The following is a 57,671-nucleotide window of genomic DNA, read 5'->3' as shown; positions in this document are numbered from 1 at the left end:
TTGAGGGGGATATAGAATGAGTGTTATGACTTTATCTAGACCAAAATCTTATATTAAAGAAAGTGAGATTGTATCAAATAAAATAAATGTTGTATTTATTTCGCCTCACTTTCCTTTATATTTTCATAATTTTTGTAGTAGATTAAAGGAAAAGGGGGTTAATGTTCTAGGAGTCGGGGATTCCGACTACAACTCAATTCCAGCAGATACTAAAAGTTCGCTAACAGAATACTACAAGGTAGGAAATTTAGAAAATTTTGAGGAAGTACATAAGGCTTGCAAATTTTTTGAATCAAAATATGGTGATATAAATTGGATTGAATCACAAAATGAGTATTGGCTTGAAACAGAAGCAACACTTAGAAGTAAGTTTGATGTAAATACAGGGACGAAGATTGAAAATATGGGACCTATGAAATATAAATCTAAGATGAAGGCAATATATGAAAGTGCTAAAATACCTGTTGCAAGATATGATTTTATAACAAATTATGAAAAGGCATTAGATTTTACAAAAACTACGGGATATCCAGTAGTAGTTAAGCCAGATAATGGTGTAGGGGCAACATCCACATATAAATTAAAGAGTGATGATGAATTAGCCTACTTCTTTGCAACAAAAAATCCTAATATAAAATACATAATAGAAGAATATGTTTGTGGTCATGTAGAGACATTTGACGGGATTACAGACTCTAATAAAAATATACTAATATCATCAAGCCATGTTATGATGAACTCTATTATGGATTGTGTAAATGAATGTGAAGACACAGCTTTTTATTCACAGCCGGTAAAGGGAAGAGACATAGAAGAGATTGGAACTAAAGTAGTAAAAAGCTTTGATACAAGAAGCCGCTTCTTTCACTTTGAATTCTTCAGATTAGATGAAGATAAAGAGGGGCTTGGAAAAAAAGGTGATATAGTAGGATTAGAAGTGAATATGAGAGCTCCTGGTGCTTACATACCTGATATGATAAATTATACTTATGATGTAGATGTATATTCTATCTGGGCAGATATGCTAATCCACGATGAAATTTTTGTGGAAATAGATAGAAAGTATTATGTTGGATACGCAAGTAGAAGAAATCATAACAAATATAAACACTCTATTAACGATATAAAGAATAGATACAATAAGAAATTGCTAATTGATGTAGAAGTACCAGAAGTGTTATCAGGAGCTATGGGTAACCATGTGTTTATTTTTAGAACTAAATCTTATGAAGATCTAATAGATATGATAAATACTATATCAAAGAAAGTAAACTAATAAATAATTAAACTTTATAATATTTAAACTATATAAATTAATTTTGGTGATAGGGATTATAATTTATCTACAAAGAAGATAATTATAATCCCTATATTTTATAAATCTAATGGCTTCGAAGCCTTGGATTCATTGATTATTATTAGATAGTCAAAGTAATCGGTAGTGACTTTATCCTTATTATCTGGAGATGAAGAGTTATACCAAATTAGTTTGTCGTTGAATGGTGAGCCTACACTATTTAGCTTAAAGATAATAGCATTATTTTTACCTTTAGTAATATAGTTAGTAAATAGTTTACTGTCCACATTTGATACAGTGGATTCCCTGTAGTTTGGATTGCTGTTACTTGGCTTATCCATATATTTTGAATCATTATATGCGTACATAATAGATAATATCTTATCTTCAAACTCACTATCTTGATTAAGTAAATATGCAAAGCACTCTATATTTCCATCTTGTGTAGAGGTTTCTTGATTTATATGGAAACCACCCCATTGACCATAGTACTTACCTTTAGGTAAATAGTTGTAAAGTACTTTGAAATTATCGTATATTTTAGGTTCTCTTATCAAGGTGAAATTATCATCGTTTTCATAGGCATTTATTCTAGCAATTATATTTTCTATTACTAATTTAAATCCAACATAATCTTCTTTAAGGTAATCTTTGTACTTATCTTCACTTCTAATTATATCATTGAGAAGATTGTTACAAATTTCTTTTACTTTAGTTGAGTCTTGAGTTTTACTTGGATTGATTTGTTCTAAAAATCTGTATAGATCCTGAGGAACTTGATCTTTATTTTTGTTAATTACTTCTGATAGATATTTTATAGTTGTTGCAGGAGCATGCTCTATATCTATACCTATTATTTTAATACGATCCTTACTAGATAAAGTTTTATTAAACTCATAAAGATCTTTTATAAAATTATATGCATCTTCATTATAAGTAAAAGTTCCCTTTGTAGCTTTGAAACATTCATCTAAAATACTTTCATCACCGGATTCTAGATATTTATTAAAAAAATAAGACTCAGAGTATTGTGTTTCCATTAGATAGTACTTTATATCTATTTCTTTTTTTAGATATTTTACCAATTTTATATTAAGCGGTCTATTTGATGCTATTGCATGATTTTCTCCAGTTAATATTAATTCTTTATTACCAATATCATCCTGTAGAAGATTAAGGTCTGACAAATTGTCTACATCTTGTAAGTTTATCTCTGAATAGTTTTTTTCAAGATAAGATGATTCTACATCTACGGTATTTGAACTAGTGCAACCTGAGGTTATAAGACAGGTAGTTGTAATTAGAGCAAAAATACTTTTAAATATCAATTTCAAAAATCCCCCTATGTAAATGTCATAATAGTATTCTATTTGATTTAAAAACAAATAGCTTTATATAAGTTAAATTGTATATAATATTATGAAATATATCAATATTACAATGATAGAATTCACAATATTTATTATATTTAATTATATATTTAAAATTTATAGTAATATTAAATGAAATTAATTTAGATATTATGAGCATATTAAAATATAAAGTAATAAATAATTATTTTATAAATATCAATAACAATATTAAGTTCATATTATTATAAGTAAGATAGTTATTTATAAATCTGCTAAATAAGGATGAGGGCATAATGGTAAATATTTTACTTAGTTTGTATAATTTTGATAGTGACTGGTGCTATGATACTTTAAAGGATATTATTAAGTCTAACTATAAGGTATTGATAGCTCCGTTATCCTACCATGAAGAATGGTTAAAAGACAATTATGATTGGTACAATACCTTTAACCCAAATAATGGAAGTCATTATAAAGATATTGTATCTCCATTCTTATCTTATGGGATAACAGAAGATAATATATATTGGATAAATCAGTTTGAGGATAGTAGAGAAATTATTTTAGATAAGATTGAAAGTAGCGATATAATATTTTTTACTGGTGGATACCCAGATAAGATGATGGATAGGTTTATTAACTACGGTTTAGTAAAAGCACTTGAAAATTACAAAGGAATTATGATTGGTAGTAGTGCTGGTGCAATGGTTCAAATAGCGGATTATCACATAAGTCAAGACCATGACTATGATGAGTTTTCTTATAACAAGGGGTTAAATATTATCAAAGACTTTGATATTGAGGTACACTATGAAGATTCTATAATTCAAAATGAAAGTATACGTAGATGTATTAAAGAAAGAGGAAAGCCTATATACTCTATTGAAAATGAAGGGGCAGTATTAGTAATAGATGGTAAGGCGACTATGCTAGGAAAAGTAAAGAAATGGTTATATTGATAAAGATAAAGATAACTTTATTTAAGGAGTCGGAAAACTCGACCTGTAGATTTAAGAAATAACTAAAGCTAATACAAAGGTAAATTAAGTGTAGATATAGAATATACAGGTTTATAGAATACGAGTAATTAAAAGGGGGAGTAATATTGAGGTATAAAGAGCAAGTAAATAGTTACTATAAAGATTACGATGAAGAGAATAGATTAATAAAGGATAATTCACACAGTATTGAGTTTATTACAACTACACACTATTTAAATAAATATATAGACAAAGAAAGTAAAATATTAGAATTAGGGGCAGCTACAGGAAGATATTCATTTTATTATAGTAAAAATGGATGTAGTGTTACAGCAGTAGAATTGTGTGACAAACACATTGAAATCATGAGAGAAAAAACAACGAATAATGAAATAGAGATAATTCACGGAGATGCTTTAGATTTAAGTGAGTTTAGTGATGACTCATTTGATGTAGTCTTGTGCCTAGGTCCAATATACCATCTTACGAAACCTGAAGATAGGGATAGATGCATTAAAGAGTCATTAAGAGTTTTAAAACCAGGTGGATTGTTTGCAATTGCATATATTAGTAGATTTGCTACTTTTGCTAATATGATTAATAGAAATAAAGAAAATATTAATGATATAGGACTTAGAAATATTGCTAAAACTGGGATAGAGTTTGGAGATGATAGAGATTGTTTCTATCATTCAACATATGATGAAATAGAATATTTAATGAATATTAATGGCATAGAAAGAGTTAAACACATAGGAAGTGATGGTATATCAGACATTCTTAGATTAAGAGTAAATGAATTTACAAAGGAAGAGTTTGATCTATGGATGAAGTATCACCTAGATACTTGTGAAAATAAAAGCTTAATTGGATATAGTCAACACGGTCTATTTATTGGTAAAAAGTAAGTTTATTTAATTTCTTTCTAAAATCGTAAATTCACCAAAAGATAAGAATGCTATTTTATGAACTGATTACTGCGATATAATCTATTATCGCAGTATTGTACATAACTTATAAATAAAAATTGTAGATACTTTTAACAAAATCGCATATAATATAAGCATATTGAAGAAAGGGTATGGTAATTAAGAACATGAAGAGATAATTTACTTTTTAATAATTTAACGTATTATAAATTTAAAAAATCCTATTTTGATGGATTTATTTGTGATACTTAAATTAAGGAGAGTAGATTATAGTGCGTGTTTTTAATTATCGTACCCTTTTTGTGTACAAAATTATTGAGCAAATGAATGCTCTCCTTATATTTAAGTAAGTATAGGGAGGAATATATATGGCAATAGCGAGTATAGATAGATTTAAAAAATACTATGGAGATAGATTGATATTAAATATAGAAAAATTTGAAATAGGAGAAAATGAAAAAATTGGGCTTGTTGGAGCAAATGGAACTGGTAAGACAACATTGATAAAGTCACTTATTAAAGAAATTGAACCTGATGAAGGAAGTATTTATTTAACAGATAGTTATTCTTATATAAGTCAAGGTGAAAATAATGAAAAATTATGTGTAAATAGCAAGGTTAAGAGCCTACTAAGTGTACCTGATGAATATAGGGAACATCTATCTGGTGGAGAAAAAGTAAAGATAAGAATAGCTAATGCTCTGAAAGAAAAGAAGAAGCTTATTATTGCAGATGAGCCCACATCAAATTTAGATATAGGAAGTATAAAAACTTTAGAAGAGATGCTTGAAAGTCATGAAGGTGCATTATTACTAGTATCTCACGATAGAGAATTTTTAGATAAGCTTTGCAGTACTATTGTTGAGATAGAAGATAGCAGACTCAAAGTGTACAAAGGAAACTATACAAATTATATTAATCTAAAAAGAGAAAATATAAAAAGGGAAGAGTTTGAGTATACACAATATGTAAATGAAAAGAAGAGGTTAGAAAAAGCTGTAGCACAAAAAGCTCAAAAAAGAGATAGCATAAAAAGACCACCTAAAAGAATGGGTAATTCTGAAGCTAGATTACACAAGATGGGTGGGCAAAAAGCTAAGAAAAACCTAGATGAAAATATAAAGGCTATGAAGACAAGAATTGAAAAATTAGAAGTTAAAGAAAAGCCAAAGAATATAGCTCAAATTAAGATAAAAATTAAAGATGGAATGGAAATTGTGAGTAAAAATTTAGTAGAGGTAAAAGATCTCACTCTAAAAATACAAGATAGAATACTTCTTGATAATATCTCTTTTAAAATAAAAAGAGATAAAAAGATAGCTCTTATAGGAACAAATGGCTGTGGAAAGACTATGTTACTTAAAGATATAATTAAAAATAATAATGAAAGTATTAAGATAAATAATAAAGTTAAGATAGGATACTTTGATCAAAATCAAAATATATTAGATTCAGATAAAAGCATATTGCAAAATATTAAAGAGGATTCGTCTTTTGATGAAACTTTTATAAGAATAAATTTAAATTTATTTGGATTTAAGGGAGACAGTGTATATAAGAAGGTAGATAATCTAAGTGGTGGTGAAAAAGTAAAGGTTGCACTATGTAAGATTATTTTAGAAGATAATAATTTATTAATTTTAGATGAACCTACAAATTACTTAGATATTGTTGCTATAGAAGCATTAGAAGAAGCTTTGAAAAATGTTGATAAGACAATCCTTATGGTTTCTCATGATATAGCATTTGTTTCGAATATCTGTGATTATATTATTGACTTAAAGGATAAAAAGCTATTTGAATTTAACGGATCTTATGAAAAGTATGTAGATAGCAAAAAAGAAGTTAAGCTAACTAGTAAAGAGAGAATTGATAAAGAAAATATTATGATTCTAGAAAATAAGTTAAGTTATACTATTTCTTTACTGTCTATAGAAAATGATGAGAAGAAAAAAGAGCAATATGAAAAAGAGTATAATAACATCTTAAAAGAAATTAAAGAAGCTAAGCAATAGATATAGTATTATATATTTGTAAACTTGATACAAAACAATTAAAAAAACTGGTAGAAGAAAATATCTCCTGCCAGTTTATAATATCTATTTTATTTTAATATGTAGACAAGTAGATTCTGGGAAAATCTACTTGTCAGTTCTACATCAAATAGACTAATGGATAATGGTATTAGTTTTTTTCTTGTAGATATTTATATTATAACATAGAAAAAAGAAGATGTCATGATTTATAGAATATTTATGAAACTTATTCGAACGAATGATCTATATTGAATACTCTGGTAAGTCTGACATACTATTTATTGTCTTAGTGTAGCTTAGCATTAAAGGTACAGCAGCTGCTATCCATGCTGCAGGACCAGCTAAACATATTCCAGTAAATCCAATTAATACAGGTAGAGTAAATGCAACTAAAGTTCTAGCTACAAGTTCTGCAAATCCAGCCATCATAGGCATAAATGTATATCCCATACCTTGAAGGGCATTTCTGTATATAAATATTAAACTAAGTGGTATAAAGAAGTATGCAATAACATCTAAATATTTTTTAGCATAATCTATAACTACTGAATCAGTATTAGAGACAAACATATAGATAAATGATTTGCCAAATATTATTATTATGAAAGCTGCTACTATTCCTATAACTATATTTATCATAGTGCATTTCTTAACACCTTCTCTTATTCTGTTTATATTACCAGCTCCAAGATTTTGACCACAGTAAGTTGCCATAGTGACACCAAATGTTACACTAGGTTGCATAACAAGTTGTTCAACCTTAGATGCAGCTGTAAATGCAGCAACAGCAGTTGATCCAAATGCATTGACGGCACCTTGTAAAATCACGGCACCTATTGCAGTAATAGAAAACTGAAGTGCCATTGGGATACCTATTCTTAGATGTTGCTTAAAGTATGAAGTATCAAATTTAAAATGTTTTTTTTCAAGTTTTAATATTGGGAACTTTTTAGCAGTATACATTAAACATAAAAGTCCAGAAACCCCTTGAGAGATAACCGTTGCATAGGCAGCTCCTGCTACACCCATCTTAAAATTAATTATAAATACTAAATCTAAGATAACATTTAAAATAGATGAAACGATTAAAAAGTATAGTGGAGTCTTGCTATCACCAAGTGCACGTAAGATACCTGACATCATATTATAGAAAAATGTTGCAGAAGTACCTGCAAATATTACTGTAGTATATGCTATTGCATCATTTATAATATCATCTGGAGTATCTATAAGATGTAATATTGGTTTAGCTAAAGATACACTTACTATTGTAACTATAATTGCCATAATAATTGATAGTATTGCTGCACTACCAACAGCTTTTTTTATGCCTTCCTCATCGTTAGCACCAAATTTCTGAGATACCAATACGGAAAAGCCCGAAGTTAAACCTAATACAAATCCTATAATCAAAAATGTCATTGAACCCGTTGACCCAACAGCCGCTAGTGATTTTACCCCCAAAAATCTTCCAACTATTATAGTGTCGACCATGCTGTAAAACTGTTGAAAGATATTTCCGATTAATAATGGAATAGAAAAAAATAGAATTAATTTTACTGGATTTCCAGTAGTCATGTCCTTAGTCATAAATTCCCCCCTTATTTATAAAAAATTATTTATTACATTAGAGTAACACCGTTTATTTGGCTACACAATAATTTATGTAAAAAAAATTATAATGTACACAAAAATATTCCTTAGATAAAACATTAGTGTTTTTTCTAAGGAATATAACTACTAGAAAAATTTTAGCCTATGCCACCGTAAACTGTACCAAGTATAGTTACAGCAATAGTTACTAATACAAATACATACTTACCAAATACTATAAATCCATTATTTATTCTTTTCTTACATCCTTTATTAATCTCATTTAAAATAGTATCTTTATCTATCATGTAGAAGAATACTACAGCAACTATTAAAGCTCCAATAGGAGATACAATTATAGTAATAAGGTTAGTAAAGTTATCAAAGGCAATCATATTTGTTGCAAGAGGTATTGCTAATACAAAGCAAATAAGACCTATAAATAAAGAAGCTTTTTTTCTACTAATATTAATTGAAGAAATAACTGCTTCAACAATACCTTCAAGCATGTTAACAGATGAAGAAATAGCAGCAAATATTATGCTTAAGAAGAATAATATGCTTAGAATATCTCCGTAAGGCATTGATTTAAATATAGTAGGTACAGTTATAAATAAAAGTGATGGACCTGCAGTTACATCAAGATTAAAAGCAAATACTGCAGGTATTATCATAAATGATGCAACTAAGGCAGCTATTGTATCAAATAAAGCAGTACTAAATGCAGATGAAGGTATATCAAATTTCTCATTTATGTAACTTCCGTAAACAACCATACCACATCCATTAAGTGATACAGTAAAGAATGCTTGACCTAAAGCCATTATCCAAGTTTCACCATTTAGTAGATGTTCCCATCTAGGCTTTAATAGGTACTCAACACCAGCCATAGAACCTTCTAAGCTTAATGATTTAATAGTTAATACTATAAATAATACTAATAATAAGGGCATTATAACTTTATTTAAATTTTCAATTCCTTTACTAACACCAAGACCAACAACACTTAAAGTAATAAGTACAGATAATAAAAACCACGGTATAGTAGAGCTAGTTCCAGCAAAAGCATCAAAGTAAGTAGTAGTATTAATTGCACCTAACTCTCCAGTAACGCTTAAGAAGAAGTACTTTAAAATCCAACCTATAACTATAGAGTAGAACATAAATACACCAGCTAATCCTAGTGTAGGGATAATACCAACTACAGATCCACCTTTTATATTTCTACCTTTAAAAACTTGTTTTATAGCACTAAATGAACCCGATTTAAACATTCTACCAAAAGTAAATTCAGTAATTAGTCCAGTACTACCAAGTACAAATACAAATAAGAAGTATGGTATTAAAAATGCTGCACCACCGTATTTACCAAGCTTGTAAGAAAACATCCATATGTTTCCTAAACCCAAAGCAGCACCTACACAAGATACTATAAATCCAAATTTATTTGAAAAAACATCTCTCTTATTTAATTTTTGCGAATTTGACGCAAGACTTTCATTGTTCATAATTGTTCCTCCTAAGATTAAAATATATAAAAAAGCCACATAGGTATACACTATGTGGCTTACAATTTGCCTAGGATTATAAAAAGCCACATAGTATTATCTACATGGCTAAATTTATTCATTATAAATATAACCACCATAGATACAAATTTTTTACGATTTGCATCTATGATAGTATTGTTATCTCATAAATACAAACCTTTATCTATAATAGCTATAATAATAGTTATTTAATTTTACTAAGTTAAAGGCTGCACACATTATCATTTTATTATCTCCCTAATTTCTAAATTTTGTAAAAATTATTAATATAGAAATTATTATATATACAAAACAAATAAAAAGCAAGTAAAAAATAAAATAATTTCTGTAAATAAAAAAAGTCGATCATCAGCCGACTTTTTTTATTACTAAATACTTTGACTTGAAAAGTAAAAAACATAAGAGTTCGAAAATGAAAATCATTTTCTATAAAAATAGTATATATTATAATTTATTATTTATCAAGTAAAAATAACAACCATAGATATTTACATTATTTAGGAAATAGAATATAGATATTGTCTATTAAAGTAAGGTTAATGATAGAGTAATCATAGTATGAATAATTTAAATACATATATACAACTAGTATAGTAAAAGTAATAGTATATTTTGATGTAAAATAAAATTATATTTGAATAAAAATTATAAATAGATATTGACCAAATTTTGTATTTGTTATACTCTAAGGTGATAAAAGTATATAAAATTAAAAAAAATACAAAAAATAATAGCTTTTTTAATTTATTGTGTTACACTATATATTGTAAACAACACACTAATTAATATATGGGGGTCTTTATGTACACTATAAATAATATAAATGATGAACTATTCAAAGGAGTAATAGTAAATCCAACTAAGGAAGAATTAAAAAGTTTGGCGAGTAATGTGGAGATAACAACTGAGTTTAAAAGTCCAAGCTATAAAAGTGAAGTTAAAAATAGGAGTGCTAAAAACACTTATATTGTTGATGAAATAGAAGTAGGGGTAGATCAAAGTGAGATAAGTAAAACTAAAGCTGATGAAATTGCAGAGAAAGTTTTTAAATATTTAAAAGAAAAAGAAATGATAAGAGTAGATAGAAAAATGGGTATGAACGAAAAGTTTTCATACAATTGCAGACTATACATATCAAAAGATTATGCAAGAATAGCATACATGTGGAACAATACATTATTTGATCCAATAGATACAGAAAATCCTGATCTTATAAGCATATATGTGCCAGAATGGCCAGAGAGAATAATGTTTGCTTATCCAGAAAGTGGAGTAACATTTATCTTAGGTAGTGATTATTTCGGTGAATCTAAAAAATCTTTCTTAAGAATGGCAATGTATAAAGTAAAGCAAGAAGGTGGATTAGGCTTCCACGCAGGGAGTAAGGTTCTTAGAGTATATGATAAAGATAGAAACTTAAAAGATGTAGGGTTTATAATGTTTGGATTAAGTGGAACAGGGAAGACTACTTTAACAATACATGATCATGAGTTAATAGGGGAAGAAAAATCTATAGTAAGACAAGATGATGTTATATTTATGGATGAGAATGGATATTGCGCAGGTAGTGAAAATGGATTTTATATAAAGACAGAAGGTCTAAATAAAGAGCAACAAGGTGTATTATATCAAGCAGCTACTGCTGAAAATGCTATACTTGAAAATATTATGGTAAAAGAAGATTCTACAGTAGATTTTTATGATACTACTATTACTTCAAATGCAAGAGGAATTGTATTAAGAGAAGAAATAGAAAATACTGATGATACAGTAGATTTAGAAAAAGCTAATAAGATAATATTTATAACTAGAAGAAAAGATATAGTTCCACCAGTTGTAAAGTTAAGTCCACATCAAGCACTTGATGCTTTTATGCTAGGTGAATCTATAGAGACTTCAGCAGGAGATCCTACTAAAGCAGGTCAATCTAAAAGATGTGTTGGAACTAATCCATTTATAATGGGTTCAGAGATTGAAGAAGGATTAAAACTTAGAGAAATATTAAAGAATAACCCAGATATGGAATGTTTTATATTAAATACAGGAAGTGTTGGAGCTAAAACAGGATTTGATGGGGAGAAATTAACTATAAATGTTTCTACCACTATAATGAAAGAGATAGCTAGAGATAATATTGAGTGGACTAAAGATCAAGAGTGGGGATATTTAGTTCCAAAATCAGTATGTGGTATAGATATAGAAAAGTACAATCCAAGAAGTTTCTACACTTCTGATGAGTATGCGGCTATTGCTAGCAAATTAAGATTAGAAAGAGAAGAATGGCTAAATAAATACGAAGATGAAGTTGAAAAAGAAATAGCTGTTAGTTTATAAGATATAAACTATAGTGAAAGTTATGAAATTTAATAATTAGAAAAAGAAAGGTTAGATTCTTTATGAGTTTAACCTTTCTTTTTTTATATAATTAACGAGTTTTATGCGAATTTGCTATTTAATAGTTAAATTTACTTAACCAAAAAACAAATATTTAACTAATTCTAAATCTAATCTTAACTTTTCCATAATATGGATTTAATAAAAGATGGATAAAATTTAATTAAAGAATGAGAAAATGAATACTAAAAATTGTTTTAATCATTCAAAATTTAATAATCTATGGGGGAGCATATGGCAAAAATTGAAATTAAACATTTATTCAAGGACTATGTACCAGGGATTCACTCAGTATCGGATGTTAATATGGTAATTGAGGATGAAGAGTTCATAGTTTTGGTTGGACCATCAGGGTGCGGAAAATCTACAACTTTGAGAATGATTGCAGGTCTAGAGGATATTACTTCAGGGGAGATTTTAATAGATAAAAAGGTGATTAATAATCTACATCCTAAAGATAGAGATATAGCAATGGTGTTTCAAAACTATGCTCTTTATCCTCATATGTCAGTGTATGAGAATATGGCATTTGGACTTAAAATGAAAAAAATCACTAAAGAAGAAATGGATAAGAGGGTAAAAGAAGCTGCTGATATACTTGGACTTACAGAACTGCTACAAAGAAAACCAAAGGAACTATCAGGTGGTCAAAGGCAAAGAGTAGCACTTGGACGTGCTATAGTACGTGATGCAAAAGTATTTCTAATGGATGAACCATTATCTAATCTAGATGCTAGGTTAAGATTTCAAACAAGAGCAGAAATTACAAAGTTACATAAGAAGTTAAAAACAACAATGATCTATGTAACTCATGATCAAACAGAAGCAATGACTATGGCAAGTAGAATAGTAGTTATGAAAGATGGATTTGTACAGCAAATAGGAACACCAAAAGAAATTTATCTTAAACCATATAATTATTTTGTAGGTAAATTTATGGGGTCTCCATCTATGAATTTTATAAAGATGGACTTAAGAAAATATGGTGTTGCTCTTGGAAATAGAGTATTTGATATACCTTGTGAAATAGTAAGATATTTAGAGGAAAAAGGATACATGGGTAGAGAGATAATGGTTGGGATAAGACCGGAGCATATTTATTTGGCAGAGGAAAATAACATTAAAAATGAGGAATATAAATTTGATACATATGTTGATATAGCAGAACTTACAGGCTCAGAGACGTTAGTACACTTTACACTAGGCAATGAATCATTAATAGCAAAACTTAATACTATGGAAGACTTTACACCGGGTCAAGATATAAGTTTAGTATTTGATTTTGATAAAATTCATTTCTTTGATATAGACTCACAGCTAAGAATAGAGCTAGACACAGAGGTGAAAAGTAAAAAACAAAATACTAAGAAGCTAGCAAAAAAGGGGGCATAAAATGCAGCAATCCATTGTGGCTTATGATATAGAGAAATACTTTAATCCTACAAAGCCAAAAATTATCCAACAAATAAAACAGCATAAAGTTTTTTACTTTATGTTAATGCCATGCATTTTATTCTTTTTTATATTTTCGTATATACCAATGTCAGGTATGGTACTAGCTTTTAAGGAGTACGGATTTAATACAGGTTTATTTGGAGGAGAGTTTGTAGGACTAAAATATTTTAAACAGTTCTTTGAAGACCCAAGAAGTATGCTATATATAAAAAACACTTTAATTATTAGTTCTCTTAAGTTATTTGTTTATTTACCATTTCCTATAATGCTAGCGCTTATGTTTAATGAGATAAAAAGTCCAAAGTTAAGAAGCACCTTTCAAAGTATTTCATATTTACCATACTTTTTATCATGGGTAGTAGTAGTAGGGTTAGCAGAAAGAGTGCTTGCACCGAATACTGGACTTTTGAATCAAGCTATAACATCTATGGGGGGAGATGGAAGTACATTTTTCTTAATGGAGGAAGATACTTTTTTCCCAATAGTATTTTTAAGCTATCTATGGAAAAACATTGGTTGGGATTCGATAATATATTTCTCCGCAATCGTTGCAATATCACCATCACTATATGAAGCAGCATCAATTGATGGTGCAAATAGGTTAAGACAAATTGCTAATATTACGATACCTGGTATTAGTTCAACTATTATTATTTTATTTATATTATCAATAGGAAGTATATTATCGGCTGGATTTGATCAAATATATTTATTACAAACACCAGGAAATGCCAACTTAGCTGAAACAATAGACACATACATAGTTAGAACAGGTCTTTTAGGAGGACAATTTGGATACGCGACAGCTATTGGACTTATGCAAGGGGCTATAGGCTTAGTATTAACTGTTATAGTTAATAAGATTTCAAGTAAAAAATTCGGAACATCTTTATGGTAAAACAAGTCTAAGGGGGACAATATGAAATTTAAAAAGATAGCAAAATTAGTAACAGTATTTATGCTTTGTACATCTATAGTTACAGGATGCTCAAGTAACAAAAGTAGCGAAAAGCCAGCAGATGCACCGGATACTTGGATAGCAGATAGAACTATTAAAGGATTAATTTTTCAATCAGCAAATGATGCATCAGTTGATATGAATCCTGAGATACAAAAATATATAAAAGAAAGAACAGGTATAACATTAGAGCTAGAGGGAATAACAGCTGAAGATTCTCAAGGAGCATTATCTTCTGGTCTTGCAGCAGGTAATTTACCTGATTTTATAGCATTTTATTTAAATAATAGTGGTAGAGAAGAAATGCAGATGTTATTAAAGGCAGCTAATGAAGGACAGTTTACAGACTTAAAACCATTTATGGAGAACTCAAAGACTTACTCAAAATACCTAGATAAGGATTACCTTCCTGCAGATACTAGAGATAATATAATGTTTAGAGATGACTGGGATGGTTCATCGTATCTTATGCATATGTCAATAAATAGAACTCCTGCACAAGTTAATAGAGCGTATATAGGAGGAACTTATATAAAAAAATCTATAACTGATGATTTAGGTATAGATCCTGCTTCAATTACAACAACAGACCAATTATATGATTTGGCTAAGAAGATAAAAGAAAAAGGATATAAGGATGACAATGGAGCACCAATAACTGCAATAGGTCCAACCGCTTGGGGAGGATCAGATAGGGATTTTTTATACAATGATTTAGTATGGTCAGGAGATAGTTCAGAGAAATTTTTTAAAGATAAGGATGGTAATATAAAACACGAAGCTCAAACTGAGTACGGAATGAAAAGAGTAGAATACGTTCAAAAACTTATAAAAGAAGGTATAATGCATCCGGAATTTTACACTATGAATGAAACAAGAGCTAAAGAAGGAGTAGTCAATGGTTCATTTGGAATAGTTGCAGATATGCATAACTTCTTACCTGAAAATAATGATATGGAATATATACCTTTAGGACCAATAAGTAGGGTAGATGGAAGCAATAATATGGTACTGTCATATAAATCTGGTTATGCTGGATGGGCAATACCATCTACAACTAAGGATGCTGAAGAAGTATTTAAGTTTGCTGATTGGTTAGCATCTGAAGAAGGAAAGCGACTATACTTCTATGGACTAGAAGGAAGAGACTATGATCTTGATGAAAACGGAAATCCAGTAGTAAAAAAAGAAGTGATTGAGTTAAAAGAGAAGAAACCTGAAGAAGCGAAAAAGCTTGGTTTTAGAGGGGTAGGTTCTTATTGGGGAGAGCATCTAGGATATACAGATCTTGATAATCAAGAAGACTTTGGTGAAGCAGAATGGGGACAATCAGTTAAAGAGGAAGATACATCGGCAGCAACTAAAATAATAGAAATGTATGATTATGACAAGAAAGTGAAGGAAGCTTCAGTTATAGATGGTATGACTCCTAAATCATTTTTGTATGAATTTGATGGAGGCAAGGGTGATCTTGAAGCAGCTTTAACTAGATATAATGAGGATTTAGAACGTGCATATTATGCAAAATCATCATCAGAAGCAAAAAAGATACTAGATGATTCTCTTAAAAACTTAGAGAAAAATGGACTATCTAAGTTCTGTGAATTCTTAAAAGAAAAAGAAGCAAGCGGGGTAACTATAAAGTACTAATAAAACAACCTAACTATTATAATTTACTATAGTAGTTAGGTTTATCTTAACAAAGGAGAGTTAAAATGACTAAAAGTATGGAAAGCTCTAAAGCATCAAAAGTAATAAATACTACACTAATTGTTATTTTATGTTTATCTATAATACTACCATTCATGCATATATTGGCACTATCTCTTAATTCAGGGGTAGATGCACAAAGGGGGGGAATCACACTACTTCCAAGAGCATTGACAATAGATAACTATATTGAGGTATTTAAACAAGACAATTTATTAAATGGTTTATTTATTTCAGTATTTAGAACAGTACTTGGAACTACATTTGGTGTAGGGCTTATGTCAATGGCAGCTTATGCCCTTACAATAAAAACACTTCCTGGAAGAAAGTATATTTCATTTTTCATTTTCTTTACTATGTTATTTAGTGGAGGGACAATACCATATTATCTTGTTCTTAACAAGTTAGGATTGACAGAAAGTATATGGGTATACATAATTCCAACATTATACAGTGTAACTAATATACTTTTACTAAGAACTTCTTTTAATCAGTTACCAAGTAGTGTAATTGAAGCTGCAAGAATAGATGGGTATGGTGAATTTAATATATTCACAAAAATAGTATTACCAATGAGTAAACCAGTACTCGCTACAATAACACTATTTACTGCTGTTGGTCATTGGAATGATTGGTATGCAGGTACATTTTTTGTAAGAAGTGCAAAGTTAAAACCTTTAGCTACCATACTTCAAGAAATGCTTACTAGACAAAATGCACTAGCAGATATATTGCTAAAATCATCAGGAGAACAGGCATATACCATGTTAGAAAAAATAAGTATTACAGGAGAAAGTTTGCAAATGGCTACCATTATTATAGTAATACTTCCTATAGTAATAATGTATCCATTTATACAAAAGTACTTTGTGCAAGGTATAACAGTGGGTTCAATAAAAGAATAAATTTTGATTAAACTGGGGGATATAATGAAATTAAAATACAATGAAAATAATACTTTTAGAATTATACAAATGACAGATTTACATATAGGTTCATTACCTCATCATGAAGATGATTATAAAACCTTCGATTTGATAGACAAAGCTATTTCTAAATTAAATCCAGATTTGGTTGTTATTACAGGTGACTTAATTTGGACAGATGGAGTACCTGCACCAGCAAAAATATTTATTGAACTTATGGAAAGGATAAATAAACATGCTGTTCCCGTTGCCATTGCTTATGGTAATCATGATTCTGAGATGAGTGTAAGTAGATGTGATTTGAGGGTAATGGAGAGATTACTTGATAATCTAGTAGAGAAAAAACATACATTTATATTTGAAGAAAAGGAAAGTTATTGTGTTGAGATATTTAATAAATCTGGAGAAAACCTAGAAAATGTATTATATTTATTTGATTCAGGATGGTACCCAAAACTTGATATCGGAACTTATGATTGGATACAGCCACAACAAATAAACTGGTTTAGGAGTACATCAGAGACATATATGAGAGATTGTGGGAAAAGAGATTTAGTATTTATGCACATACCTATACCTGAATATTGGGAAGCTGCAAAAAATATAATATCGGGAGAATGTAATGAAACAAATGATATGATATCTGCACCTTATATAAATACAGGATTATTCTCAGCTCTGTATATAAATAAACAAATTGATGCAATGTTTTGTGGGCATGATCATGACAATAACTTTTTGGGAATGCATCATGGTATTAAACTCGGTTATGGAAATGTTACAGGATATCAATGTTATGGAGATTTACCAAGAGGTGTACGTGTTATAGATTTAGACATAAACGATGATTATAAAATGGAGACAATGAATGTTGAAGACAATAACTTATAACAAACTAGAAAAAGAAAATGAGTTAAGATTTATACATATATTCATACCCATATTAGTAGAGCAAGTATTTCAAACTTTAATAGGAAATGTTGATATCCTACTACTTAGCCAGTACTCAGATGATGCAGTTGCAGCTGTAGGTCTTTCTAATCAAATTATAGTAATAGGAACTATGATACTTGGGGTTGTTGCAATAGGAGCTGTAATTTTATTAACTCAACTATTGGGTAGTAATAAAAATGAAAAAATAAAACTTGTGATAGGAAGTTCAATATACTTGAATCTGGTTATTTCTTTTATAATATTTATGGTATTACTTTTATTTGGGAAACACTTTCTAAGTTTTATTAAAACGCCAGAAATATTATTAGAAAAAGGATATAGCTATTTAAAAATAGTTGGATTTAGTTTGATATTTCAAGGTATAATGACTAGCTTTGCTTCAATATTTAGAAGCTTTGCCATTGTAGGACCTATAATGAAAATATCAATAATAATAAATATTATAAATCTTATAGGAAGCTCAATAGTTATATTAACTCCTGTTACATTACTTGGAAAAGGTATAGAGGGTGTAGCAAATGCTACTTTACTTTCCAGAATTATAGGAGCAATCATATATATTTATTTATTCTTAAAGTTATTTAAAGAATATAAGTCAAGTATTATAAATCCAAAGATAGATTTAGACTGCTTAAAATCAATCTTTAAGCTAGGATTGCCTTCAGGTATGGAGAGTATATCTTATAATATATCACAAGTTATGCTAACTGCTATAATAGCTGGATTTGGAACGGCTGTAGTTACTTCAAAAATATATGCGCAAACTACTACATCATTTATATTTACAGTATCATCTGCTATATCATTAGCAGTACCAGTTATCGTAGGAAGGCTAATTGGTAGAGGATTAAAAGAAGAGGCATCAGAATATGGAATAAATGTCTTATACAAAGGGGTTATTGCAATATTTATAATTAGTATAAGTATTGTGCCATTTTATAGACCTATAATTTCCTTATTTACAAATGATAAAAGTATAATAGGAATAGCAATAAGTTTGATAATATTAAGTATACTTTTAGAACCTGCAAGGGCAGCAAATTCTATATTAATAGCACAATTAAATTCAGCTGGAGATGTTAGATTCCCAGTGATTACGGGTATGGTTGTTACATATTTTTTAACTATTCCAATGAGTTTTATCGTAGGTGTAGTGCTTGGATATGGAATTTGTGGTGTATGGGTAGTTTCAATTATAGATGAATGGATACGAGCAACGCTATTTTATATTAGATGGAAAAAAGGTAATTGGAAAAAAATAGACATTACTTAATTAAAAAGAGGAGATAAAATGGAAAGTATATATGGTGGTTTAAATAAAGTTTATATTTGGATATATAGATTAATGATAGCAAATATATTGTGGATATATTTTAGCTTCTACGGACTTTTAGTTGCGGGTATTTTCCCATCTACATGTGCAATGTTTGCAATATGTCGTAAGTGGATAAGAAAAGAAGATTTTAATATATATGATACTTATAAATACTATTTTAAAAAGGATTTTATAAATGCGAATATATTAGGATGGATAATGTTAGCTATAGTAGTAGTTCTTACTTTAGACTATATTTACTTTTCGTCAATTAGTACAAGTTATTCATTGTACATATCTTATTTATTTATATTATTAATGATATTTAGTATAATAGCCTCTCTAGTTATGTATTCAATTTATAACCACTATGAGATGAGCATAAAAGACAATGTAAAATATACAATATTATATCCATTCTCAAACTTATTAATATCATTATTGCTCCTGATAGGATTATGCTTGATAGTGTATGTTTTATATATAGTAATGCCAGTATTAAGTTTATTTCTTGGAACAAGCCTTCCAATATTATATATTGTACTAATAACAAATATTAGTTTGAATGTAATAACAAATATTAGTTTGAATGTAATAACAAAAAAGCAAATACAACTTCAATATCAATATTAATACCTAAAACAAGGTTTACTTTACATATATAAATAGGGGGAATTAAGAAATTGGAAGATATTTATAGAGTAGAAGGTATGTTAAATAGAAGCTTCGTAGGACATATTTCATACACTGTATGCTTAGAGAAAGTATATGAAAATATTAAAATAGATTTCTCTTTTGATAAGCAAATTGTAAATGAGATTACAGATGAAATAAAAAAAGCTATGATAATAGATTATACTAATGACCATAAAGATGAATTAGTTGATGAGCCAAGTGAGGAAAAATTTAAAGAGGGTGCTAAGCACATGAAAACAGAGATTCATATATCAGCATTTTTAAATGATAGATTTATAGGGGGGATACATCGCCAATTGACAGATAGGAGTATATATATAAGTAGTAAAGAATCTACCAATGGAGCTATTTGCCAAGATAATATACAAGGAGTTTTAAAAGTTAATATTATGGTATTTAACGTAATATATGACAATACACAATATAAACTTAATGTAAGTGGAGATGTATTAAAAGGAGCAGATTATGTTTAAAAGATATGAACTTCACAATCATACAAGTGAATCTGACGGAAATATATCTGTAAGTGAGCTTATTAACTATATGGTAGAGGAGAATGTTGATGGCGTAGCAATTACAGATCATAATACAATTTCAGGTCATGATAAAGCATTTAAAGTAATTAGAGAAAATAATATTAATATAGATTTAATATATGGAGTTGAACTTACAACCTACTACGGACATATACTATGCCTAAACCTACAAGAATATATAAACTGGGAGAATATAAATAAAAATAAACCAGAAATAATTTTTAAACAAATTAGAGATAAGGGAGGATTAGTAGGTATAGCACATCCATTTTCCAAGGGGTATCCATACGCAAAAGGATGCAGATGGGAAATGAAAATTAATGATTACTCAATGATAGATTTTATAGAGATTTTTAATAATCCAGAGCCTATAGAAGTTAATGAAAAAGCATTAGAGCTATGGGAAGAATTAGTACTAGATGGATATAAGATATCTATGACAACAGGTATGGATTTACATGGAAGGGCGAGTATGGAAAACTGCTTTCGTACTTATATAAAAGTTAATGAAAAAGAATTTAGTAAAGATGAACTTTATATGGCTATTAAAAATGGACAAACTTTTATAACAAAGGAAAATATATTGGAAGCATATATCAATCAAAAAGCTAATAGTTATTATATTAGTTTTAATTTTCATGAAAACAATAAAAAACTAATAAGTACTGAATATATATTAGAAATAAAAAGAAAAGGTCAAAAGATTATTACGAAATATACAAAAGGACTGATTATAGAGTTAAAACATGGAATAAACAAGGGTGATAGTATTATTGTGAAGTTATATGAAAAAGAAGTAAATATCAATAACTTATTAGCAATTGCACCTGTAATATATGTAAACTAAAAATTAAAAATATTAATAAGGCTATACTTATAAGTATAGCCTTATTAATAAAGATTATATTAATAAGTATATCTTCTATAAAACAGAAGATATACTTATTTTACTATTAAGCACATATGAATTAGTATCTATATCTTGGGTCTCTGTTACATTGATCATCGTAGTTAGGTCTGTACCCATTTCCACAATGCTTGCATCCATTTCCATAAGGTCTATAATCTTCTTCGCAATTACACTTATCTTCATGATCACATTTGTTTTCATGGCAATTACACTTGCAGTTACATCCATTATTATTGTTTTCTTTTGAGAAATTACATTTAGCAAATTTTATGAATTTTATTGCTAAATCGCTTAGATCGTCTATTAATTTTTCAGCTTGATCTAATTCTTTTTTAAGTTCGCAAAGTAGACAATCACAGAAAGCAGTATTTACTTTGTCATTAGATCCACAGTTGTTATCTGAACAAACTAATAATAGTATTATTATTTTTACTATGATAGCAGCTATTAAAAGTATAAGTTGTACTAGTAAGCAGAATAGTAATCCTACTAATGATTTAGCACGGTCTATACAATTTATTGATCTTAATGTTTCTGCTAAGCAATTACATAATTTTAATGCTCTTATTAATTGTCTTCTAAGTTCGCAGTTTCCTATAGAGTAATTATCTAATATATATTCTAATGCATCACATATATCATCTAATATCCCTTGATTTCTTTGAGGAGCTAAAGCTTCTTCTTGCTCTTCTACATCATAAACTGGAGTTGTTACCATAGGACAGTTAGAACCTACTAATGCAGCTTTTATATATTCCCAAATTGTACAAGGAGTTAAATAGAAATCTGCTGCTTCGTCTCCAATTGATTGACCATCAAATTTTGTTGCAAGAATTACTAATTCATTAGCACAAGATTGTAATTTGTTTGTGTAGATATTCATATCATTATTGTTCAAAACTGATCACTCCATATTAATTTTTGTAAGATTTATTATCTCATTTTTGTGAGATTTTCTATCTCAATACTAATATATGTTTGGGTTATAATAATGCTACAAAAAAAAGCAAATTATTACAAGAATATTTTTAGATTACTTTATTATGATATATTACAATTTATTACTAAGGAAATAATATTTTTCTATGATTTATATACTAAACTTATAATAAAAATCAAATAAAAGTATACACCACTAAATAGGCACACTCTTTAATCATTATAGTAATATAAATTATGGAGTGTTTTTTAATATGGGTAACAATCAGAAAAGAGGGGTGATTAGATGTTTAGAAAGGATGTACTAAGCGTTGCCATCCCAATAATCGGTGAGCAAACATTTGTAATGCTTTTAGGTGTAGTAAACACTATGATGGCCGGGCATATAGGTGCAGAGGCTGTGTCTGCAATAGGGATGGTAGATTCTATTAACAACATGTTTATAGCATTTTTTGCTGCATTATCAGTTGGGGCTACTGTTGTAGTTTCTCAATATATAGGGAAATGTGATAATAACAAGGCAAATGAGACTATAAAACAAGGGTTAGTATCAGGGATTTTAATATCATTAATAATTACAATTTTAATGTGGTTTTTTAGAGAAGTATTGATTAACTCATTTTATGGATCAGCTACAGAGTTAGTGAAAACAAATGCAAAGATTTATATTGAAGTAACACTTTTAACGTATCCATTTGTTGCAATTCAACAAATAGCTAGTGGAGTGTTAAGAGGGTGTGGGGATACGAAAAAACCAATGCTTATATCTATGATTATGAACGTGGTAAACATCGTATTTGGATATTTACTTATTTATTCAGCTTCATTAGGTATTATAGGTGCAGCAGTTTCTATTGCTATAGCAAGAGTTACAGGAAGTATTGTCATCTTATTAATTTTATTTAAGGGTAGTGATATTATAAAAATAAGAAAAGTATTTCCCTTTATGATTAATGTAGAGATACAAAAGAATATTTTTAGTATAGGAATTCCTGCAGGAATAGAGCAAGTACTTTTTAATGCAGGTAAATTAATTGTGCAGATATTTATTGTAACAATGGGAACTGCTTCAATTGCATCTAATACAATTGGAATGTCAGTATCATCAATAATAAATGTAATTGGTAATGCTCTTATGCTTGCAGCTACGGCACTTGTAGGTCAATATATAGGAAGAGGAGATGTTGATGGAGCTAAGAGTACTTTAATTTATTTAACAAAGTTTGCAACAGGTTGCCTTGTGCTGCTAGGTTTTATATTTATTCCACTGGCACCTTGGATATCTAGTCTATACACGGATAGTTCAGAAGTAATAAATATTTCATCTCAATTGATTAGAAGTAATAGTATTGCTATGATTATATGGCCTATGTCATTTGTGTTATCTTCAGGTTTAAAAGGTGCAGGAGATACTAAATATACTATGGTTACTGCTATTATTGGCATGTGGATATTTAGAATATGTACTGGATATCTATTAGGTGTTGTGCTAGGAATTGGAGTACTTGGAATATGGATTGGTATGTATACGGATTGGTTGATAAGAGGAATCTTATATACATCAAGGCTAAGGGGAGACAAATGGGTAGAGCATAGTATTGTTTAGAAAATTATTTAATAAAAATAGCTATATATGTAGTATATATGGCTATTTTTGCTACACAAAAGAATTAAATGTTTTATAATTATATTGAAGGTAAATTAAGTGATGGTGAGCATAGGAGGAAAATATGAAAAAGGTACTAGTATTAGGTGGAACTAGGTATTTTGGGAGAGAATTAGTGAAAAACCTTATAGAAAGAGGTAATGACGTTACAGTTGGAACAAGGGGAGTTACAGAAGATGGATTTGGTGATAAAGTTAATAGAATAAAAATAGATAGAAATAGCAAAAAATCTTTAGAAGATAAGCTAAAAGATATGAGATTTGATGTGATTTATGACAATATTGCATATTCACCAAACAATATAGATGACTTATGCGACATCATCAAAGGTAAGTGTAATAAATATATAGTAACATCAACTGGTTCAGTATATGATAACAAGTATTACTCTAAAGAAGATGATTATAATCCTTATGAATATACTGTTAGCTATGGAACAACAGATGATTATAACTATGGAGAGGGTAAAAAACTAGTTGAGGCAGTAGCGTTTCAAAAATATGATATCCCGACTATTGCTGTAAGATTTCCAATAGTATTAGGGGAGAATGATTACACTAAAAGATTGTACTCTTATGTTGAAAATATAATGAATGAAGAAACTATTGATATTGACAATATGGAAAGTATATTCTGCTTTATACACTCTGAAAGTGCAGGCGACTTTTTAGGTTGGCTTAGTGAAAGTGACTATACAGGTCCTATTAATGCCTGCGATGAAGGTACTATTATGATAAGTGAAATTATCGATTATATAGAAAAGACTACTGGAAAGAAGGCAAGGATAAGTAAAGATGGTGTAACTGCTCCATATAATGGTGGTGGATTTACTATGGATTATACGAAAGTTAATGATATTGGTTATAAGTTTAGAAATGTTAGACATTACATATTTGACTTGATAGATTTTTATGTAAGTACTTTGGGCTAATATTATTGAAATAAAATATGGAGGAAAATAAAATATGCAAATAAGAAATCAGCTTATGGAATTGTCAGAAGAAAAATATAGAAACTTTTCAATGAAGCTCTTACCAGGAGTAAATAATATACTAGGGATAAGACTTCCTAACCTAAGAAAGATAGCCCAAAAAATTGCAAAGGATGATTGGCGTAGCTTCTTAAAAAATAATGAAGCTGTTTATTTTGAAGAGATAATGCTAGAAGGTATGGTACTTGGTTATGTTAAAGATGCAGAAATAGATGAAATGTTAAAATACATAGCTTATTTCATACCGAAAATAGATAACTGGTCATTGTGTGATAGTTTTTGTGTTGGGCTTAAGTTAACTAAAAATCATAAAGAAGAGATATGGAAGTTTTTACAACCATACCTTTCATCAGATAAAGAGTTTGAAGTAAGGTTTGCTGTAGTAATGATGCTTAATTTTTATGTTGATAATGATTATATTGATGATGTATTAAAGCATTTAGATAATATTAAACATGAGGGATATTATGTAAAGATGGCAGTAGCGTGGGCAGTGTCTATATGCTATAAGAAATTTAAAGAGATAACTATAGAATACTTAAATAACAATACATTAGATGATTTTACATTTAATAAATCACTACAAAAAATTGGTGAGTCTCTAAAGTGTGACAATGATACAAAACTAATGATTAAAAAGATGAGAAGATAAATTGAAAAATATATCAAGGAAATAAGATTAAGATGGAGTCGGAAAACTCGACTGGTAGATTAAACTTGAGGATTTGAGGGGGACAACATGAGAAAAAAACTAATAATAATAAATGGTGTAATGGGAGTAGGTAAAACTACTATTAGTAAGGTGCTTTATAAGGAGCTTGAAAACTCTTTTTGGTTAGATGGGGATAATTGCTGGATGATGAATCCTTTTATAGTTGATGAAGAGAATAAAGATATGGTTCTTGATAATATCTCTTATATTTTAAATAATTTTATTAAAAACTCAAATAGTAAATATATTCTGTTTAACTGGGTAATTCATACTGATGAAATAATGAGTGATATTTTAAGTAAGTTAAATATTAATGATGTTGATGTACATAAAATTACATTAATGTGTTCAAAAGAAGTATTAATCTCAAGAATTGAGGAAGATATTAAAAAAGGACTTAGAAATGATGAGAATATATCTAGAAGTTTAGAGAGATTAGAATTGTATGAAAAAATGGACACAGTAAAGGTGGATACAACAAATAAAGAATTAATTGATATTGTTTGTGAAATTAAAGATATTATCTTATAAAATTTATATAAGGCTATAGTATAGAATTCTATACTATAGCCTTTGTTGTGTAAAACATTAAATTAAAAATACTTCCAATAAGCAATTACACTTAACACAATAGAGATTACTGTATAACATATAGCCACTTTAAGAGGAATATTCATATGAAATTTTGTAAAATATGAATTTTTTCTAGTTTCACTCTCAAGAAAATGTTTTACTTTCATATCTACTGCATTGGAAATTAATCCACCTTCGCTTGAAAAAAATGCAATGACAACAGAGGATATTAACCCTGTGGCAAATGACATTTCTAAGAACTCAACATTTATAAGCTTAGCTGAGATAATATTTATTATGATTAGAATAATAAGAGACAAAACTGAGTAAATAATTTTTTTCATTAATTCCTCCTAAATTATAATCTTTACTTAGATAGTAACTATTAATAGATATAAAAGTCAACAAACTAGGTAGCCACAACTAACAGATTACAATAACTATCAATATATTAACTCTAGATCTAGTATTAGAAAGAAGTTTATATAAGAGTAAACATATATGGCTAATTTTAATTTATTATTAAAAGTTACTTAGTAGAATTTGTATAAGATTGTCTAAAATTTGTCATTTACAGTTTTTGCCAAAGAATATATATTATATATAAAGCTTTATTAAAAACTAAGGGGGAATAGACATGAAAATATTAGTTACAGGATTTGATCCATTTGGAGGAGAAAGTATAAACCCAGCAGAAGAAGCTGTAAAAATGTTAAAAGATGAAATAAACGGAGCTAAAATAATCAAACTAACTATACCAACAGTTAGAGAAAAGTCACTTCAAGCAATAGAAAAAGCTATAAATGAGCACAACCCAGATATAGTACTATCAATTGGTCAAGCTGGGGGAAGGTTTGATATAACTCCAGAGAGAGTAGCAGTAAATATAGATGATTTTAGAATAGCTGATAATGAAGGTAATCAACCAACTGACGAATTAGTTCGTAAGGATGGAGAAATAGCATATATTACAAGCCTACCTGTAAAAGCAATGGTTGAGCATATGAAGTCTAATGGTATACCGGCAACTTTATCATACTCAGCAGGAACATTCGTATGTAACCATGTAATGTATGGAGTATTATACATGATTGATAAAAAATACCCAAATATCAAGGGTGGATTTATACACATACCATTTACAACAAGCCAAGTTTTAGATAAGAGAAATATGCCATATATGTCATTAGAAGAAATAACTAGAGGTTTAGAATTAGCTATAGAAGCTTGTACCCTATACAAAGAAGATATTAGTGTAGTTGGTGGAGAAATATGCTAATAGATAATATTAGGAAAATATTTGATGATAAAAATTTATTTAATAGAGATAAAAACACTAATGAAGTAGATGGCTTAAATGGACAGATAGTGATAAGAAAAAATGCTAGTATAGAAGAAAAATTAAAAGCTATTAATTTATGTGCAGTGGTTGGATTTGAGAGTACAGCCCTTGATTTACCTATTATTAAGGTAATTGATGAAGGAGAGGATTTAGGAAAATATGATGTTTTAGTAGATAATTTTGACTTTTTAAATTCATTAATTAACGTAGGTAAAGAATCAAGCAATTATAAGGAAAAAAGTAATAACGAAGATATAAACTATGAAGGAAAAGATTTACCAGAAATAAGTTTTAAAGTAAAAGACTTATCAGAAGTAACTAATAAAGAGTATGGACTAATTATAGATACAGATAATGATTTCTTAGGAGATAAAATCAATTCATCAATTATTATTGATGAAAACTGTAGTGAAAATGAATTTATAGCAGCCTGTAATATTGCTACTACATTAGGATTAAATACACTAGGATGTAATCTTCCTATAGCATTTACAAGTAATCATATCAATGATTCTAACAAGATTAGTATCTGTATAGGAGATAGCTTTGCAGACTCTGATAAAGTACATGGAAATATAAGATTTGTACCTAAAAGTAACAGATTACTTATATGTGGTAAAGACGAAGAGCTTATAGAAACATCAAATTACTTCTGCAAAAACTATGAAAATATAATAAGAGCCAATGAAGTTAATTTAAAGGACTTTAAAGAAGATATTAATGAGATTCTTAAGCCACAAGTAAATAAAAATAAAGTTACTATATTTGAAAAAGAATATAACTTTGATTGGGAAGTCGATGATGTTAAAAGTATTCTAAATGATAAGTTGCTAGATGCTATAAATGAAGATGATGACGTGGAAATAAAGATTTTAGTAAGTGAAGAAAAAGAAATAAGAGACGGGTTAAAAACATATATTGAATCTTTATTTGAGAATAAGAAAATTAATTTATCCAAGTGTAGTGTATTTTGTTCTTATAAGCAAGCACTAAGTTGGATAATGGAAGAGCTTGTCCCTTGTGTAAAAGAGACCATAAGCTTAGAGGATATAGGAAGTATAGACATTAAGTTTAAGCCGTTTTTACCAGAGGGAAAAACAAAATGGGATGATGAAGATGGATCTATTCCTAATATCGATGCATCACGAAATGATAACCCAGATAAGTACTTTGATTTACCTATAAGATTAGTCCAAGAGTTATTTCCTGTAGACGACTTGATTCAAGATGAAATTGGATTGAGTAGAGATAATATTGAGTTTAAAATATTAGAAGATGGAAATTCTGATTATGAATTTATAGTTTATAACAAAAGTAATGAACAGATTTTATATGATAATTTTGATATTAAGTACTCAGAAAGACCATACCTTGATGAGTTTGAAGGTATAGGAAAGGTTCATCCAAGTACTGGATTAGTTGAAGTTAAAGTTAACAATAAAGTAGTACTAAGTGAGACTGTAAAAACAGATGTTGAAAGAATATGGGATGTATATCAAAGTGAGGTATTAGAAAAATGTAAGAACTACATATTAGAAGAGACTAATAATAACCCAAGTAAAGATAAACAACCATTCTTTGATGTACTAAAACTAGATATATTAACTAGTGAGCCAGATTATAAGTTAAATGTAAGGCAAGATATTATATCAGTATTAAGTTCACTTCATGAGGATATATATTTTGCAGGATTAGATTTCTTCAAAACCCTAGGGCTAAAAATGGTAAATGAAGCTCTTGATGAACCAGGATTAATACTTCCTATCATTAATAAGAGAAATGGACAAGGCACATATATGAAAGCTACATTAGAGAAATCTGAGGATAGTAGTGTAGAAGAGTTTAATCTTGATTTATGCATAAATGAGCTTAGCATAAGCAGTGCAGGATTAGAGAATGTATACATAGATATTGATGGAGAGGAAAGCTGTTTAGAAACTATTAAAAGTAAAATTAACTATATTGAAGAAAAATTAAATCTTGGAAATTATAGTTTTAATAATTTAATTTTAAGATTTAATAATCAGGAGATATGTATTAAAAATAATAATAAGTTTGTAAAAGAAGACAAGCTTATTGATATAAGAGATATCAATATCCCGCAAGATAGGGTTATAGGATATGAGGAATATATACAAATAATAGATAAATTAAGATATGTAAAAGGTATTAATGTTTGGAGGGTTTCTAAATCTTATCAAGGTAGAGATATATATGCTATTGAGATACTTAAAGAATATAAATCAAGCCTAGTATCTAGAACAAAGCTTATTAACAATAAGCCAGTATTCCAAATAAACAATAGACACCACGCTAATGAGGTATCTAGTACCAACTCTGCATTCTTACTTGTAGAGCAATTACTTCTTAATAAAGATTACAGAAAATATCTGGATAAAGTAAATATAGTTATGATTCCATTTGAAAATGTAGATGGAGGATACATTCACTATGAACTTCAAAAGGATAATCCAGAGTGGCAATTCCATATTGCTAGATTCAATAGTGTAGGTAAAGAATTTGCTAGAGACTATTTCAATGAAGATAGTAAATACACAGAAAGTAGAGCGTTGACTAAACTATGGCATAAGTGGTTACCAGATATATTAGTCGATAATCATGGAGTGCCAAAGCATGAGTGGGATCAGCAGTTTTCTGGATATACTTCACCTTGGTTTAAAGGGTTTTGGTTACCAAGAGCATTATTTTATGGATACTTCTGGTATTTAGATGATGAAAAATATCCGCAAAATAAGATATTAAGTGAAGCATTACAAGATGTTGTAAGTGATTATATTAATAATGACGAGGAAGTAACTAAGTGGAATGTTGATTGGCAAAACAGATTTGAAAAATATGCTCATAAGTGGATGCCTAAGTTGTTCCCAGCTAATTATTATAAAGATTTAATATACTACTGGTTACCATATAAGCCAAGTAATGATGCTTGGCATGTATCTCATAGATATCCATGGATAACTGCACTTGATTGGACTACTGAGGTTTCTGATGAAACTGCTCAAGGGGACTATTTAGACCTTTGTAGTAGAACACACAATATATCTGATATTGCTACAATAGACATGATGTATAAAGCTAAGTTTGAGAAGCATGAAGAGTGTTTAGAAAAAGATAATGAATTAGTGCTAAAAAGTGTGAGAGTAAGACCTATTCAAGTTTAAATAAAATACAAGACGGGGGAGATTTAACATGATTAAATTAATTGGTATTTTAATTATAGTTATAGGATTTGCACTTAAGCTAAATGCTATATCTATAGTAATGGCAGCAGGAGTTGTAACTGGTTTAGTTGGGGGGATGACAATACCGGAAATATTAACAACACTAGGAGATACATTTGTTTCTAATAGATATATGGCAATGTTTATAATTACACTGCCTGTTGTTGGAGTATTAGAAAAAAACGGATTAAAACAAGTAGCTGGAGATTTAATTGGGAAGCTTAAAAAAGCAACTCCTGGTCTAATAGCTATAGGATATACTGCGATAAGAGGAGCATTAGCTGCATTCAATGTAAGTTTTGGTGGAGTTGCAGGTTTTATAAGACCAGTAATATGTCCAATGGCTGAGGCATCTGTTGAAAAAGACGGAGTGAAATTAGAAGAAGAAGATAGAGATACTATAAAGGCAATGAACAGTGCGGCTGAAAATATTGCTTGGTTCTTTGGACAAGTTTTATTTATTGCAGGTTCAGGAATATTACTTGTTAAGAGTACACTAGAGCCATTTGGATATGAGATAGATCCTGCAAAAGCTGTTCAAGCAGAGATACCAGTATTCGTATTAGCAGTTGTTGTGTCAGCAATATACTTTATAATGATAGACAAAAAGATTATGAAAAAGTATAAGAAAAAATCAGGGGTGAAGACAAATGACAAGTAAAGATATTATAATGGAGATCATATATGTGGCATGTGGACTTATGGCTGCATATGTAGGGGTTAGAGCATTAAAAGATAAAGGACAAAGGAATAAGTTTGGAACAGCAGTGTTTTGGATATCTTTGGGAACACTATTAGGTTTAGGCAAATTTTTACCAAGTATAGTATCGGGAACTTTGGTAGTATTAATGACAATTCCTCCAATTCTTAATAAAGTATCACCTGGAATTAACAAAGTAATACCAGAAGAATACAAAAGAAAAATGGCAGATAAATTTGGAAATAAAATATTTATACCAGCTCTTACAATGGGAGTATTAGCATTAATATTTGGTATAGCACTACCAAATTTAGGAGCTTTAGTTGGGTTAGGATTTGGTATATTAGTTTCTGCAATAACAATACTAATAATGTCAAAGGATAGTGTTTTAGCAATACCTACAGAAGGTAAAAAGCTTTTAGATACTGTTGGACCACTATCAATACTTCCACAGTTGCTTGCATCACTGGGGGCTATATTTGCAGCAGCAGGTGTAGGTGATGTTATATCTAGTATGGTAAGTGGAGTAGTACCACAAGGTAATGTTACTATAGCAATAATAGTTTATGCTGTGTCTATGGCACTATTTACTATGATAATGGGTAATGCATTTGCGGCATTTTCAGTAATTACTATAGGAATAGGTATACCATTTATTTTAGAGTACGGATTAGATCCAAATGTTATTGGTATAATTGGTTTAACAAGTGGATACTGTGGTACTTTAATGACACCAATGGCGGCAAACTTCAATATAGTTCCGGTGGCTATTCTTGAGATGAAGGATAAGTATGGAGTTATTAAAAAGCAATTACCAGTAGCTTTAGTAATGTTAGTTATTCAGATTATATTAATGAGAGTTATGGGATAGCTTATAAAAGTAAAGAGGATGTAGATAAATTTTGATAGAACAGATTTATCTATATCCTCTTATTTATAGTCTAAATTGATTATATTTTTATTTATACAGTTCGTTTAATAGAATTAATTAAAGGTACTATATTAGATTTATCAGTAAAATCTATAGGATTAGTATAAGCATCAAGCATACCTTTTGTATCTTCATCTCTATCTTCTTCCTTTATACTTTTTAACTTTATTTTGAGCATGTTCATAAGGATTTTATTACCCAGACCTAATTTATTGTAGTTAAATCCACCTCTTAAGTAAAAGTAATTTATATTGTCAATACCTTCAAAATTCATTTTTTCTATACCATCAGTTGCCTCTTTTTTAGGAGATGAACAACCTACTGAATAAACAATTATTTTCTTATCTTTTAATTTTTTTATTTCATCTGATATAGTTTTAAATCCTTTTATACTAGCTGCACAAAGCCATCCCCCGTAAATAATTGTATCAAAGTTACTTAGTTCATTGATATCTAAGTCTTTTCTTTTAACACATTTAGCTCCAAGTTCTTTTGAAATCCAATTTGCATATCTTTCAGTAGTTCCATATTTAGATTCATAAATCACTATAACATTTCCCATAGTTATACCTCCTAATTATTCTTAAATAACCCATGAATTATAAAATCAATATAATCCTCAATTAATTTTTTATTGAACTCTTTATCATTATTACTAGATAGAATCATATTTGATATAAGACCGTTAATAGATATCCAAGAGAAAAAAGCATATCTTTCTGTATCTATAGGTCTAAGTAAACCTAACTTTAGGCATTTATCATAAAATATTTTAGTATTATTGATTCTTAAACTTTCTTTTTCTTCATCTGTAAAATCGAAATAAACTCTATCGATACCTTCAATATCGTTTAACATTATAGCTCTATATTCTTGTGGACTTTCTAAAATTAGATGTATATAGGTTCTATATATTGTTTTTAGATTTTCTTTTTCATCAATACTATCTAGTTTTAAAGTACTCATAGTCGATATAATTTTCTTTGCATTTTCTTGCCAGATTGAGCTTACGATATCTGCTTTGTTTTCAAAGTAGTTATATATCATAGCAGGAGAGTAGTCTATTTTTGAAGCTATCTTTCTTATAGATAGACCGGTATACCCTTCATTAATAATTATCTCACTAGCAGCTTTATATATTTCTTTTTTTATATTTTCTCTTCTTTCTTTTGCTCCCATAATTTCTCCTCTTGAAATAGTATGTAAACGATGTTTATTTTGTGAACACTGTTCATGATTTAATTATAGTTTATTGATTAATAATGTCAACAAATATATTTCCTTAAAATGGAAATACATTAAAATGAGATAGAGTCAGATATATCTTTAAAATATATGTTGAGATATATTTTAAAGATATATATAATTAATAGAAATATATTTCAAGGGGGATATGCTTATGAGTGAGATTGTAAAAGGATACTACAATGAAAATGCTATAATCGAGTGGAATAGATTAACTAACCCATATAGTAATATTGAATTTCAGACTACTTTATATATGATGGATAAGTATTTTAAAAGTACGGGTAAGGTATTAGATATAGGTTGTGGACCTGGAAGATACTCTGTTGAGCTTTTGAAAAAAGGTTATGATGTAACATTGTATGATATTTCTGAAGAAGAACTAAATGTTGCAAAAGAAAAGATAGAGGAATATGGATTAAAAGCTAATGAGTTTGTATGTGGAGATTGTACTGACTTGCACAGGTTTAATGATAATTCTTTTGATGCGGTGTTATTAATGGGACCAATGTATCATATACAGGATATTAAGTTAAGAGGTGAGCTACTTAAAAATATAAAGAGAATTTTAAAGAAAGATGGTGTAGCAATAGTAGCGTATTTAAATGGACTTGGTATTATAAAAGCAGCTTTGCATGAATGTAGCTATGAATATGCAAATCTTGAACATGTCTGTAAGCTCATGAAAAATAAGGCTTGGAGCAAGGAAGAATCATTTACAGAAACATATGTAGTGACACCTAGTGGAGCTATTAAGGAGATAGAGGATTCAGGTCTTGAGATAATTTCATACTTTGGTGCTGAAAGTTTTTCAGTTGGAATACATAGTGAGATAAAAAGAATAGCAGATGAAGATATAAAATGCTATGAAAATATTCTAGAGCTATGTAAACAAACTTGTGAAATGAAAGAGTATAGAGATTCAACAGAGCATATTCATTTTATTGTAAAGAGTACTACACCTTAAGCAGATTTATTGATAAAATATCTTTAATAGAGACTAGAAAAATAAAGGGAGAAGTATGAGTAAATATATTTTTATAACATCAAATTGTGAACTGCCAGAAGCTGATTTAACTAATGAAAAAATCATAACAGTCAATGAAGCAAAATCTTTGGGGATAAGACCACCCAATTGGTGTAGTTGGGAAGAGTTAGGAGAAGATATTGAAATTTCTTACTGTGAAAATGAAGATGATTCAGGAAACCTACTTATTCATAGAGAATATGGATGGGATGAGGAGCTAAGTTGTTGCAAAGATAATAAGTATACATATATGGTCAGATGTAGTTGTGATAAAAAAAGGGCTAAGCAATTGTTAGACTATATAAAAAATAATCATACTACAGGCGATTTATATATTTGTTCCATATGGGCAGGAGATAATGTAAAAATAATGCCTAAAGAAATATTAATAGATGATTTGAATATAGACTACATTATGAGGATAATGGATAATTTTAATTTTTGTTTAAAGATAAAGAATAACTTTTAAATAGAGTTATTTTTTATTTTTATGAAGAATTATTGTATAATAAGCCTTGTAATGATATGAGTAATGATTAAACATGGAGTCGGAAAACCCGACTGGTAGATAAGATCCGTTTATGGGTCTTTTTGTTTTGTATAAATATTTTTATAAAAATGGAACTAATTATACAAATTCATCAGTCTAATACTTGAAAACAAATAAATCAAAGTTTGATTAGGGATATATGAATATAAACTAGGAGGATGTAATGAACAACTTGATAAGAAAATCTAAAAAAGGTGATATAGATGCTTTCTTTCAATTAATTGAAAAACACAAAGCACCTATGTATAGAGCTTGTAAATCTATACTAAACAATGAACATGACATAGCAGATGCTATGCAGGAGGCTGTAATATCAGCATATAAAAATATAAAATCATTGAAAGATGAAGGCTATTTTAAGACATGGTTAACTAGGATATTAATAAATAAATGCAAAGATATTATTGCAAAAAATAAAGAAGTGCTTTGCTTAGATGATTATATCGAGGCATCTTATACTCAAGAATTTTTAACAGAATTTGAGTTAGATGAATTATTAGGGGATTTATCTAAAGAGCAAAGGCTTGTGATTTCTTTGTATTATATCTCAGAATTAAATACTAGAGAGATAAGTGAGATATTGAGAGAACCTGAGGGGACTATAAAGTCTAGATTATCAAGAGCAAAAGGCAAAGTGAAAGCTACTTACTTACAAAGGGAGGAAATGAACAATGCGTAAAAGTGATAAAGTTTATAAGATATTAGGAGATGAAGAAGTTCCATCATATATTGATTTAAAGCTTAAGGAAAGCAAAGATATCTTAAAAAAAGAAGCTAGAAGAAAGAAAATGGTAAAAAGTTTATCTATGTCAGCAGCTGCTACTTGCGTTATTGTAGCAGGGATAAGTTTAACTAATCCTTCTCTTGCTGCAAAAATACCTTTTATAGGGAATGTAATGAACAATTTAACAGAGGATAAGCCTTTTGCTGAGAAAATGAATATTGTAAAAAGTATAAAAAATGAAGATGCTAAGTCTATTAAAGAAAAAGTTGTAGATAAAGGAATTGGTGTTACTGTGCAAGAGGCTTACTGTGATGGAAGTAATATTTTTATTAGTTATATAATAGAGGTGGAAGATGGGGATTTAAATGAATATGATATTATTAATATAAATGATGTTGTTAATTATAGAGAGATAAGAGCTAGTTTTAGTGATGAGATGTTACAAACTTCTGATTATGCATTTAAGAAGGTAGATGATAGTACATATGCTGGTGTAGTTTATATTGATTTGGCAACTTATATTAATGAAGGTGTAGAAATTCCTGATGAGTTTGAGCTAGAGACAAATATACATAAAATATCCTCACGTCAAATACCTGGTGATAAGAGTAAGGTTGTAGAGGGTAGCTGGAGGCATAAATTTACTATTGAGAAAAATGATAGTAAAAATATAAAATATGAACCAAATCTTGAGAGTAATGGTGCGATACTAAAAAAATTGATTATTACACCAGGAACTACTGAGGTTGAAGTTGATATACCTAAGGAATTTGGTGATAGTGCCTATGTTTTAGTTTATGATGACAAAGGTAAAAGAGTACAAGATCATACTTGTAGTTATAATTTAGATAGTGATATTGGTACTTTAGCCTATCGTAAGTATGAACCTATTTCTGATGATTCAGAATATGCAGTGGTTCATATTGTAGATAAGGCCACACAAGAATTAAAAATATTGGCTGAGTTTAAAGTACCTCTTAAGTAGAATTTGATATTTTTTTACACTAAATTGACGAAAAGCCACCTCCTTTAGGTGTGGGGATGAAAGTCAAGGTCTTGGATTTAAGAAAAGTTAAATCAGCTATTGTAAACTAACATAACCTATGATAAATTATAAAATACAGGAGGTGTTAGTTAATATGCTGAAATCTAACGGAAATATAGTATACGATTGTAAATATCATATAATTTGGTGTCCAAAGTATAGAAAACAAGTTTTAGTTGGTGATGTAGAGAAAATGTTAAAAAACATTCTACCATACAAAGCCGAAGAACTTGGAGCAGAAATAATTGAAATGGAAACAGATATCGACCACGTTCATTTATTAATATCTTGTGACCCTCAATTTGGTATTCATAAAGTAGTAAAAGGATTAAAAGGATTTAGTTCTAAAGTATTAAGAGAGAATTTCCCACATTTAAAAAGTACAATGCCATCAATGTGGACTAATAGTTATTTCTGTGGAACGGTTGGTTCTGTAAGTCTTGAAGTTGTAAAACAATATATTGAAAATCAACAAGTAAGGACAAAAAAGAAATGATTAAGACGCATAGAGTAAAACTAAAGCTAACTCAATCTCAATTTGAACTAGTAAGAGAAAAGCAGATGGAATGTGCTAACTGTTGGAATGAAGTTGTTAGAATATCTAAAGAATACTACTTTGAGAATAAACAATGGATAAGTAACTATGATATACAAAAGTTAATCAAAGGTAGATATAACCTTCATAGTGCTACTATACAAGCCATAAGTGATAAGTTTAGCGCAAATAGAAAAACTATTGCAGAACTTAGAAAAAAGGGTAATACAAAGGCTAAGTATCCGTATAAAGAGAAGAAGTTTTATATAATTCCATTTAAAAATAGTGCTATAAACACTAATGCAATGGGGAACCTAAAAATATCTATGTCTAAAGGTAGATATTTGGAATTAGATTTTGCAATTGATAATATAAAAACTGCCGAAATAGTTTGGAGAAACGGTTATTATTTATATTATAGTTTTGATGATGGAATAGTTAATCCAACACCGAAAGGTACTAATACCGTAGGTGTAGATATGGGTGAAATACATTCAATTGCTAGTATAACTAATGAAGGTAATGGACTTATCATATCTAATAGAGAAGGTAGGAGTATTAAACAATTTAGAAATAAGATGTATTCTTATATATCTAAAAGACTAAGTAGATGTAAAAAAGGTAGTAGACAATCAAAGAAGTTATGGAGATTAAAGAATAAAATAAGAACTAAAACAAATAATCAATTAATAAATTTATATCATCAAACAACTAGAAAGTTTATAGATTTTTGTGTAGAGCAGAAAGTATGTGAAATAATTCTTGGAGATATAAAAGGGATTGAGAAAAATACTAAGAAAAAGAAAAGATTAAATAGAGTTAATAGACAGAAAATATCTCAAATGGAGTATAGTCGTATTAAAGACTATATAAAATACAAAGCAAAAGAGCAAGGTATTGAAGTTAAGTTAGTCAAAGAAAACTACACTTCTCAAACTTGCCCAAAGTGTTCTAAAAAACACAAGCCATCAGGTAGAACATATAGTTGTACTTGTGGTTATGAAACTCATAGAGATATAGTTGGAGCATGGAATATTCTGAATAAAAAACATAAATATGGTTTGGTAGACTTTAGAATAAACCATAAGCAACCAATAAATATAAAGTAATTCGCCCACACGTGGCTCAAAAGTATCTACCGTTTAAGGTAGTAGTGGCGAAGACACCGCCCATGTAGCTTGGCTTTGTAACCACCTCTGTTGTACTGTTTAGGTATAAATAAGTGAGTTAGCCACCAAGAATCCCCTAGATTTATCTATGGGGAGAGTGTCAACTTATGTACTATTTACTATACTTTGTGAAAATTTATTGTAATTTGACTAAAGGATATATATACTGAACTAAAAGATAGTATTTAAAGAAAATTTAGTTATATATTATATAAATAAGAATCTAAGTTGAAATAGATATTACAGGGGGATTATTAGTATGAACGGAGAAAATATTGCAGTATTAATCATTGGAATTTTAGTAAATACAATATTTATTCTAATGGGTATGGTTTTAAAAAGTGGCTATGGGGCTGACTTTATAACCTTGTTTAATGAAAAAAAGCATGACAGAGCAAAGGCGAGTAAAATAGCTGGAAATAATCTTGTGATGATGGGAAGTTTATCAATATTAAATACTATGATATATTGCTTCTTAAATATAATAAAAATTAGTGAAAGTATGTATTCATGGATAGGTGGATGTATCGTTATCTTCTTTATAATTAGGATTGTAGTACAACTAAATAAGACAGCAAGAATAGAAGCAAAGTAATGGGGGGAGACATTTATGAAAGATAAATCATCGACAAAAAAATATAAGATAATAGTTTACATTTTCTTTTTTGCTATAGTATTTTTACCATCAATCCTCATAAATAATGTTGATTATAGTGGTCATAAACTGACTATGGAGGACAATAAAGTTAGAATTAAAACTAGAACCTTTAATAAAGAAGATATAAAAAATATTGAACTTTTAGAGGATGTTAACATAAGAAGAGGAAAAACTGGGACTTGGACAAATGTTTACTCCAGAGGATTAGCCGAGATTGATGGAGAAAATCAAGATGCTAGAGTTTATATATATAATAACAGTAATCCATCTATAAAAATTGAGTTAGAGGATGAAATAATTATTTATAATGAAAAAGAAAGTAATGATACTAAACTTGTATATAATAAATTGCTTGAATATAGAAAATAGGAGATATAGTAAATATATATAATTTTCCTACATAGATACCAAAATGCTACTTAAGGCCCTGTATAGTAAATCCGAAAACTCTTACTATACAGGGCTTATTATAGTTTAGGGCTATAGTCTAAACATCAAATCTGTTCTTTCTCCAACCTTATTGAATCCAAGTTTTTTATACATTTCTTTTGGAGTATCATCTTCATCGGTAACTAGATATACAGTGTGGCAATTCTCATTAAGAGCAATGTCAATCAAATACTTTAAAATACTTGTTCCATAACCCTTCCTTTGGTATTTTGGTATGACAGAGAAATCTTCTATTTTAGCAACACCATCATATATAAACAAATCGCAATTGCCAATTACATCTGGACCTTCATAGCATACATAAGCATTAACACCTGTATTAGAAGTATATACTTTTCCACGTCTATAAGCTCTTCTAGTACAAAAATCTTTTCCAATGGTAAACTCATCATGTTGCAAATCAGAATATAAAATATCATCTACCATTTCTTGATTAACAACTTTTCTGATATCACAATTAGATAAAGATTTTAAAACAGAAAAATTCTCAATATCAAAAGAATAAAACCCATTTATTGATATGTCTGGCTTATTATCAAACTTTGAAAGTATAGAAGGGTCAATAGATGAGTTTAATAGTATGTTACAATAGTCCCTAACTTCAAGTATACTATATGAAATTTCATTATCTATTGTGCTTATAAGTTTAGATTCTGCCATTTCTTTTCCTATAAAAGTAAAATTGTGATAATACATATCTTTTAGCTGATTATCCCGAAACCTAATTATATCTTTATTATCTTCAGATTCTGAAAAGCATTTTGTGTATTCTAGCTCGCATTTTATAATATCTTGATTTAATTCTTTCATAAAATCCCCCCGAATGATTCTTAATTAGAAACAATAAACATGTTAATTTATTATATACTATCAATATTTATTGTATTAATAAAAGTTAAAGTATGCAAAAAATAATTAAAAAGTAGCGAACAAATATACATTTTAGAGAAAAGAACAATTGTAAAAATATGTAAAAGAATATATAATTTATGAGTGATTAATTTGTAATTATACAAAATACTTTGAGGGAGAAAAATATGAAAAAAAGAATGATAGTTGCTTGTGTTACAACAATATTAGCATTGATGCTTTCTGGTTGTAGCAGTAAAAATGAGGCAAACACTGAAAAAGTTTATGGTAGCAGTACAGAGATAACTATAGAGGAAATTCTAGATGGACATGCCCTAGGGGATGGAGAATCAGTAGAAGTTGTTGAATCTACTCCAGAGAAGAATAAACAAGAGATTGAAGAAGCTATAGAAAATATTTTACAAGCAAATAAGGGGTATGAATATTATAAAGTAGTAGGAGCACAAGGAGATTGGAAGGAAGAGTACAACGATACCAATACTGGTAGATCTTTAATAAATGAATACAATATAAGTGGTAGGCTAAAAAATAGATCAGAATTTAACATACCTACTGGAGAAAGTACAATGATTTACCTAAATGAAGAAACTAATGAGTATGAAGGCAGTACGGAAGTACTTGCCGATAATCTTATAGAAGAGAATAAGAAGCTTATTGGTCACTCATATATAGAAGATTATCTTGAAAATGTAGTTGGACTTGATACTGAGAAAGAGGTATTTGAAACTAAAGAAAAACAAGGGGATTATTTTATTTATAGCACTAAGCATGGGTATAAGGTTTGTGTAAACACTAAGAATAATATGTTAGAACGTATAGTTAAAATATCTGATGATACTAAGGGAAAGTTTACCTCTGATGTACTTTATGAATTTAAGGTATTTGACAACTTTACAGATGAAGAATTATCTATAAATGCAGAAAGTGATGATAATATAGATTTTTCTAAAATAGAAATAATAGATAATGGTAAGCAAGAAGAGGTTTCTGGAGAATCTGTAGGCTAGACTTTAAATATAATTAAACAATAACAATAAAAATACCAACAAATAAATTTGTTGGTATTTTTCTATACAAAGTGTAATCTCATATGTAGTATTTATTATTAATTTAATAAATCTATTATAAGCTCTTTTACATCTTTAGGTAAGTCTTGCAGTAAATTTCTTTCTAATAAATGCTTGTGCTTTATGCCTTCTTTCACAAAATACTCTTTTAATAATACTACTCTTTTCTTTGGGTCATTCATAACTTTATAAGCCACTATCCAATCCTCTAAAGAGGTTAGATATACTGTTGTATTATCTACAAACATCTTATTTACAATAGCATCTTTATCCAAAACAAACCTATAAATATTATTATCACCTATATCTATTTTAAAGTCACCCATAAACTCAATCATTGTATCATCAACTATATAACCGAAAAACTCCTTAGTTCTAAAAGGTTCCTTAGATGGTAATTCAACAGGAGTACCTATACTATCCATAAAATCTTTTATTTTAGATGTATCATTAGGATCTATTAAAATATCTATATCATTAGGTTTTTTTACCAAATTATAATGATTTAAGAGTACAGAGCCACCTATTGCCCAAGTACAATTTAATTTATTTAATCCATCTGCTATTTGTTTTAATATTTTTTTATTCATATTTCCTCCTAAAGATAAACTCTTATACTAATATATCTTAATATACTACTAAATAGAAAATTTTCATAGTAAAAACAGAACCTTAAATTATTGTAATTATTAGTCTAGCTCAATATATTTGATATTTTAATAAGAATTATAGTAGGTTGTTCTTTAGTTGGTGTTATAGGATTGTTTCTTGGTATTACTGCAAACAAAGATAAAGTTTCTTATCATTTAGTTGAAGTAAACTTTAGAGATGGTAAGAGGAGTATGTTTAAGATTGTTGATAATGAACTTGAGATACTAGTGAAAGATGTATTTTAAATAGTATCTATATACGTGAAGATAACATTAAGTAATAATAGAACAGGCTATAAATAGTTTTTACAATACTATTTGTAGCCTATTTTTATTTTATCCTATTTTTATAATATTAAAAGTAACTGCATTTACACCATTATCACAAGTAGTTATAGAGCTACTTCCGCTAAACTCACCGTCATTTTTTAATTTTAAAGTAGCATTAGCTGGAATATAAATTATAGCATCACCAGCTAGAGCAACACAGCTTATGATATCAGGGGAGAAGAAACCAAAGCTTGCTTGAGTGTTAGGTTCTTGAACATCATTTACATATAGACTTACACGTTGGTCAACAAAATCATTAGGATTGTCATTTCTAGAAACACTTACTGCAACTCTGAAGTTTATATGATATACTCCAGCTTTTTGAACCAATACAGTAGTCGGGCTTGAAAGAGTTATATCTGGTGTAGTTGGACCTGTAAAATTAAAAGGAAAATCTGACTCTAGGTCAACTGTAACAAAATCTGTTTGCCAAAAAGTTGCATAGCTAGGTGCTAGCGCTGTAACTTCTCTTAATGTCTCGCATATACAATTTAATGCTCTTGTAAGCGCTCTATCTGTATAGCACACAAAGTCATTGCAATTTTGGTTTCCACAATTGCAATTACACTTATTATTGGAGCAATTATTACAATTATTAGACATTAAGTATCACCTCCTAATTATAATATATGTGATTAACTTTACTATGTTACAATGTACGACAGTATTTCCCTATAAACAACTAAAAAGACATGTGAAGATAATATGAATTAGGTCACAAAATGGTCACATAATTTTATTAGTTAAGGATAATAAAATACCCCCTTACTAAACTAAGGGGGTAAATAAAGGCTTTTTAAATGATTATTTTTTAGAATAAGAAATATTAGCAGAGAGATTATCTATGCTAGATGTGAGGTTAGCAAGCTTACCTTCAATCCTAATCAACAAATACATTGATATAGCAATTGGAAAGCCAACATTAGCTATCAAAGTCTGCATATTATCCATAAAATCACTCCTATACTACTAAATCATAATCAGTAGTGTCAGTCTTAACAACTTTAGCCTCTAGAGCCTCAACCAATTCAGAACCATTTGGAGCAAAGATATTATTATTTACAATAACCTCCATAGCATCTTTTATATCTTGTTCACTAACATCACTTCTAGGATCAGCAACAGTCAATGAAACTTTATTTCCAGCAGTAGTTTTAAAAGTCATAACAAGTTTTAAAGCAACATTCATAATTTAATTCCCCCTATTTTTAATTAATTTAAAATATTATTCTGCTAAAGTAGTATTGTCTACTTTGGACACCTCGTACATGTCATGTTCCTGAAGTGAAGATATTGCAGTAGCTACAGCATAGATTGCATCATTTGAAGCTATAGGCTTTACATTAGCATAACTTCTAGTTTTAATTATTGCCTTTCCATGAGTATCAGCTCCATGATTAAATCTAATTTTTAGAGTCGATGGTTCTCTTAGTACAACAACAGCCATATATATTACCTCCTATAAATTTATTATCAAATAAAATATGATTGTAAGCTTAATAAGATTTTATTAAGTAAATTTCATTTGATAATTATATATTAGATGGTATAGTGTGCATGTAGTTAAAACATGTGTCTAAAACATTTATTATAAAAAATGTTGCCACTTTATATGAAAATAATTTGGTTATTAGGGTACAAGAAATATATTATTGTTGTAAAATTATAAGTAAGAAGGGGGAGGGGTAGTATGAGAATTAATATTGAAGATATACCAGAAAATTTGCATAGTATAATTGACGTTGTTGGAGAAGACAAGTTTATTGAGATAGTAAAGCTACATGGAGGAGATAACCTATACATACCTACCTATAAAAAACTTTTTAAAGCATCAAGAAATCAAGAGATCATAAGCAAATTTAATGGGGCAAATGCTAGTCAGCTTGGAAGGCAATACAATCTTAGTGCAAATCAAATAAGAAGAATAGTTAATATGGAAAGAAAGTATATGTAACTTACAAGTATGGGAATTGATAAACAAGGAGTATATACAAAGATTAAAGGATATTTTAAAGGTAAAATAAGGCAAAAGTTGGATTGTAAATTAAAAGAGTAATAATATTAAACATTATTACTCTCTTTTTTGTTAAATAAAATCTATATTACTTAACCCAAGTTACAACCTCATCCATTGGTTGTCTTAACTTAGGGCTTGCTTCATTTTTTCTATATCCAAATGCGCAAGTTACAGTTACTTGGAATTTATCTGTATCTAATAAGCCTCTGTCTACAAGTATTTTTGTAAGAGCCTCTTTATCCATACCACCTATTACGCAAGAATCTATATTAAGCATAGCAGCACTTAACATCATACTAGATAGTGCTATATAATTTTGCTCATTGGCATAGCTTTGCATATCTTTATCATCTTTAAGTACCGTTCCCTCAAAGCTCTTCATAAATCCTTTCATCATAGATGAAACTTCTTCAGGAAGTTTCTTAACATCCTTTAATATATAATCTATATAAGCTGAATCAGATTTTATTTCTTTTGGAGTTCTGCTTAAGTAGATAACAAAGTGACTACACGTAGATATTTGCTTAGTTCCTCCAAAACAAACTCTACTTAGTTCTTCTTTTAAATCATGGTTTTCTACAACTATAAATTTCCAAGGCTCTATACCCATAGAACTTGCTGCAAGTCTTCCACCTTCTAAAACTACGTTTAACTCTTTATCATCTATTTTTTTAGTTGCATCAAATTCTTTACATGCATGTCTGAAATTTAAAACTTCCATTACTTCATTTGTATTCATATTTAATTCTCCTTTTGTAAAATATAGTAGTGAATACTAAAATATATATCGGTATTTACCGATTAATAAAGTTATAATATCATACAAGACAAATAATGTCTAATAAAATTTATAAAATAATTTTCTCAAACATTTTAAATACTACTGTATTATTGACAGAATCTATATTATATATAACAATAGTAAGTATTAATAAAGGAAGAAAGAGTGGATAATCATGGATTGTATAAAGATAATAAAAGCACTATCAAATAAAACAAGATTTAATATTTTATTATGGTTAAAAGACCCTAAATTAAATTTTGAAGAGTTTGGCTGGCAACCTCATAATAATGATGAAGATTCAAAACACTATGTGTGTGTAGGGTACATACAGAAAAAATCAGGAAATTCTCAGTCAACAATTTCAGAGCATCTATCAATTTTAGAAAAGGCAAATCTTTTAAGATCTCTTAAGATTGGTCAGTGGACTCTTTATGCAAGAAATGAAGAAGAGATAATAAAAATTAAAGATTATATAAACGAAGTATTATAGACTGATATTACGTATTAATATATAAAGAGCCGTATCATAAATAAATAGATACGGCTCTTTATATATTATCTAAGCTTTAAATACTGTATTATCTTCTTTTATAGTTTCTAAAACTTTTATATTTTTAATTTCTGATTTTTCAACTTCAAGAGGATTCTTATCTAGTATTACAAAGTCAGCTACTTTACCTTCTTCTATAGTTCCCTTTGTATTTTCTTCAAAGCATTGGTAAGCTCCATTTATAGTAACAGCTTTTATAGCTTCTATTATTGGTATTCTTTGATCTTCACCTAATACTCTACCACTTTGAGTCTGTCTGTTAACAGCATTGTGTATAGCTAGTATTTGGTTTGGCATTTTTACTGGAGGATCCTGATGTATTGTAAAGTTTATTCCTCTTTTTAATGCAGATGCGGCAGGACTTATTCTATTAGCTCTATCTGGTCCAAGTACTGATTCATAATGATAATCTCCCCAATACCAAATATGGTCTAAGAAGAATGTTGGTATAATACCTAGGTCTTTCATTTCATCTAATTGATCTTCTCTTACTGTTTGAGCATGTACCATTACTGGTCTTAAATCAGTTTTATTTCCTGTTAATTCTAAAGCTTTTCTATAACATCTTATAAATTGGTCAGCTGATGCATCACCATTACAATGAACATTTACTTGTATATTGTTTTCTACTAAAGTCTTAAAGTAGTCAGTTACTACAGAATCTTCTTGTGTTTTATATCCACAGTAATCAGCAGAATGTCCTTGTGGAACTTCATAATAAGGTTTAGTTAACCAAGCAGTCTTACCTTGAGGTGATCCATCTAACCATGTTTTACCACCCAATAATTTGTAGTGGTTATGATATTTTCTAGTTGGAGTACCTTCATTTTTTAATAACTTCATAGTTGTATGCTGTATTGCAAAACCAACAATATCTATTATTAAAGATCCGCATTGAGCTGCACCCTGTAGTAATTGATTCATACCTTCATCAACACTTGCATCTTGAGCTGTTGTAATACCTAGGGAAGCATATATTTCTTGAGCTTTTTTTATTGAATTCATAAGTGTTTCTACTGAAGGGCCAGGTATAAGTTTTTTCTTATCTGGGTCTAAGCAAGCATTTTCTTCTAGAACACCATTTGGTTCTTTTGAACCTTCTACAGTTCTTACAACTCCACCTTCTGGTACTTCATAGCTTTCACCTATGTAACCTAACTTTTCTAGTGCTATTGAGTTTGCCACTGCTAAGTGTCCAGAAGCATGACTTACATATATAGGTATATCTTTTGATACAGTATCTAAATCAAACTTAGTTGGATGCTCTTGGTTTTTAAATTTGGTATTATCATAACCAAACCCGATTAACCATTCACCTTCTTTAGGTGGATTTTCTGCTAATGATTTTTTTAGTATTTGTAAAAATTCCTCTTTAGAATTAGCTTCACTTAAGTTTACTACCATTAAAGTTTGAGACACAGCAACTATATGACCATGTGGGTCAATAAATCCTGGTAACATTGTTTTTCCTTGTAAATCTACTAATCTAGTATCTTGATCCTCAAGAGACAGTATTTCTTCTTTAGATCCTACTTTTAATATATTTCCATTTTCTACTAAAACTGCTTCAACTGTAGGATTTTTATCATTTACAGTTACGATGGTTCCATTATAATAAATAGATTTTTTCATTTTATCATCTCCTAAAAGTTTAACATTTAATATATTTATTATACAATATATGGCAAAACATAAATATCAGTTTATTTAAAAATGCAAAACATAATTTTATTATTTGTAAATAAAGTAAGATTATCCTGTATTTTATTTTCAGAATAATTATATCTTTTGGGTAAAATTTTATATTATTTCGTATTAATTAGGATATATTGGTATTTTTATGAATCTATGATATCATAATTAATAAAGATTTTAGGAGGATATTAGATGATTTACTTCTTAAAAGGTGAAAAGCAGGATTACTATGTAAACAAAGTGATATATGAAATTAAGAAAATACTACCAACTGCATATAGATGTTGTGAAGACAGTGAGGATGGAGAAGCTGTAGCTGGATGTGATGCTAGTGGAAAAGTAGTGCTTTGGATAACATTTGACCCAAGAGATAGAGAAGAAATGGACAAACATATAGAGAAAGGTACTTTATTAGATTATATTAAGTTAAGTATGGAAGATTAGATTATTAAGTTAAAATATATATTATAAATTAGGAGAGCAATAAAATGAAAAAGAAAGTTACTGTAGTAGGAAGTTTTATAGTTGATTTAATGGCGAGAACACCACATTTACCAAATCCAGGAGAAACAGTAAAAGGGTTAAGTTTTAAAATGGGACCAGGAGGAAAAGGTTCTAACCAAGCAATAGCAGCTAAAAGAGCAAATTGTGATGTTACTTTTATATCAAAAGTAGGAAGCGATGAATTTGGTGAAATGGCACTTAATACATTCAAAAGTGAAGGTTTAGATACAAAGTATATATTTAAAGATGATGCTTTAGAAACTGGAACTGCATTAATAATGGTTGATGATACAACTTCTCAAAATGAAATAGTTGTTACTTCTGGTGCATGTGATAACATAACTAAGGAAAACTTAGAATTATGCAAAGAAGCTATAGTAAATAGTGATATATTACTTACTCAGTTAGAAATAAATAGAGATGCAATAGAATCTACTATTAAATTAGCTCATGAAAATAATTCTTTAGTAATATTAAATCCGGCCCCAGTACAGGAAATAAGTGAGGACACACTAAGATTAGTAGATATAATAACTCCAAATGAAGTAGAGGCATCAATACTTACAGGATGTGAAGTAGTAACTGTTGAAGATGCAAAGATTGCAGCTACTAAACTTCAAGACAAAGGAATAAAAGATGTTGTTATAACTTTAGGTAAACAAGGTGTTTATGTTAAGAGTGGTAAGGAAGATAAATTTATTGAGTCTTATAAAGTAGATGCGATAGATACTACAGGAGCAGGAGACGCCTTTAATGGGGGATTTGTAACAGCATTATCTGAAGGAAAAGATATATTTGAAGCATGTAGATTTGGAAATGCACTAGCTGCACTATCAGTAACCAAGATTGGAACTGCACCATCTATGCCGCAGAGAGAAGAAATAGAAGTTTTAATGAATAAATAATAAAAGTATAAAACTTAGTATAATTAATAAGATCCAGTCGGAATTCTCGACTGGATCTTTTATTAGATAGAAAATTAAATAATTAGACTTGAATTTATTTTAGTACTTTAAACCTGATTTAGACTCTCTAAGATTAGTAATAAATTTTGCTGCTAATAATAATCCACTAAATAAAATTGTTGCTAACATAATCATTTTTTTCATGGTAAAGTCCTCTTTCTTTCTATTATTTTCTTATATATATTATAATAGGAAAACATTTTTTAAAAAAGACTATATTTCTATTGAATATTCTGATAAAATATTGATTATGCGGTTATTTTACATAATACAACAAATTAAGATATGTATGGAGACGAAGAATCAAAGCTATATGATTTTACTAAAGGATATTTTTAGTGAAAGGTATGGCTTTTTTTGTTTATTTATATATAATAAAATTTATAACAAAAGAAAAAGGTGAGACGAATGGACTTTAAAACAGTTAACGACATACTAATTAAAAATACAGATAATCTTAGATTAAGCAGAGGAAATACTTATTATAAAGATGGATATATAGATGATGTAAATTATGAAAGGCAAGATAGTTTATTAAGTATATATGGACAGGTTGAATCAGAGCATCAAAATCGTACATATAATAGCCATATTATTATGGATTTGGATGAAAAAAGCATAGTATCAGCTATGTGCGATTGCCAAGATTGTATATCAAGGACTACCTCATATAAGCCGGCAATATGTAAGCATATAGCAGCCATAACACTTGATGTGGTGAACTCATTAAGAAAAGATATTATTAATAACCTAAAACAAAAGACTGATACTGTAAAAGATAAGCACAAGCTTTCTAGAAATATGGATTTTATAAACAAGGATTTTTTAAATTACTTTAACAGCAAGCCTAAGGAAAAAGTTAATTTAGAAGTAGTCTTAGAATTGGTGGGAGACTATTCTGTAAGTGCTGACTTTAAAATAGGTATTGATAAGATGTACGTATTAAAAAATCTTAGAGAATTTGCATATGCAAGACTTGAAGGCAAAGACCTTATATACGGAATAGATTTTGCATACAATCCTGTAAATAACTACTTCTCTGAAGAAGATGAGAAGCTTGTAGATATGATAGAGGAGTATGGCATGAATCTTTCTAGCATATCTTCTCCAAATAGTTTTAGATACATGAATGTAAATGGATCGGCATTAAGGCGTTTGATTGAGATTTTACAATATAGAGATTTTGAATTTAAATATAGAAATCTTTATTATAATCCAAGAATTATAAAGGGAGAACTTCCTATAAATATAGATTTAGAAATGGGAAATGAAGAAATAATTCTAAAAAGCCATGACAAACTTCCTATTCCTATAACACAAAGTGGAGATATAGTTTTTTATGATGGAAACATTTATTTATTAAGCAAGGAAAGTGGAATTTACTATAATAAGCTACACAAAGTATTAAATGAATTTAAAGAGATTAGATTTGGCAAAAATGATGTAAGTGAAGTACTTACAAACATGGTTCCAAAGCTTAACAACATATCAAGTGAAGTGATAGTAGATAAAAAAATAGAAGCAAATATTTCCAAAGAGTTAGTAGTTAAATATTATTTTGATCTAGAAAACTCAAATATAACTTGTGATGTTAAATTTGAATATGAAGGTGAAGATGAGGGTAAATTTATAATAAGAGATCTTCAAAAAGAAGAAGAAGCAATATATAGATTATATACTAATTACTTTGAAAAATATAAGGATAAGTATATATTTAGAGGAAACGGCTATCAAATATATGATTTCTTGGGTAAAGAAATCAATAGACTTAGAAATATAGGCGAGGTGTATTACTCTGATAAGTTAAAAGAAAAGAAGATTTATAGCTCTAGTGCTATTAAAGTTTCTTTAGGCGAGGAAGTAAATCATTACCTAGAGTTTAAGTTTGAAATTGAAGGTGTTCATGAAAGTGAATACAAATCTATTATAGATGCGTTTAAGGTTAACAAAAGATTTTACAAGCTTGGTAATGGAAGCTTTGTAAATTTAGAAGATAAAGAAACTAGAGAGATGTTTAAGTTAATGGAGAGTTTAGGCTTTACTAGTAGTATGAAGGATATGAAAATAAATAGTAGTAAAGCTTTGTTTATTAATAATTTGATGACAGATAAAAAGATTCCTATAATAGATGGAATAGATAATGTTAAAGAAGTAGTAGATAAATTTAATAATCTTAAAAACTTAAAATGTGAAGTGCCAAAAGATTTAAATGCTAATCTTCGTGACTATCAAGTAGATGGGCTTAATTGGTTTGAAACCCTAGATTACTGTGGATTTGGTGGAATACTAGCTGATGAGATGGGTCTTGGTAAGACCCTACAAACCATAGGATTTTTATTATCAAAACAAGGAAAGAAAAGCTTGGTTATAACACCTACATCGCTTATTCATAACTGGAAGAGTGAACTTGATAAATTTGCACCAAGCTTAAAGATAGGTATAGCACATTCAGTTAAAAAAGAAAGAGAAAAAGTAATATCTAGTATTGATGATTACGATGTAATACTAACTACTTATGGAGCTTTAAGAAATGACTTAGAAAAGTATGAGGAAATAGACTTTGACTACTGTATAATAGATGAAGCTCAAAATATCAAAAATCCAACTACAGTAAGTACTGATGCAGTAAAAGCAATAAGAGCAAAAAGTAGATTTGCACTTACTGGTACACCAATAGAAAATAACTTGGTAGAGCTATGGTCAATATTTGACTTTGTTATGCCTGGATACTTATATAATTTGAATAAGTTTGACTCAATATTTATAAAAGATAAATCTCAGATAGAAAATTTAAAGAGAATGATAAGACCGTTTATACTAAGGAGAACTAAGAGACAGGTTATAAAAGAGTTACCAGATAAGATAGAAAAGCAATTTTTAGTAGATTTAAATAAAGAACAAAGAAAAATCTATAGCGTGTATGTAGAAGATATTAAGAAAAATCTTAAAGAAAAACAGGATATAAAAAATAAAATAACAGTATTCTCTTACTTAACAAAGCTTAGACAATTGTGCTTAGACCCAAGTGTAATAATAGAAGGATATAAGGGGAAAAGTGCTAAGACTGAGGCTTGTTTAGAGATAATAAAGGAATATGTTGAGATAGACAATAAAATATTAGTATTTTCTCAATTTACAACAGTGCTACAAAATATAGGTAAGAAGTTGACTAAAAATAATATAGAATTTAGTTATTTAGATGGTCAAACTAAGGCAATAGATAGAATTAAGCTTGTAGATGAATTTAATGAAAGTAATGAAAAGAAAGTGTTTTTAATTTCGCTAAAAGCAGGCGGAACAGGTCTTAATTTAACTTCTGCAAATACTGTAATTCACTTTGACCCCTGGTGGAATCCTTCAGTAGAGAATCAAGCAAGTGATAGGGCACATAGGTATGGTCAAAGAGAAGTAGTTGAGGTTATAAAGTTAATTGCTAAGGGCACTATTGAGGAAAAAATTGTAAAGATGCAGGATAATAAGAAGGAATTGATAGACGATATTATAGATGGTAATTTATCAGATGGTGGAATGTTAAAGTCATTGACTGATGATGAACTGTTGGATTTATTTAAGTAGTTTGTTTAAAGAATTATATAATTTTATTTTATAAAGTCATTGATTATTTAAAGATTTTGTATATATTTTGTATGATTTGTAAATTTTTTGTATATTTTTCATTATTTCTTATATTTTACTAGATTTATATAGTAAAATATAAATATATTTTAATTGGAGGTGTTTAAATGAAAAAAATATTACTTATTTGTTCTTTAATTTGTACATTTGCGTTAGTAGGTTGTTCTTCAGACTCGAAAGTTAAAGACGTATCTACAAACGATATAAAAGAGGCTATATTATCAGAAAAACTTATTGACGAAGAGAACATTGACGATATTGATGCTAAGGAATTTTATGGTTTTGAATCTGTTAAAGATAAGATAGAAGAAGGTTTTAAGCTTGGTGCTATGATAAATGTTAGGCTAAGAGATGTTATCGTTGTAAAAACGTCAGACCCAGAAGCTATAACTAAAGCTTTAGAAGAGTATAAGGAAAATTCTTTAAGGATGTTTGCTGATGGATACGGTGGGGAAGACAATATTGAAAGTGTTTCTAATTCTATTTTAAAAACAGCTGGAAATTATGTATACTTTATAGCTACTCCTAATGCATCAGATATAGAAGCATCTATACTAAAGGTTATAAAAGAGTAGTAGAGAGAGCTTTTGAATAATGTAAATTAGCACAAAGTCCAGCAAATAAACCTGCTGGACTTTAATGCTTAATATTTTAAATAGTCTATTTCAAGAAAGGTGGTTTATTATGAAAAAAAGAATAAAGATACTAATGATTGTATCAATAGCAAGTCTTTTAGCTATTGGATGTGAGAAAGATGTTTCTAAGAAAAATGATAAGCCTGATGAAGCAAATAAAAAAGCAGAGCAAGTAGTAGTTAGTGAAGAAAATGATATACCTTATTTAAAGACAGAAACAGGTGAGATTGATTATACAAATATAGATAATAGTATAATTGATGAGCGTTATGAGAAGGTAAACAAAAAAGATTTAAAGTATGAAACGATTAAGAAGAATAATGATAGGTCAGATGAAGAGCAGATAACTAAGATTATAGTGGCAGAACCATTAAGAGATAAAAATTATGCAAGTATATTACAGGGGTATACTTATTTTTCAGAAGTTAATCCAACAAGGGTTGCATACGATGAGGCTATAGAATTGGTTAACAAAGTTCTTCCTGATGATATAGTGAAGGTAAAAGAAGAAGAAGATACTGATGTTAATAAAAAGTATATATTTTACAGTTCAGAGAAAGGTAATTTTGTTGTAGGATTATGCTATGGATATGAATTTAATGAAAATAATGAAGAAGAGTTAAGAAAAGACATTATCGTTGGAATTGATTATCTTAGAGAGGTATAGTGATACATCAATATTTGATATTTTAGAGATATTAATATGCAAATAAAAAGGAGTGGATTTTTATAAAAAAGTTCCACTCCTTTTTATTTTGAAAATAGATTAATTTCACAAAGAAGTTATTCCAGTTGTTTATGTGATGTTTAAAGCAGGACTTAGAGTATCAGATGATTTAGAGTTAACGCATGATTGTTTAGTTAAATTAAATAATAAATATTGGATAACGATAGATATAGAAAAAGTTTATGTAGAAGGTCATAGAATACCTATTGATGATGAACTAGCTAATATGTTAGCAGTTTTAATTAATGATTTTAAACAATATAGCAATGAAGACAACAATCCTAAAAATTATATATTTGTTAGATATAAAGGTTCTCGTAAAGATAAGCCATATTGTCAAAAATGGATTAGAAGTGTACTTAATTTATTTGCAGTAGATTATAATATAACCGATGAACTTGGAAATAGATATCACTTTAAAAATCACTCTTTTAGACATACTTACGCCATAAAAATGTTAAATGGTGGTGCTGATATATATATATAAACAGTTATAATATAATTATATTATAACTGTTTACTTCACAATTGTTATCTAATCCGAAATAAAGATGATTCTAGTATGATATAGATAAATAGTAATTTGTCGTGGAGTTAATTATTACAACTTAAAAACTAATATGTATTGTCTACTTTCGGTTTTAGGTATAAAAAATATGCCTATCAACTGTTACATCGGTAGGCACATTGTTATCAAGATTTTAGTCAATTTTCTTGTTTCATCATGATATGATGATGTGATAATAAATTAAAATTCTTTTCGCTTATATATAGAAAGAGAGATAAAATAAGAAGATATAAGCATTATCGCACTAATAACAATCCAACCTATTCTATAAATCATATCTGCATTGTTTAGATTAATCAAGTATGGTGCTAAAATTACACTTCCACCATTAAATAAAAACAACATAATTCCCGTGGAAGTAAGTAGGAGTGTATTTACTTTATCTGCTCCAAATTTTAATACTAATGGATATAAAAGTGCTGGAACTAAAAGAGAATATGTAATTCCAAAACTGTATCCATAGCCAACTCTATCAAGATTCATTGGTTGAGCTGAAATAACAGATAATAATACTACAGTAAGTGTAGTAAACAAAACTCCTATAATAGAAAAAATTATGAAAGAAATATATCTTGCCCTTGTAATATCACGTATTTTTACTGGTAAAGTTCTTTCATATTTACTCCAGTTTGAAGTGTTATCCTTTTGAAGGGCAGTTCCAGCCAAACCTGTAAAATTTATTATTTGTCCAACTATCAATATTGTTAAAATAGTATCATTATTGGTGATTATCTCTGCTCCAATTATGACTGCAAAATTTACAACAATGCAAAAAGCTATATTCCATTTTAAAGCACTTCCAACTGAATAAAAATTATTTCTTATTAAACCCTTCATTTTATTTGTTCTCCTTTTGTAATAAGTGGTAAAATTTCATCAATACTTGTTACATCTATAGTAATATTTGGATATTTTTTTGAAAAACTAACTTTATCTGAAATTAAAGCTTCAATTTGCAAGCCTCTTTGTCTGTAAGAAATATATTCAGATTTTTGAAGTTTATCAAAATCATTTCGTTTCATACGGGCAATACCATACTCATAAATTAAAGCATCTTTACTTTCTGTTAAAATAATTTTACCATCATCAATAACCGCAATATAATCAGCAATCTTTTCAAGGTCACTGGATATATGAGATGATATTAAAATAGAGTTATTCTCATCTTCTACAAAATCTAAAAATGTATCTAAAATTTCTTCTCTCACAACTGGGTCAAGACCTGCTGTAGCTTCATCTAAAATTAGAAAACGTGCTTTATGAGAAAGAGCAATACTGATTGAAAATTTCATAGTCATACCACGAGAAAATGTTTTTATCTTTTTATCACTCGGAATTTTGAATTTTTCAAGATAAGAAAAAAATAAATCTTTATCCCAATTTGTATAGATATCCGACAAAATCTTTTCTATATTCTTCGCCGTTAAATCTTGGTTAAAATTAACGGTATCAAATACAACACCAATGTCTTCTTTAATAGAAATGGCATCATCAGTCATATCGTAACCGAAAAATTTTACTGTTCCACTATTCTTTTTAATAATATTTAAAATTGCATTGATTGTGCTGCTCTTTCCAGCACCATTTTTTCCCACAAAGCCCAAAATGGAGCCTTTAGGGATACTAAAAGTCACATTATCTAATTTGAAATCCGTATTTTCATAAACCTTACAAAGGTTTTCAACTTTTAAAGCGTAATCCATTTATTAATCCTCCTCATAGAATATTTTAAGTAGTTCTGTTATTTTTTCTAACTTAATACCGTTGGTGCGAGCAATATCAGCCGCTATCATTAAATGCTCTTCAACTTGTTTTTGCTGCTCTTCTTGTATAAAATCTTTATTCTGAGCAGCTACAAAGCTTCCTCTTCCAACGGTGGTTTCAATAAAACCATCTCGTGTTAAGTCTTCATAAGCCTTTTGAACTGTTATTACACTAACATGAATTGTTTTAGCAAGTGAGCGCATAGAAGGGATTGGGTCACCTGTTTTTAACTCTCCACTCATAATCATAGCTTTCATTTGTGATGTTATTTGTTCGTATATTGGCTTACTTGTATTACTACTGATTATAATTTCCACATGGCATCTCCTTTCGTTATGTAGTGTACTTATTGTATAAGTACATTATAGGCAATTAATACCATATCGTCAAGACATAAAAATAGCAGACTATATTTCAAGTCTGTCAAAAGTATATAAACACTTGGTATTTCATCGCTTTACAAATAGAACTGTATTTCTGTAATCTCATCAATACCAAGGTGAGCTGATTGGAGTTTTGTTTAGTGAACAGTATTAATATATTACGAACTAAAAAATCCATTGAATATATAATTATATATCTAGTGGATTTTTAACTTGTACACACTACACATATATAATATGTTAAGATTAAGTTGTTCTAATATTATTTTAGATTTACTCTTGATAATAGTATTTAGAAATAGATATGTTGAATTAACTTAGTGCAAGTCTTTGCCCTTTGCTTTAATGAAACTATTTTGCAATTGTTATATAATGCGAAATAATTATACTTTTGATATGATATAGATAAATTAGGGGGGATTTTAGTGATAATAAG

General features: G+C 28.8%; 58 protein-coding genes. 40 read left to right on the top strand and 18 right to left on the bottom strand.

Annotation, left to right across the window (positions count from 1 at the left end; all coding sequences use genetic code 11):
• Window positions 1-16 precede the first annotated feature (16 nt).
• On the top strand, window positions 17-1,276 hold the full coding sequence (locus tag CHL78_RS10830) for an ATP-grasp domain-containing protein (RefSeq protein WP_199534033.1): 1,260 nt from the start codon (window positions 17-19) through the stop codon (window positions 1,274-1,276).
• Between the two features lie 98 nt (window positions 1,277-1,374).
• Here CHL78_RS10830 and CHL78_RS10825 read toward each other — a convergent pair whose 3' ends face one another.
• Window positions 1,375-2,631: a TraB/GumN family protein gene (locus CHL78_RS10825; RefSeq protein WP_147295813.1), complete on the bottom strand. Its 1,257-nt coding sequence runs from the start codon at window positions 2,629-2,631 to the stop codon at window positions 1,375-1,377.
• A gap of 311 nt (window positions 2,632-2,942) precedes the next feature.
• Between CHL78_RS10825 and CHL78_RS10820 the strand changes: the two genes are divergently transcribed.
• The 3 genes from CHL78_RS10820 to cplR all read left to right on the top strand — a co-directional run bounded on the left by CHL78_RS10820 (window position 2,943) and on the right by cplR (window position 6,573).
• A complete protein-coding gene (locus CHL78_RS10820; RefSeq protein WP_094367424.1) occupies window positions 2,943-3,608 on the top strand; it encodes a Type 1 glutamine amidotransferase-like domain-containing protein in 666 nt (221 codons plus the stop codon).
• A 146-nt stretch (window positions 3,609-3,754) separates the two neighbouring features.
• Entirely contained in the window at window positions 3,755-4,537 is a 783-nt protein-coding gene (locus tag CHL78_RS10815; protein ID WP_158540682.1) for a class I SAM-dependent methyltransferase, read from the top strand.
• A gap of 389 nt (window positions 4,538-4,926) precedes the next feature.
• Window positions 4,927-6,573 carry an ABC-F type ribosomal protection protein CplR gene (gene cplR / locus CHL78_RS10810; RefSeq protein ID WP_094367422.1) on the top strand — a complete coding sequence of 549 codons (1,647 nt, stop codon included), beginning with the start codon at window positions 4,927-4,929 and terminating at the stop codon, window positions 6,571-6,573.
• 264 nt (window positions 6,574-6,837) lie between these two features.
• Here cplR and CHL78_RS10805 read toward each other — a convergent pair whose 3' ends face one another.
• Window positions 6,838-8,184: an MATE family efflux transporter gene (locus CHL78_RS10805; RefSeq protein ID WP_094367421.1), complete on the bottom strand. Its 1,347-nt coding sequence runs from the start codon at window positions 8,182-8,184 to the stop codon at window positions 6,838-6,840.
• Window positions 8,185-8,345: 161 nt separating this feature from the next.
• Window positions 8,346-9,695 (bottom strand): sodium-dependent transporter, encoded by a 1,350-nt coding sequence (locus CHL78_RS10800; RefSeq protein WP_094367420.1) that lies wholly within the window; start codon window positions 9,693-9,695, stop codon window positions 8,346-8,348.
• An 843-nt stretch (window positions 9,696-10,538) separates the two neighbouring features.
• Between CHL78_RS10800 and CHL78_RS10795 the strand changes: the two genes are divergently transcribed.
• The 10 genes from CHL78_RS10795 (at window position 10,539) to CHL78_RS10750 (ending at window position 21,528) form a co-directional block, all read left to right on the top strand.
• Entirely contained in the window at window positions 10,539-12,071 is a 1,533-nt protein-coding gene (locus CHL78_RS10795; RefSeq protein ID WP_094367419.1) for a phosphoenolpyruvate carboxykinase (ATP), read from the top strand.
• A 294-nt stretch (window positions 12,072-12,365) separates the two neighbouring features.
• On the top strand, window positions 12,366-13,523 hold the full coding sequence (locus CHL78_RS10790; protein ID WP_094367418.1) for an ABC transporter ATP-binding protein: 1,158 nt from the start codon (window positions 12,366-12,368) through the stop codon (window positions 13,521-13,523).
• A gap of 1 nt (window position 13,524) precedes the next feature.
• Complete coding sequence (locus CHL78_RS10785; RefSeq protein WP_094367417.1) at window positions 13,525-14,484, top strand: ABC transporter permease; 960 nt, start codon at window positions 13,525-13,527, stop codon at window positions 14,482-14,484.
• Window positions 14,485-14,505: 21 nt separating this feature from the next.
• Entirely contained in the window at window positions 14,506-16,194 is a 1,689-nt protein-coding gene (locus CHL78_RS10780; protein ID WP_094367416.1) for an extracellular solute-binding protein, read from the top strand.
• Window positions 16,195-16,259: 65 nt separating this feature from the next.
• Window positions 16,260-17,159 carry a carbohydrate ABC transporter permease gene (locus tag CHL78_RS10775; RefSeq protein ID WP_094367415.1) on the top strand — a complete coding sequence of 300 codons (900 nt, stop codon included), beginning with the start codon at window positions 16,260-16,262 and terminating at the stop codon, window positions 17,157-17,159.
• A gap of 24 nt (window positions 17,160-17,183) precedes the next feature.
• A complete protein-coding gene (locus tag CHL78_RS10770; RefSeq protein ID WP_094367414.1) occupies window positions 17,184-18,071 on the top strand; it encodes a metallophosphoesterase family protein in 888 nt (295 codons plus the stop codon).
• Entirely contained in the window at window positions 18,049-19,407 is a 1,359-nt protein-coding gene (locus tag CHL78_RS10765) for an MATE family efflux transporter (protein WP_094367413.1), read from the top strand. Before CHL78_RS10770 ends, CHL78_RS10765 begins: the two co-directional genes overlap by 23 nt.
• Window positions 19,408-19,425: 18 nt before the next feature.
• Entirely contained in the window at window positions 19,426-20,082 is a 657-nt protein-coding gene (locus tag CHL78_RS10760; RefSeq protein WP_094367412.1) for a YesL family protein, read from the top strand.
• 50 nt (window positions 20,083-20,132) lie between these two features.
• Window positions 20,133-20,618, top strand: coding sequence for a DUF6669 family protein (locus CHL78_RS10755; protein WP_094367411.1), 486 nt, complete (start codon window positions 20,133-20,135; stop codon window positions 20,616-20,618).
• Window positions 20,611-21,528 (top strand): CehA/McbA family metallohydrolase, encoded by a 918-nt coding sequence (locus CHL78_RS10750; RefSeq protein WP_094367410.1) that lies wholly within the window; start codon window positions 20,611-20,613, stop codon window positions 21,526-21,528. The genes CHL78_RS10755 and CHL78_RS10750 overlap by 8 nt, the downstream gene beginning before the upstream one ends.
• Before the next feature lie 121 nt (window positions 21,529-21,649).
• Here the strand turns inward: CHL78_RS10750 and CHL78_RS10745 are convergent, their stop codons facing one another.
• A complete protein-coding gene (locus CHL78_RS10745; RefSeq protein ID WP_094367409.1) occupies window positions 21,650-22,489 on the bottom strand; it encodes a hypothetical protein in 840 nt (279 codons plus the stop codon).
• Between the two features lie 327 nt (window positions 22,490-22,816).
• Between CHL78_RS10745 and CHL78_RS10740 the strand changes: the two genes are divergently transcribed.
• The 4 genes from CHL78_RS10740 to CHL78_RS10725 all read left to right on the top strand — a co-directional run bounded on the left by CHL78_RS10740 (window position 22,817) and on the right by CHL78_RS10725 (window position 26,430).
• Entirely contained in the window at window positions 22,817-24,136 is a 1,320-nt protein-coding gene (locus CHL78_RS10740; protein ID WP_094367408.1) for an MATE family efflux transporter, read from the top strand.
• 124 nt (window positions 24,137-24,260) lie between these two features.
• The gene (locus tag CHL78_RS10735; RefSeq protein WP_094367407.1) at window positions 24,261-25,127 is read left to right on the top strand and encodes an NAD-dependent epimerase/dehydratase family protein; all 867 of its coding nucleotides are present in this window, start codon (window positions 24,261-24,263) and stop codon (window positions 25,125-25,127) included.
• A gap of 34 nt (window positions 25,128-25,161) precedes the next feature.
• On the top strand, window positions 25,162-25,839 hold the full coding sequence (locus tag CHL78_RS10730) for a DNA alkylation repair protein (protein ID WP_094367406.1): 678 nt from the start codon (window positions 25,162-25,164) through the stop codon (window positions 25,837-25,839).
• An 87-nt stretch (window positions 25,840-25,926) separates the two neighbouring features.
• A complete protein-coding gene (locus CHL78_RS10725) occupies window positions 25,927-26,430 on the top strand; it encodes an AAA family ATPase (protein ID WP_094367405.1) in 504 nt (167 codons plus the stop codon).
• A gap of 62 nt (window positions 26,431-26,492) precedes the next feature.
• On the opposite strand, the gene CHL78_RS10720 is transcribed toward CHL78_RS10725, so the two are convergent.
• Window positions 26,493-26,816: a hypothetical protein gene (locus CHL78_RS10720; protein WP_094367404.1), complete on the bottom strand. Its 324-nt coding sequence runs from the start codon at window positions 26,814-26,816 to the stop codon at window positions 26,493-26,495.
• Between the two features lie 293 nt (window positions 26,817-27,109).
• Here CHL78_RS10720 and pcp point away from each other — a divergent pair, with 293 nt between their 5' ends.
• The 4 genes from pcp to CHL78_RS10700 are packed head-to-tail and all read left to right on the top strand — an operon-like array spanning window position 27,110 to window position 32,627.
• The gene (gene pcp / locus CHL78_RS10715) at window positions 27,110-27,751 is read left to right on the top strand and encodes a pyroglutamyl-peptidase I (RefSeq protein WP_094367403.1); all 642 of its coding nucleotides are present in this window, start codon (window positions 27,110-27,112) and stop codon (window positions 27,749-27,751) included.
• The gene (locus tag CHL78_RS10710; protein WP_094367402.1) at window positions 27,745-30,996 is read left to right on the top strand and encodes a M14 family metallopeptidase; all 3,252 of its coding nucleotides are present in this window, start codon (window positions 27,745-27,747) and stop codon (window positions 30,994-30,996) included. Before pcp ends, CHL78_RS10710 begins: the two co-directional genes overlap by 7 nt.
• A 28-nt stretch (window positions 30,997-31,024) precedes the next feature.
• Window positions 31,025-31,717 (top strand): DUF969 domain-containing protein, encoded by a 693-nt coding sequence (locus tag CHL78_RS10705; RefSeq protein WP_094367401.1) that lies wholly within the window; start codon window positions 31,025-31,027, stop codon window positions 31,715-31,717.
• A complete protein-coding gene (locus CHL78_RS10700; RefSeq protein WP_094367400.1) occupies window positions 31,707-32,627 on the top strand; it encodes a DUF979 domain-containing protein in 921 nt (306 codons plus the stop codon). The genes CHL78_RS10705 and CHL78_RS10700 overlap by 11 nt, the downstream gene beginning before the upstream one ends.
• Before the next feature lie 91 nt (window positions 32,628-32,718).
• Here CHL78_RS10700 and CHL78_RS10695 read toward each other — a convergent pair whose 3' ends face one another.
• Window positions 32,719-33,249, bottom strand: a complete 531-nt coding sequence (locus tag CHL78_RS10695; protein ID WP_094367399.1) for a flavodoxin domain-containing protein — start codon at window positions 33,247-33,249, stop codon at window positions 32,719-32,721.
• An 11-nt stretch (window positions 33,250-33,260) separates the two neighbouring features.
• On the bottom strand, window positions 33,261-33,866 hold the full coding sequence (locus CHL78_RS10690) for a TetR/AcrR family transcriptional regulator (protein WP_094367398.1): 606 nt from the start codon (window positions 33,864-33,866) through the stop codon (window positions 33,261-33,263).
• Between the two features lie 220 nt (window positions 33,867-34,086).
• On the opposite strand from CHL78_RS10690, the gene CHL78_RS10685 reads away from it, so the two are divergent.
• The 8 genes from CHL78_RS10685 to CHL78_RS10650 all read left to right on the top strand — a co-directional run bounded on the left by CHL78_RS10685 (window position 34,087) and on the right by CHL78_RS10650 (window position 40,009).
• Complete coding sequence (locus CHL78_RS10685) at window positions 34,087-34,899, top strand: methyltransferase domain-containing protein (protein ID WP_158540681.1); 813 nt, start codon at window positions 34,087-34,089, stop codon at window positions 34,897-34,899.
• Window positions 34,900-34,954: 55 nt separating this feature from the next.
• Window positions 34,955-35,428 carry a hypothetical protein gene (locus tag CHL78_RS10680; RefSeq protein WP_094367396.1) on the top strand — a complete coding sequence of 158 codons (474 nt, stop codon included), beginning with the start codon at window positions 34,955-34,957 and terminating at the stop codon, window positions 35,426-35,428.
• 244 nt (window positions 35,429-35,672) lie between these two features.
• Complete coding sequence (locus tag CHL78_RS10675) at window positions 35,673-36,188, top strand: RNA polymerase sigma factor (protein WP_094367395.1); 516 nt, start codon at window positions 35,673-35,675, stop codon at window positions 36,186-36,188.
• Entirely contained in the window at window positions 36,181-37,218 is a 1,038-nt protein-coding gene (locus tag CHL78_RS10670; protein ID WP_094367394.1) for a DUF4179 domain-containing protein, read from the top strand. Before CHL78_RS10675 ends, CHL78_RS10670 begins: the two co-directional genes overlap by 8 nt.
• 154 nt (window positions 37,219-37,372) lie before the next feature.
• Window positions 37,373-37,774 (top strand): IS200/IS605 family transposase, encoded by a 402-nt coding sequence (tnpA, locus tag CHL78_RS10665; protein ID WP_094367393.1) that lies wholly within the window; start codon window positions 37,373-37,375, stop codon window positions 37,772-37,774.
• A complete protein-coding gene (locus tag CHL78_RS10660) occupies window positions 37,771-38,922 on the top strand; it encodes an RNA-guided endonuclease InsQ/TnpB family protein (protein WP_094367392.1) in 1,152 nt (383 codons plus the stop codon). Before tnpA ends, CHL78_RS10660 begins: the two co-directional genes overlap by 4 nt.
• A 319-nt stretch (window positions 38,923-39,241) precedes the next feature.
• Window positions 39,242-39,577, top strand: coding sequence for a DUF3784 domain-containing protein (locus tag CHL78_RS10655; protein ID WP_094367391.1), 336 nt, complete (start codon window positions 39,242-39,244; stop codon window positions 39,575-39,577).
• Between the two features lie 15 nt (window positions 39,578-39,592).
• Window positions 39,593-40,009, top strand: coding sequence for a hypothetical protein (locus CHL78_RS10650; RefSeq protein WP_094367390.1), 417 nt, complete (start codon window positions 39,593-39,595; stop codon window positions 40,007-40,009).
• Window positions 40,010-40,120: 111 nt separating this feature from the next.
• Here CHL78_RS10650 and CHL78_RS10645 read toward each other — a convergent pair whose 3' ends face one another.
• A complete protein-coding gene (locus CHL78_RS10645) occupies window positions 40,121-40,900 on the bottom strand; it encodes a GNAT family N-acetyltransferase (protein WP_094367389.1) in 780 nt (259 codons plus the stop codon).
• A gap of 227 nt (window positions 40,901-41,127) precedes the next feature.
• Between CHL78_RS10645 and CHL78_RS10640 the strand changes: the two genes are divergently transcribed.
• On the top strand, window positions 41,128-41,967 hold the full coding sequence (locus tag CHL78_RS10640; protein WP_094367388.1) for a hypothetical protein: 840 nt from the start codon (window positions 41,128-41,130) through the stop codon (window positions 41,965-41,967).
• 98 nt (window positions 41,968-42,065) lie between these two features.
• Here the strand turns inward: CHL78_RS10640 and CHL78_RS10635 are convergent, their stop codons facing one another.
• Window positions 42,066-42,617 carry a nucleotidyltransferase domain-containing protein gene (locus CHL78_RS10635; protein WP_094367387.1) on the bottom strand — a complete coding sequence of 184 codons (552 nt, stop codon included), beginning with the start codon at window positions 42,615-42,617 and terminating at the stop codon, window positions 42,066-42,068.
• Window positions 42,618-42,788: 171 nt separating this feature from the next.
• Here CHL78_RS10635 and CHL78_RS21335 point away from each other — a divergent pair, with 171 nt between their 5' ends.
• Window positions 42,789-42,923 (top strand): hypothetical protein, encoded by a 135-nt coding sequence (locus CHL78_RS21335; protein WP_274541851.1) that lies wholly within the window; start codon window positions 42,789-42,791, stop codon window positions 42,921-42,923.
• Between the two features lie 90 nt (window positions 42,924-43,013).
• Here CHL78_RS21335 and CHL78_RS10630 read toward each other — a convergent pair whose 3' ends face one another.
• The 4 genes from CHL78_RS10630 to CHL78_RS10615 form a co-directional block, all read right to left on the bottom strand.
• Window positions 43,014-43,610, bottom strand: coding sequence for a hypothetical protein (locus tag CHL78_RS10630; RefSeq protein WP_094367386.1), 597 nt, complete (start codon window positions 43,608-43,610; stop codon window positions 43,014-43,016).
• A 201-nt stretch (window positions 43,611-43,811) separates the two neighbouring features.
• On the bottom strand, window positions 43,812-43,958 hold the full coding sequence (locus tag CHL78_RS10625) for a YvrJ family protein (RefSeq protein ID WP_094367385.1): 147 nt from the start codon (window positions 43,956-43,958) through the stop codon (window positions 43,812-43,814).
• A gap of 10 nt (window positions 43,959-43,968) precedes the next feature.
• A complete protein-coding gene (locus CHL78_RS10620) occupies window positions 43,969-44,196 on the bottom strand; it encodes a DUF2922 domain-containing protein (protein ID WP_094367384.1) in 228 nt (75 codons plus the stop codon).
• Window positions 44,197-44,232: 36 nt separating this feature from the next.
• Window positions 44,233-44,454, bottom strand: a complete 222-nt coding sequence (locus CHL78_RS10615; protein ID WP_094367383.1) for a DUF1659 domain-containing protein — start codon at window positions 44,452-44,454, stop codon at window positions 44,233-44,235.
• Window positions 44,455-44,697: 243 nt separating this feature from the next.
• Here CHL78_RS10615 and CHL78_RS10610 point away from each other — a divergent pair, with 243 nt between their 5' ends.
• Complete coding sequence (locus CHL78_RS10610) at window positions 44,698-44,961, top strand: Mor transcription activator family protein (protein ID WP_094367382.1); 264 nt, start codon at window positions 44,698-44,700, stop codon at window positions 44,959-44,961.
• A gap of 148 nt (window positions 44,962-45,109) precedes the next feature.
• Here CHL78_RS10610 and CHL78_RS10605 read toward each other — a convergent pair whose 3' ends face one another.
• Window positions 45,110-45,763: an NAD(P)H-dependent oxidoreductase gene (locus tag CHL78_RS10605; protein ID WP_094367381.1), complete on the bottom strand. Its 654-nt coding sequence runs from the start codon at window positions 45,761-45,763 to the stop codon at window positions 45,110-45,112.
• A 217-nt stretch (window positions 45,764-45,980) separates the two neighbouring features.
• Between CHL78_RS10605 and CHL78_RS10600 the strand changes: the two genes are divergently transcribed.
• Window positions 45,981-46,298 carry an ArsR/SmtB family transcription factor gene (locus CHL78_RS10600; RefSeq protein ID WP_094367380.1) on the top strand — a complete coding sequence of 106 codons (318 nt, stop codon included), beginning with the start codon at window positions 45,981-45,983 and terminating at the stop codon, window positions 46,296-46,298.
• Window positions 46,299-46,367: 69 nt separating this feature from the next.
• Here the strand turns inward: CHL78_RS10600 and CHL78_RS10595 are convergent, their stop codons facing one another.
• Complete coding sequence (locus CHL78_RS10595) at window positions 46,368-47,990, bottom strand: amidohydrolase (RefSeq protein WP_116041470.1); 1,623 nt, start codon at window positions 47,988-47,990, stop codon at window positions 46,368-46,370.
• A 255-nt stretch (window positions 47,991-48,245) separates the two neighbouring features.
• On the opposite strand from CHL78_RS10595, the gene CHL78_RS10590 reads away from it, so the two are divergent.
• The 6 genes from CHL78_RS10590 to CHL78_RS10565 all read left to right on the top strand — a co-directional run bounded on the left by CHL78_RS10590 (window position 48,246) and on the right by CHL78_RS10565 (window position 55,007).
• Window positions 48,246-48,497, top strand: coding sequence for a hypothetical protein (locus tag CHL78_RS10590; protein WP_094369161.1), 252 nt, complete (start codon window positions 48,246-48,248; stop codon window positions 48,495-48,497).
• A gap of 44 nt (window positions 48,498-48,541) precedes the next feature.
• The gene (rbsK, locus tag CHL78_RS10585) at window positions 48,542-49,462 is read left to right on the top strand and encodes a ribokinase (RefSeq protein WP_094369160.1); all 921 of its coding nucleotides are present in this window, start codon (window positions 48,542-48,544) and stop codon (window positions 49,460-49,462) included.
• 468 nt (window positions 49,463-49,930) lie between these two features.
• Window positions 49,931-53,098 carry a DEAD/DEAH box helicase gene (locus tag CHL78_RS10580; protein ID WP_094369159.1) on the top strand — a complete coding sequence of 1,056 codons (3,168 nt, stop codon included), beginning with the start codon at window positions 49,931-49,933 and terminating at the stop codon, window positions 53,096-53,098.
• A gap of 167 nt (window positions 53,099-53,265) precedes the next feature.
• Window positions 53,266-53,733: a DUF4358 domain-containing protein gene (locus tag CHL78_RS10575; protein WP_094369158.1), complete on the top strand. Its 468-nt coding sequence runs from the start codon at window positions 53,266-53,268 to the stop codon at window positions 53,731-53,733.
• A gap of 109 nt (window positions 53,734-53,842) precedes the next feature.
• Window positions 53,843-54,460, top strand: coding sequence for a hypothetical protein (locus tag CHL78_RS10570; protein ID WP_094369157.1), 618 nt, complete (start codon window positions 53,843-53,845; stop codon window positions 54,458-54,460).
• Between the two features lie 136 nt (window positions 54,461-54,596).
• Window positions 54,597-55,007 (top strand): tyrosine-type recombinase/integrase, encoded by a 411-nt coding sequence (locus tag CHL78_RS10565; protein WP_094369156.1) that lies wholly within the window; start codon window positions 54,597-54,599, stop codon window positions 55,005-55,007.
• A gap of 261 nt (window positions 55,008-55,268) precedes the next feature.
• Here the strand turns inward: CHL78_RS10565 and CHL78_RS10560 are convergent, their stop codons facing one another.
• Genes CHL78_RS10560 through CHL78_RS10550 form a run of 3 tightly spaced genes read right to left on the bottom strand, consistent with a single transcriptional unit; the run spans window position 55,269 to window position 57,169 of the window.
• On the bottom strand, window positions 55,269-55,925 hold the full coding sequence (locus tag CHL78_RS10560) for an ABC-2 transporter permease (protein WP_094369155.1): 657 nt from the start codon (window positions 55,923-55,925) through the stop codon (window positions 55,269-55,271).
• Complete coding sequence (locus CHL78_RS10555; protein WP_094369154.1) at window positions 55,922-56,791, bottom strand: ABC transporter ATP-binding protein; 870 nt, start codon at window positions 56,789-56,791, stop codon at window positions 55,922-55,924. Before CHL78_RS10555 ends, CHL78_RS10560 begins: the two co-directional genes overlap by 4 nt.
• Window positions 56,792-56,794: 3 nt before the next feature.
• Window positions 56,795-57,169 (bottom strand): GntR family transcriptional regulator, encoded by a 375-nt coding sequence (locus CHL78_RS10550; RefSeq protein WP_094369153.1) that lies wholly within the window; start codon window positions 57,167-57,169, stop codon window positions 56,795-56,797.
• Window positions 57,170-57,671: the final 502 nt, after the last annotated feature.

It is taken from the genome of Romboutsia weinsteinii, assembly GCF_002250835.2.
Classification (GTDB): domain Bacteria; phylum Bacillota; class Clostridia; order Peptostreptococcales; family Peptostreptococcaceae; genus Romboutsia_A; species Romboutsia_A weinsteinii.
This window is presented reverse-complemented; position numbering and strand designations above follow the sequence as displayed.

What these genes read in the sequence shown, in the direction of transcription:
- CHL78_RS10830 (WP_199534033.1), top strand. Translation starts at nt 17, where the DNA reads ATGAGTGTTATGACTTTATCTAGACCAAAATCTTATATTAAAGAAAGT.
- CHL78_RS10820 (WP_094367424.1), top strand. Translation starts at nt 2,943, where the DNA reads ATGGTAAATATTTTACTTAGTTTGTATAATTTTGATAGTGACTGGTGC.
- cplR (WP_094367422.1), top strand. Translation starts at nt 4,927, where the DNA reads ATGGCAATAGCGAGTATAGATAGATTTAAAAAATACTATGGAGATAGA.
- CHL78_RS10805 (WP_094367421.1), bottom strand. Translation starts at nt 8,184, where the DNA reads ATGACTAAGGACATGACTACTGGAAATCCAGTAAAATTAATTCTATTT.
- CHL78_RS10800 (WP_094367420.1), bottom strand. Translation starts at nt 9,695, where the DNA reads ATGAACAATGAAAGTCTTGCGTCAAATTCGCAAAAATTAAATAAGAGA.
- CHL78_RS10795 (WP_094367419.1), top strand. Translation starts at nt 10,539, where the DNA reads ATGTACACTATAAATAATATAAATGATGAACTATTCAAAGGAGTAATA.
- CHL78_RS10790 (WP_094367418.1), top strand. Translation starts at nt 12,366, where the DNA reads ATGGCAAAAATTGAAATTAAACATTTATTCAAGGACTATGTACCAGGG.
- CHL78_RS10785 (WP_094367417.1), top strand. Translation starts at nt 13,525, where the DNA reads ATGCAGCAATCCATTGTGGCTTATGATATAGAGAAATACTTTAATCCT.
- CHL78_RS10780 (WP_094367416.1), top strand. Translation starts at nt 14,506, where the DNA reads ATGAAATTTAAAAAGATAGCAAAATTAGTAACAGTATTTATGCTTTGT.
- CHL78_RS10775 (WP_094367415.1), top strand. Translation starts at nt 16,260, where the DNA reads ATGACTAAAAGTATGGAAAGCTCTAAAGCATCAAAAGTAATAAATACT.
- CHL78_RS10770 (WP_094367414.1), top strand. Translation starts at nt 17,184, where the DNA reads ATGAAATTAAAATACAATGAAAATAATACTTTTAGAATTATACAAATG.
- CHL78_RS10765 (WP_094367413.1), top strand. Translation starts at nt 18,049, where the DNA reads ATGTTGAAGACAATAACTTATAACAAACTAGAAAAAGAAAATGAGTTA.
- CHL78_RS10760 (WP_094367412.1), top strand. Translation starts at nt 19,426, where the DNA reads ATGGAAAGTATATATGGTGGTTTAAATAAAGTTTATATTTGGATATAT.
- CHL78_RS10750 (WP_094367410.1), top strand. Translation starts at nt 20,611, where the DNA reads ATGTTTAAAAGATATGAACTTCACAATCATACAAGTGAATCTGACGGA.
- CHL78_RS10740 (WP_094367408.1), top strand. Translation starts at nt 22,817, where the DNA reads ATGTTTAGAAAGGATGTACTAAGCGTTGCCATCCCAATAATCGGTGAG.
- CHL78_RS10735 (WP_094367407.1), top strand. Translation starts at nt 24,261, where the DNA reads ATGAAAAAGGTACTAGTATTAGGTGGAACTAGGTATTTTGGGAGAGAA.
- CHL78_RS10730 (WP_094367406.1), top strand. Translation starts at nt 25,162, where the DNA reads ATGCAAATAAGAAATCAGCTTATGGAATTGTCAGAAGAAAAATATAGA.
- CHL78_RS10725 (WP_094367405.1), top strand. Translation starts at nt 25,927, where the DNA reads ATGAGAAAAAAACTAATAATAATAAATGGTGTAATGGGAGTAGGTAAA.
- CHL78_RS10720 (WP_094367404.1), bottom strand. Translation starts at nt 26,816, where the DNA reads ATGAAAAAAATTATTTACTCAGTTTTGTCTCTTATTATTCTAATCATA.
- pcp (WP_094367403.1), top strand. Translation starts at nt 27,110, where the DNA reads ATGAAAATATTAGTTACAGGATTTGATCCATTTGGAGGAGAAAGTATA.
- CHL78_RS10710 (WP_094367402.1), top strand. Translation starts at nt 27,745, where the DNA reads ATGCTAATAGATAATATTAGGAAAATATTTGATGATAAAAATTTATTT.
- CHL78_RS10705 (WP_094367401.1), top strand. Translation starts at nt 31,025, where the DNA reads ATGATTAAATTAATTGGTATTTTAATTATAGTTATAGGATTTGCACTT.
- CHL78_RS10700 (WP_094367400.1), top strand. Translation starts at nt 31,707, where the DNA reads ATGACAAGTAAAGATATTATAATGGAGATCATATATGTGGCATGTGGA.
- CHL78_RS10695 (WP_094367399.1), bottom strand. Translation starts at nt 33,249, where the DNA reads ATGGGAAATGTTATAGTGATTTATGAATCTAAATATGGAACTACTGAA.
- CHL78_RS10690 (WP_094367398.1), bottom strand. Translation starts at nt 33,866, where the DNA reads ATGGGAGCAAAAGAAAGAAGAGAAAATATAAAAAAAGAAATATATAAA.
- CHL78_RS10685 (WP_158540681.1), top strand. Translation starts at nt 34,087, where the DNA reads ATGAGTGAGATTGTAAAAGGATACTACAATGAAAATGCTATAATCGAG.
- CHL78_RS10680 (WP_094367396.1), top strand. Translation starts at nt 34,955, where the DNA reads ATGAGTAAATATATTTTTATAACATCAAATTGTGAACTGCCAGAAGCT.
- CHL78_RS10675 (WP_094367395.1), top strand. Translation starts at nt 35,673, where the DNA reads ATGAACAACTTGATAAGAAAATCTAAAAAAGGTGATATAGATGCTTTC.
- CHL78_RS10670 (WP_094367394.1), top strand. Translation starts at nt 36,181, where the DNA reads ATGCGTAAAAGTGATAAAGTTTATAAGATATTAGGAGATGAAGAAGTT.
- tnpA (WP_094367393.1), top strand. Translation starts at nt 37,373, where the DNA reads ATGCTGAAATCTAACGGAAATATAGTATACGATTGTAAATATCATATA.
- CHL78_RS10660 (WP_094367392.1), top strand. Translation starts at nt 37,771, where the DNA reads ATGATTAAGACGCATAGAGTAAAACTAAAGCTAACTCAATCTCAATTT.
- CHL78_RS10655 (WP_094367391.1), top strand. Translation starts at nt 39,242, where the DNA reads ATGAACGGAGAAAATATTGCAGTATTAATCATTGGAATTTTAGTAAAT.
- CHL78_RS10650 (WP_094367390.1), top strand. Translation starts at nt 39,593, where the DNA reads ATGAAAGATAAATCATCGACAAAAAAATATAAGATAATAGTTTACATT.
- CHL78_RS10645 (WP_094367389.1), bottom strand. Translation starts at nt 40,900, where the DNA reads ATGAAAGAATTAAATCAAGATATTATAAAATGCGAGCTAGAATACACA.
- CHL78_RS10640 (WP_094367388.1), top strand. Translation starts at nt 41,128, where the DNA reads ATGAAAAAAAGAATGATAGTTGCTTGTGTTACAACAATATTAGCATTG.
- CHL78_RS10635 (WP_094367387.1), bottom strand. Translation starts at nt 42,617, where the DNA reads ATGAATAAAAAAATATTAAAACAAATAGCAGATGGATTAAATAAATTA.
- CHL78_RS10630 (WP_094367386.1), bottom strand. Translation starts at nt 43,610, where the DNA reads ATGTCTAATAATTGTAATAATTGCTCCAATAATAAGTGTAATTGCAAT.
- CHL78_RS10625 (WP_094367385.1), bottom strand. Translation starts at nt 43,958, where the DNA reads ATGGATAATATGCAGACTTTGATAGCTAATGTTGGCTTTCCAATTGCT.
- CHL78_RS10620 (WP_094367384.1), bottom strand. Translation starts at nt 44,196, where the DNA reads ATGAATGTTGCTTTAAAACTTGTTATGACTTTTAAAACTACTGCTGGA.
- CHL78_RS10615 (WP_094367383.1), bottom strand. Translation starts at nt 44,454, where the DNA reads ATGGCTGTTGTTGTACTAAGAGAACCATCGACTCTAAAAATTAGATTT.
- CHL78_RS10610 (WP_094367382.1), top strand. Translation starts at nt 44,698, where the DNA reads ATGAGAATTAATATTGAAGATATACCAGAAAATTTGCATAGTATAATT.
- CHL78_RS10605 (WP_094367381.1), bottom strand. Translation starts at nt 45,763, where the DNA reads ATGAATACAAATGAAGTAATGGAAGTTTTAAATTTCAGACATGCATGT.
- CHL78_RS10600 (WP_094367380.1), top strand. Translation starts at nt 45,981, where the DNA reads ATGGATTGTATAAAGATAATAAAAGCACTATCAAATAAAACAAGATTT.
- CHL78_RS10595 (WP_116041470.1), bottom strand. Translation starts at nt 47,990, where the DNA reads ATGAAAAAATCTATTTATTATAATGGAACCATCGTAACTGTAAATGAT.
- CHL78_RS10590 (WP_094369161.1), top strand. Translation starts at nt 48,246, where the DNA reads ATGATTTACTTCTTAAAAGGTGAAAAGCAGGATTACTATGTAAACAAA.
- rbsK (WP_094369160.1), top strand. Translation starts at nt 48,542, where the DNA reads ATGAAAAAGAAAGTTACTGTAGTAGGAAGTTTTATAGTTGATTTAATG.
- CHL78_RS10580 (WP_094369159.1), top strand. Translation starts at nt 49,931, where the DNA reads ATGGACTTTAAAACAGTTAACGACATACTAATTAAAAATACAGATAAT.
- CHL78_RS10575 (WP_094369158.1), top strand. Translation starts at nt 53,266, where the DNA reads ATGAAAAAAATATTACTTATTTGTTCTTTAATTTGTACATTTGCGTTA.
- CHL78_RS10570 (WP_094369157.1), top strand. Translation starts at nt 53,843, where the DNA reads ATGAAAAAAAGAATAAAGATACTAATGATTGTATCAATAGCAAGTCTT.
- CHL78_RS10565 (WP_094369156.1), top strand. Translation starts at nt 54,597, where the DNA reads ATGTTTAAAGCAGGACTTAGAGTATCAGATGATTTAGAGTTAACGCAT.
- CHL78_RS10560 (WP_094369155.1), bottom strand. Translation starts at nt 55,925, where the DNA reads ATGAAGGGTTTAATAAGAAATAATTTTTATTCAGTTGGAAGTGCTTTA.
- CHL78_RS10555 (WP_094369154.1), bottom strand. Translation starts at nt 56,791, where the DNA reads ATGGATTACGCTTTAAAAGTTGAAAACCTTTGTAAGGTTTATGAAAAT.